The 57671-nt window shown below is 51.9% G+C and carries 44 protein-coding genes; 21 read left to right on the forward strand and 23 right to left on the reverse strand.

Features of this window, described 5'->3' with window-relative positions:
• Nucleotides 1–110: 110 nt before the first annotated feature.
• Nucleotides 111–359: a hypothetical protein gene (locus tag HMPREF9441_RS18685; RefSeq protein ID WP_172634987.1), complete on the reverse strand. Its 249-nt coding sequence runs from the start codon at nucleotides 357–359 to the stop codon at nucleotides 111–113.
• Between the two features lie 698 nt (nucleotides 360–1057).
• Here HMPREF9441_RS18685 and HMPREF9441_RS16210 point away from each other — a divergent pair.
• The gene (locus HMPREF9441_RS16210) at nucleotides 1058–1945 is read left to right on the forward strand and encodes a carbohydrate kinase family protein (protein WP_008623003.1); all 888 of its coding nucleotides are present in this window, start codon (nucleotides 1058–1060) and stop codon (nucleotides 1943–1945) included.
• Nucleotides 1946–2004: 59 nt separating this feature from the next.
• Nucleotides 2005–2997 carry a virulence RhuM family protein gene (locus tag HMPREF9441_RS16215; protein WP_008623006.1) on the forward strand — a complete coding sequence of 331 codons (993 nt, stop codon included), beginning with the start codon at nucleotides 2005–2007 and terminating at the stop codon, nucleotides 2995–2997.
• Nucleotides 2998–3118: 121 nt separating this feature from the next.
• Here the strand turns inward: HMPREF9441_RS16215 and HMPREF9441_RS16220 are convergent, their stop codons facing one another.
• Entirely contained in the window at nucleotides 3119–5521 is a 2403-nt protein-coding gene (locus HMPREF9441_RS16220) for a glycoside hydrolase family 127 protein (protein WP_008623007.1), read from the reverse strand.
• Between the two features lie 88 nt (nucleotides 5522–5609).
• Here HMPREF9441_RS16220 and HMPREF9441_RS16225 point away from each other — a divergent pair, with 88 nt between their 5' ends.
• The 3 genes from HMPREF9441_RS16225 to HMPREF9441_RS16235 all read left to right on the forward strand — a co-directional run bounded on the left by HMPREF9441_RS16225 (nucleotide 5610) and on the right by HMPREF9441_RS16235 (nucleotide 9615).
• The gene (locus HMPREF9441_RS16225) at nucleotides 5610–8066 is read left to right on the forward strand and encodes a glycoside hydrolase family 127 protein (RefSeq protein WP_008623008.1); all 2457 of its coding nucleotides are present in this window, start codon (nucleotides 5610–5612) and stop codon (nucleotides 8064–8066) included.
• A gap of 6 nt (nucleotides 8067–8072) precedes the next feature.
• Nucleotides 8073–8789, forward strand: a complete 717-nt coding sequence (locus tag HMPREF9441_RS16230) for an MBL fold metallo-hydrolase (RefSeq protein WP_008623009.1) — start codon at nucleotides 8073–8075, stop codon at nucleotides 8787–8789.
• A gap of 73 nt (nucleotides 8790–8862) precedes the next feature.
• Nucleotides 8863–9615, forward strand: coding sequence for an exodeoxyribonuclease III (locus HMPREF9441_RS16235; RefSeq protein WP_008623010.1), 753 nt, complete (start codon nucleotides 8863–8865; stop codon nucleotides 9613–9615).
• A gap of 86 nt (nucleotides 9616–9701) precedes the next feature.
• Here the strand turns inward: HMPREF9441_RS16235 and HMPREF9441_RS16240 are convergent, their stop codons facing one another.
• Both HMPREF9441_RS16240 and HMPREF9441_RS16245 read right to left on the reverse strand, forming a co-directional pair.
• Nucleotides 9702–10199, reverse strand: coding sequence for a C40 family peptidase (locus tag HMPREF9441_RS16240; RefSeq protein ID WP_008623011.1), 498 nt, complete (start codon nucleotides 10197–10199; stop codon nucleotides 9702–9704).
• A gap of 114 nt (nucleotides 10200–10313) precedes the next feature.
• Entirely contained in the window at nucleotides 10314–11402 is a 1089-nt protein-coding gene (locus HMPREF9441_RS16245) for a DUF2027 domain-containing protein (protein ID WP_039865617.1), read from the reverse strand.
• A 234-nt stretch (nucleotides 11403–11636) separates the two neighbouring features.
• On the opposite strand from HMPREF9441_RS16245, the gene HMPREF9441_RS16250 reads away from it, so the two are divergent.
• The 5 genes from HMPREF9441_RS16250 (at nucleotide 11637) to HMPREF9441_RS16270 (ending at nucleotide 16035) form a co-directional block, all read left to right on the forward strand.
• A complete protein-coding gene (locus HMPREF9441_RS16250; protein WP_008623015.1) occupies nucleotides 11637–12896 on the forward strand; it encodes an S-adenosylmethionine:tRNA ribosyltransferase-isomerase in 1260 nt (419 codons plus the stop codon).
• A gap of 15 nt (nucleotides 12897–12911) precedes the next feature.
• Entirely contained in the window at nucleotides 12912–13442 is a 531-nt protein-coding gene (locus HMPREF9441_RS16255; protein WP_008623016.1) for an NUDIX hydrolase, read from the forward strand.
• Between the two features lie 403 nt (nucleotides 13443–13845).
• Nucleotides 13846–14346 (forward strand): RNA polymerase sigma factor, encoded by a 501-nt coding sequence (locus HMPREF9441_RS16260; protein ID WP_008623017.1) that lies wholly within the window; start codon nucleotides 13846–13848, stop codon nucleotides 14344–14346.
• Nucleotides 14347–14348: 2 nt separating this feature from the next.
• Nucleotides 14349–15107: a hypothetical protein gene (locus HMPREF9441_RS16265; protein WP_008623018.1), complete on the forward strand. Its 759-nt coding sequence runs from the start codon at nucleotides 14349–14351 to the stop codon at nucleotides 15105–15107.
• Complete coding sequence (locus HMPREF9441_RS16270) at nucleotides 15091–16035, forward strand: hypothetical protein (RefSeq protein WP_008623019.1); 945 nt, start codon at nucleotides 15091–15093, stop codon at nucleotides 16033–16035. The genes HMPREF9441_RS16265 and HMPREF9441_RS16270 overlap by 17 nt, the downstream gene beginning before the upstream one ends.
• 68 nt (nucleotides 16036–16103) lie before the next feature.
• On the opposite strand, the gene HMPREF9441_RS16275 is transcribed toward HMPREF9441_RS16270, so the two are convergent.
• Nucleotides 16104–17003, reverse strand: a complete 900-nt coding sequence (locus HMPREF9441_RS16275) for a PD-(D/E)XK nuclease family transposase (protein WP_172634988.1) — start codon at nucleotides 17001–17003, stop codon at nucleotides 16104–16106.
• A 170-nt stretch (nucleotides 17004–17173) separates the two neighbouring features.
• Here HMPREF9441_RS16275 and HMPREF9441_RS16280 point away from each other — a divergent pair, with 170 nt between their 5' ends.
• Nucleotides 17174–20143 carry an outer membrane beta-barrel protein gene (locus HMPREF9441_RS16280; RefSeq protein ID WP_008623023.1) on the forward strand — a complete coding sequence of 990 codons (2970 nt, stop codon included), beginning with the start codon at nucleotides 17174–17176 and terminating at the stop codon, nucleotides 20141–20143.
• Between the two features lie 236 nt (nucleotides 20144–20379).
• On the opposite strand, the gene HMPREF9441_RS16285 is transcribed toward HMPREF9441_RS16280, so the two are convergent.
• The gene (locus tag HMPREF9441_RS16285; RefSeq protein ID WP_008623025.1) at nucleotides 20380–23289 is read right to left on the reverse strand and encodes a glycoside hydrolase family 38 N-terminal domain-containing protein; all 2910 of its coding nucleotides are present in this window, start codon (nucleotides 23287–23289) and stop codon (nucleotides 20380–20382) included.
• Between the two features lie 192 nt (nucleotides 23290–23481).
• On the opposite strand from HMPREF9441_RS16285, the gene HMPREF9441_RS16290 reads away from it, so the two are divergent.
• Entirely contained in the window at nucleotides 23482–24708 is a 1227-nt protein-coding gene (locus tag HMPREF9441_RS16290; protein ID WP_008623026.1) for a glycoside hydrolase family 43 protein, read from the forward strand.
• Between the two features lie 155 nt (nucleotides 24709–24863).
• Here HMPREF9441_RS16290 and HMPREF9441_RS16295 read toward each other — a convergent pair whose 3' ends face one another.
• The 6 genes from HMPREF9441_RS16295 to HMPREF9441_RS16320 all read right to left on the reverse strand — a co-directional run bounded on the left by HMPREF9441_RS16295 (nucleotide 24864) and on the right by HMPREF9441_RS16320 (nucleotide 30745).
• Nucleotides 24864–25610, reverse strand: a complete 747-nt coding sequence (locus HMPREF9441_RS16295; protein ID WP_244949817.1) for a hypothetical protein — start codon at nucleotides 25608–25610, stop codon at nucleotides 24864–24866.
• Between the two features lie 95 nt (nucleotides 25611–25705).
• Complete coding sequence (locus tag HMPREF9441_RS16300) at nucleotides 25706–26845, reverse strand: glycoside hydrolase family 43 protein (protein WP_008623029.1); 1140 nt, start codon at nucleotides 26843–26845, stop codon at nucleotides 25706–25708.
• A gap of 22 nt (nucleotides 26846–26867) precedes the next feature.
• Nucleotides 26868–27650: a DnaJ domain-containing protein gene (locus HMPREF9441_RS16305; RefSeq protein WP_008623030.1), complete on the reverse strand. Its 783-nt coding sequence runs from the start codon at nucleotides 27648–27650 to the stop codon at nucleotides 26868–26870.
• Nucleotides 27651–27935: 285 nt separating this feature from the next.
• Nucleotides 27936–29573 (reverse strand): chaperonin GroEL, encoded by a 1638-nt coding sequence (gene groL, locus HMPREF9441_RS16310; protein WP_008623033.1) that lies wholly within the window; start codon nucleotides 29571–29573, stop codon nucleotides 27936–27938.
• A 51-nt stretch (nucleotides 29574–29624) separates the two neighbouring features.
• Nucleotides 29625–29897 (reverse strand): co-chaperone GroES, encoded by a 273-nt coding sequence (locus HMPREF9441_RS16315; RefSeq protein ID WP_008623034.1) that lies wholly within the window; start codon nucleotides 29895–29897, stop codon nucleotides 29625–29627.
• Nucleotides 29898–30118: 221 nt separating this feature from the next.
• Complete coding sequence (locus tag HMPREF9441_RS16320; protein WP_008623035.1) at nucleotides 30119–30745, reverse strand: nitroreductase family protein; 627 nt, start codon at nucleotides 30743–30745, stop codon at nucleotides 30119–30121.
• A 129-nt stretch (nucleotides 30746–30874) separates the two neighbouring features.
• On the opposite strand from HMPREF9441_RS16320, the gene HMPREF9441_RS16325 reads away from it, so the two are divergent.
• Both HMPREF9441_RS16325 and HMPREF9441_RS16330 read left to right on the forward strand, forming a co-directional pair.
• Nucleotides 30875–31726, forward strand: coding sequence for an AraC family transcriptional regulator (locus HMPREF9441_RS16325; protein WP_008623036.1), 852 nt, complete (start codon nucleotides 30875–30877; stop codon nucleotides 31724–31726).
• Nucleotides 31727–31895: 169 nt separating this feature from the next.
• Entirely contained in the window at nucleotides 31896–32663 is a 768-nt protein-coding gene (locus HMPREF9441_RS16330) for a hypothetical protein (protein ID WP_009392330.1), read from the forward strand.
• 4 nt (nucleotides 32664–32667) lie between these two features.
• Here HMPREF9441_RS16330 and HMPREF9441_RS16335 read toward each other — a convergent pair whose 3' ends face one another.
• From HMPREF9441_RS16335 to hisS, 10 genes are all read right to left on the reverse strand, one after another.
• The gene (locus HMPREF9441_RS16335) at nucleotides 32668–33522 is read right to left on the reverse strand and encodes a DNA/RNA non-specific endonuclease (RefSeq protein WP_008623039.1); all 855 of its coding nucleotides are present in this window, start codon (nucleotides 33520–33522) and stop codon (nucleotides 32668–32670) included.
• Nucleotides 33523–33552: 30 nt separating this feature from the next.
• Nucleotides 33553–34254, reverse strand: coding sequence for a DNA alkylation repair protein (locus HMPREF9441_RS16340; RefSeq protein WP_008623040.1), 702 nt, complete (start codon nucleotides 34252–34254; stop codon nucleotides 33553–33555).
• 147 nt (nucleotides 34255–34401) lie between these two features.
• Nucleotides 34402–34569 carry a hypothetical protein gene (locus HMPREF9441_RS18690; RefSeq protein WP_008623041.1) on the reverse strand — a complete coding sequence of 56 codons (168 nt, stop codon included), beginning with the start codon at nucleotides 34567–34569 and terminating at the stop codon, nucleotides 34402–34404.
• Between the two features lies 1 nt (nucleotide 34570).
• Nucleotides 34571–36064, reverse strand: coding sequence for a hypothetical protein (locus HMPREF9441_RS16345; RefSeq protein ID WP_008623042.1), 1494 nt, complete (start codon nucleotides 36062–36064; stop codon nucleotides 34571–34573).
• Nucleotides 36061–37539 (reverse strand): InlB B-repeat-containing protein, encoded by a 1479-nt coding sequence (locus HMPREF9441_RS16350; protein WP_244949818.1) that lies wholly within the window; start codon nucleotides 37537–37539, stop codon nucleotides 36061–36063. The genes HMPREF9441_RS16345 and HMPREF9441_RS16350 overlap by 4 nt, the downstream gene beginning before the upstream one ends.
• A 13-nt stretch (nucleotides 37540–37552) precedes the next feature.
• Nucleotides 37553–41017, reverse strand: coding sequence for a leucine-rich repeat domain-containing protein (locus HMPREF9441_RS16355; protein ID WP_008623044.1), 3465 nt, complete (start codon nucleotides 41015–41017; stop codon nucleotides 37553–37555).
• A gap of 538 nt (nucleotides 41018–41555) precedes the next feature.
• The gene (locus HMPREF9441_RS16360) at nucleotides 41556–42134 is read right to left on the reverse strand and encodes a sugar O-acetyltransferase (RefSeq protein ID WP_039865618.1); all 579 of its coding nucleotides are present in this window, start codon (nucleotides 42132–42134) and stop codon (nucleotides 41556–41558) included.
• A gap of 297 nt (nucleotides 42135–42431) precedes the next feature.
• Complete coding sequence (locus HMPREF9441_RS16365; RefSeq protein WP_008623050.1) at nucleotides 42432–42881, reverse strand: DUF4251 domain-containing protein; 450 nt, start codon at nucleotides 42879–42881, stop codon at nucleotides 42432–42434.
• Nucleotides 42882–42906: 25 nt separating this feature from the next.
• Nucleotides 42907–44412 carry a hypothetical protein gene (locus HMPREF9441_RS16370; protein ID WP_244949819.1) on the reverse strand — a complete coding sequence of 502 codons (1506 nt, stop codon included), beginning with the start codon at nucleotides 44410–44412 and terminating at the stop codon, nucleotides 42907–42909.
• 92 nt (nucleotides 44413–44504) lie between these two features.
• Complete coding sequence (gene hisS / locus HMPREF9441_RS16375) at nucleotides 44505–45869, reverse strand: histidine--tRNA ligase (protein ID WP_008623052.1); 1365 nt, start codon at nucleotides 45867–45869, stop codon at nucleotides 44505–44507.
• 145 nt (nucleotides 45870–46014) lie between these two features.
• On the opposite strand from hisS, the gene HMPREF9441_RS16380 reads away from it, so the two are divergent.
• The 3 genes from HMPREF9441_RS16380 to araJ are packed head-to-tail and all read left to right on the forward strand — an operon-like array spanning nucleotide 46015 to nucleotide 50659.
• Complete coding sequence (locus HMPREF9441_RS16380; RefSeq protein ID WP_008623058.1) at nucleotides 46015–48798, forward strand: coiled-coil domain-containing protein; 2784 nt, start codon at nucleotides 46015–46017, stop codon at nucleotides 48796–48798.
• Between the two features lie 5 nt (nucleotides 48799–48803).
• On the forward strand, nucleotides 48804–49445 hold the full coding sequence (locus HMPREF9441_RS16385) for an N-acetylmuramoyl-L-alanine amidase family protein (RefSeq protein ID WP_008623059.1): 642 nt from the start codon (nucleotides 48804–48806) through the stop codon (nucleotides 49443–49445).
• A 53-nt stretch (nucleotides 49446–49498) separates the two neighbouring features.
• Nucleotides 49499–50659 carry an MFS transporter AraJ gene (gene araJ, locus HMPREF9441_RS16390; protein ID WP_008623060.1) on the forward strand — a complete coding sequence of 387 codons (1161 nt, stop codon included), beginning with the start codon at nucleotides 49499–49501 and terminating at the stop codon, nucleotides 50657–50659.
• A 29-nt stretch (nucleotides 50660–50688) separates the two neighbouring features.
• On the opposite strand, the gene recQ is transcribed toward araJ, so the two are convergent.
• Complete coding sequence (gene recQ / locus HMPREF9441_RS16395) at nucleotides 50689–52515, reverse strand: DNA helicase RecQ (RefSeq protein ID WP_008623061.1); 1827 nt, start codon at nucleotides 52513–52515, stop codon at nucleotides 50689–50691.
• A gap of 192 nt (nucleotides 52516–52707) precedes the next feature.
• Here recQ and HMPREF9441_RS16400 point away from each other — a divergent pair, with 192 nt between their 5' ends.
• The 4 genes from HMPREF9441_RS16400 to HMPREF9441_RS16415 all read left to right on the forward strand — a co-directional run bounded on the left by HMPREF9441_RS16400 (nucleotide 52708) and on the right by HMPREF9441_RS16415 (nucleotide 57162).
• Complete coding sequence (locus tag HMPREF9441_RS16400) at nucleotides 52708–53145, forward strand: helix-turn-helix domain-containing protein (protein ID WP_008623063.1); 438 nt, start codon at nucleotides 52708–52710, stop codon at nucleotides 53143–53145.
• A 69-nt stretch (nucleotides 53146–53214) separates the two neighbouring features.
• Nucleotides 53215–55191, forward strand: a complete 1977-nt coding sequence (locus HMPREF9441_RS16405) for a dipeptidyl-peptidase 3 family protein (RefSeq protein WP_008623064.1) — start codon at nucleotides 53215–53217, stop codon at nucleotides 55189–55191.
• Nucleotides 55191–55793: a DNA alkylation repair protein gene (locus HMPREF9441_RS16410; RefSeq protein ID WP_008623065.1), complete on the forward strand. Its 603-nt coding sequence runs from the start codon at nucleotides 55191–55193 to the stop codon at nucleotides 55791–55793. Before HMPREF9441_RS16405 ends, HMPREF9441_RS16410 begins: the two co-directional genes overlap by 1 nt.
• 94 nt (nucleotides 55794–55887) lie before the next feature.
• Nucleotides 55888–57162 carry an adenylosuccinate synthase gene (locus HMPREF9441_RS16415; RefSeq protein ID WP_008623066.1) on the forward strand — a complete coding sequence of 425 codons (1275 nt, stop codon included), beginning with the start codon at nucleotides 55888–55890 and terminating at the stop codon, nucleotides 57160–57162.
• The last annotated feature ends 509 nt before the right edge of the window (nucleotides 57163–57671 follow it).

Raw genomic sequence — 57671 nt, forward strand, 5'->3', positions numbered from 1 at the left:
CAAGAGAAACAACTATCCGGAAGGGAAGACCGGGAAAGGAAGGCCGAAAACGGAAGGGAAACGACGGACGACGGACAAAAAGACCGCCCGGAACTGAAAACGGAAAACGATCAGGCATCCCCCGAAACAAAGCGGTACTTAACCGCCACCGTGCACATAAGCCCGGCCACAGCCACCCCCGCAAGACACCCCCACCCTGCAACATCACGGCTGCCCGGCAGACAAAGGAGGATTTTCATGGGCTGCTTATGGGAACGACGATACGGGACGGACCGGACAAGCCCGCCACGGCAAAAGCGAATACCCATACCTACCGGACAAAGAACCGTAAGACGGAACAGGAAGGACCGTCGTCCCATCCGGTTACAGTCACCTTGGAAACCGTCCCCAAGCCCGACAGAAAGACAGGAAAAGAAAGAAAAAAACAATCAGAAAGACAACAAAAACACCCAAAAACGGGGCACAGAAAACCTCATCCGAGGCAAATCCGTAGCCCCAAACCTGAATATTTATGCAAAAAATACATCCGAAACCTGCATATATACCGTATATCATATACTCAGTCTCAGCCAAACGGTAAATCAATCGGAAGCGAACGATTTTACGACTGGCGCACAATGAAAGCAAGTCCTACGCCAACCATACCATAAGTCGTTGGAAAAGGAAATAAAAATAAGCCGTAAACCGTCTTTTTACCTCTAATTGAAACGAAAACACCTCCAAAAACAGAAAACAGAATGACAACGAAACAGGCTTGCCGCTTTCCCGACCGTAAAACCGTACGCACAAACCTCCGGCACGACCGACAAAAGAACGGTACAAGACCTTCTTTCGTTACAAAACGACAAAAAACCTCCGCACGAGAATCCGTTATTTTCACCCCCTCCCTCTCCCAGACGGAAATAACGGATTCTCGGACAACCGGATTTAACATTTTGACACTTTGCCCATGCCGTGCCACTGCATAAAAAGTGGTATATTTGTACCGTCATGCCACCGGACTGTACTGGAGCCGCCGTCGGCATATACAAGAAACAAACCATCAAACCGCATCATCATGAAACAATCCATCGTAACAGGCATGGGAGAAGCCTTGTGGGACATGCTGCCCGAAGGCAAGAAGATAGGAGGCGCACCGGCCAATTTCGCCTACCACATCTCGCAATTCGGAATAGACAGCCGGGTCGTGAGTGCCGTGGGAAAGGACACGGCGGGGAGCGAGCTATTGGAGAACTTACGGGACAAATCGCTGAAAGGACTTATCGAGAAAACGGACTTCCCCACAGGAAGCGTAGAGGTGGAAGTGGACGAAAAGGGCATCCCCTGCTACAACATCCGGGAAGACGTGGCTTGGGACCATATTCCCTTCACGCCGCAAACGGCAGAACTGGCCCGCCAGACGCAAGCCATATGTTTCGGTTCGCTGGCCCAACGGCATCCCGCCTCACGCTCCACCATCCACCGGTTTCTCGACACCATGCCGGACGGGGACGGACAATACAAGATATTCGACATCAACCTCCGGCAAGGTTTCTACACACAGGAGATTATCTCCACCAGTCTGCAAAAGTGCAACATCCTTAAAATCAACGATGAAGAACTCGACATCGTGACACGGCTGTTCGCCTTGCCCGGCACAGGCCAGGAAGAAAGCTGCAGGACGCTGCTGAAGCGATACGCGCTGAAGGCTTTGATTCTCACCTGCGGCGCACGAGGCAGTTTCGTATTCACTCCGGAAGAAACATCCTACCGAGACACCCCGAAAGTGGAAGTGGCCGACACCGTAGGCGCAGGCGACTCCTTCACAGCCGCCTTCACGGCCGCCATCCTTTCCGGAGGAACCGTCCGCGAAGCACACCACCTCGCAGTGGACGTTTCGGCTTACATATGTACGCAAAAAGGAGCCATGCCCCTGCTCCCCGGGACATTCACGAAACGGATATAAAAATATCGTCTTCACGCATTACACATACATTGCCATGTATGCCAACAAAAGGACATTCTATGAAAGAAGCAAACAAAATAATACTTTACCAAGACGATGACGAAATAACCCGTGTGTCGGTTCGTTTTGCCGATGAGGATTTGTGGCTGACACAAAATCAGTTGGCAGACATATATTGCACCACACAGGAGAATATTTCCATGCATATAAGAAATATATATGCTGACCGAGAGCTTGATGAAAATCGAACTTATAAGAAATTCTTATTAGTTCGCCAAGAGGGTAACCGTCAGGTAAAACGCAATATAGACCACTATAACCTTGACATGGTAATCGCTTTAGGTTATCGCGTACAATCCCAAATAGCCACACGCTTCCGCCGTTGGGCAACCTTACGTTTGCATGAATACATTCAAAAAGGATTTGCCATGGATGACGAAAGATTGAAACAAGGCGGAAACCGTTATTTCCGCGAATTGTTGCAACGCATCAGAGACATCCGTAGCAGCGAACGCAACTTTTATCAGCAGGTTACGGATATTTACGCCACTGCTACGGATTATGATCCCCGTTGCGAAATGACCAAAACTTTCTTCGCCACCGTGCAGAACAAATTGCATCATGCCGTTCACGAATACACGGCAGCCGAAGTTATCTACAACCGTGTGGACAATAAAAAACCTTTTGTAGGAATGACCAACTTCAATGGGAACTATGTAACCCGGGATGATGTAAAGATTGCCAAAAATTACTTGTCGGAAATAGAACTGCAACGCTTGAACCTGCTTGTTTCCGGCTTCTTGGACTTCGCTGAATTTCAAGCATTAGAAATGAATCCTATGACAATGAAAGATTGGATAGAGGCACTCGACAATCAGATTATCGCCCATAAACGTAAAGTTCTGATAGGCAAAGGCAATGTCTCACATAAACAAGCCATAGAAAAAGCTGAAAAAGAATTTGAAATTTACCGCAAACGAGAAATGGACATGTTGGAGAGCGACTTTGACAAAGAGGTGAAAAGACTAAAAGACAAGGAACAAACACAATAGAAAAAGTCAAAAATCAGCACGCATCCCCAAAAAGACATCCACAAAAATCCATAAATACCGACACAAGCCCGATGAAGAAGACTGCTTTGTGACAAGCAGTCTTCTTCATTGGGTTATTTTCTCACTCGACTTCCCACTCGAAAACACCGGCCGAATTGTCCTTTGGTAACACGACTTCCAGCTTCATGGCCGTAGTCTGCACCGGCGTGAATTCCACCGTGTTGGGCATACCTTTTTTCGTCCCGTACGTGCCGGCTGCCGACACCGGTGTCCAACCGCCCTGTTCGTCCTTGTAATACAGTTTCCAACTTTGAGGCACGCGGCAACCTCCCCACGGCTCATCGTCGAACCAATACACGGTGGAGGAAGACACTTTGGACGGTTTCGGGAACTCGTAAGTAATCCACTCCGTCGAGTTCTTTTTCGGCCACCAATGATAGTAGGCCATGGAACGGTCGTTCTCGTCCACCGGCACCAAGCGGTCGTTAATGGCAGACAAGGCCGTAGTCTTGTGCGAAGCATCCACACGGCTCTCCGAGGCCAACGTGGCCGGCATGGACGGGCTTGTCGCGCTCACCTCCTGCGGCAACCATACCATCATGTTACCGGCTCCCCGGTGCGCCCAAGCATAATAAGGAATAAGCGTCAGTTCGACATCCGAAGCCGTCAGACGGCCTTCGGCATCATAGCCCAACACCTGCGCACCCGTCTTGATTTCCGTCAGGCCGCAAAGCATGTCCGGTTTCTCTACCGTCTCGAACTGCGGACGGTGGTTCACCAATACACTCATTATGTCGAAATCATTGTCGGGCCACTCGGCGCAGTATACCAACGGGCCGCGCTCCACAGCCACACGCCCGCGGTCGGCCTCCACTTTGGCATGTGCTTTCACCACGCGAGGTTCCATATCGAAATGCACTTCCACCTTGTCGCCCTTCTTCCATCGGCGTTCTATCGTGAAATAACCGTCCTGCAATTCGCTTTCCACCGGTTGGCCGTTCACTTTCACACTGTATCCCAGACGCTTGCCGTCGCTGTAACGGTACAAATCGCTCGGTACGACTTGTCCGCGCACCCAACCGGGGATGCGGATTTTCATGGCAAACGCACCGACCTTGTTCTTCTTCACGCTCACGGCCACGTCGCCATCCCAAGGATAACGGGTCTGTTGCTCCAAGACGACACTCTTCTTGCCCACCTCAAGGTTGGCTTCGTTGGACATGAACAGGTTGACATATACGTCCTTATCCTTCACGGCATATACATAACCGGGCAAGGAAGGGATGAAACGGCAAATATTGGACGGACAACAGGCACAACCGAACCAAGGCTGACGCTGATGCTGCCCCCGGCTCTCCAAGGGATTGGGATAGAAGAAACCGCCGCCGTCTAGCGAAACGCCCGAAATCAGCCCATTATATAAGGTACGTTCCAATACATCATAATATTTGGATTCCCCGTGCAGGAGGAACAAACGGTAGTTGACATAGACGTTGCCGATGGCCGCGCACGTCTCGCAATAAGCCGACATGTTGGGCAGTTCATAATTTGCACCGAAAGCCTCGCCGTTGGCCGTAGCCCCGATACCGCCGGTGATGTAATACTTCTTGCCCACGATATTGTCCCAAATCCGGTCGATGGCATGAATGTAAGCCGTATCGCCCGTGAGGGCTGCCACATCGGCCATTCCGGCATACATGTAAGTGGCCCGCACGGCATGCCCCACGGCTTCGTCCTGCTCCACCACGGGCTTGTGCGCCTGGCTGTAAGCATCGCGCCGAGAAGTGTGGCCGCGTTGGTCGAGGAAGAACTTCGCCTCGTCCAGATACTTCTGGTCGCCCGTCACGATATAGAGTTTGGCCAAGGCCATTTCGGCTATCTGATGGCCGGGCACACGTACCAGTTGCCCTTCCCCCGAACCAATTTCACGACACACGCAGTCGGCATAACGGATGGCAATATCCAGAAAGTTCCGTTTTCCCGTGGCTTGGTAATGCGCGATGGCACCCTCCACCATGTGACCGAGGTTATAAAACTCGTGGCTCAAGTCCTCCACTTTTTCCCAACGTCGGCTTCCCGACCAGTCATGCGGACGCTTGGGATTCATCGTGCGGCTCGTGTACAGATAGCCGTCCGGCTCCTGTGCTGCCGCCACAATGGCCAGCACGCTGTCGATATACGATTTCAGCTTCTTGTCCGGATAGGTCTGCAGCAAGTAGCTTGCGCCTTCTATCGTCTTGTACACGTCCGTATCGTCGAACGGAAGACCTTCTACCTTGTAATTTTCGCTTGGATGAGCCGCTTTGACAAAGTTCTCATATCGGCCGCTCTCTTCGCATTTACTGAAGGCCAAAGGAATCGTAACCTCACGACTCGCCTTCAAGCGTTGACCCCAAAAGGAATCCGTCACCTTGACGGACGTGAAAGGTACGGGAGAATAAGGATAACCGTGGGGCGCATCTTGCGCCTGCATGCTTCCACACAAGGAAGACACGAAAATAGCAGTCAGCAATTTTTTCTTCATGGTAGGTAAAAAATAAAAATATTGATTTCACGGCAAAGTTAGCAAAACTAATTATCTTTGTAGCATGAAACCATAGAATTATTAACCCATGAGAAACAAAATCTTATTCTTGAAACGAACCGCATGGACTTTCTGCACCGCTGCTTTTTCCATTGCCACCCACGGGCAAAACACGGCACAAATCATGGAAGTGCCGTTTACCCAAGTACGAATTCAGGACGCGTTCTGGTCACCGCGTATCGAGACGAACCGCACGGTGTCCATTCCCTCGGCTTTCCGGGAGTGTGAGAAGAACGGCCGTTTCGACAACTTCGCCATCGCAGGCGGACTGAAAGAGGGCGAGCACCGGGGCGACTTTTCGTTCGACGACACCGACCCTTATAAAATCATCGAAGGAGCGTCTTACTCTCTGGCAGTAAAATACGATGCACGGCAGGATGCCTATCTGGACAGTGTCATCGCACTGATAGCCGCCGCACAGGAATCCGACGGTTACCTGACCACTTGTGTGACCAACCGCTGTACCCGTCTTTCGGGTTGGTGGGGGACACACCGTTGGGAGAAAATCAACAGCCACGAACTTTATAATTCAGGACATCTTTATGAAGCTGCCGTAGCCCACTATCGTGCCACGGGCAAACGTTCCCTATTGGACGTGGCTATCAAAAACGCCGATTTGGTATGCCGGGTATTCGGTCCCGACGAAGGGCAGAAACATGTGCCTTCGGGGCATCCCATCGTGGAAATGGCTCTGGCCAAGCTGTACAAAGTCACCGGAAAAGAAGAATACCTCCGCACAGCCCGGTATTTCGTGGAAGAAACGGGACGATGCACCGACGGACATGCACCCAGTGCATACAGCCAGGACTACAAACCCATTCTCGAACAAGATGAAATAGTGGGGCATGCCGTGCGGGCCGGTTACCTGTATTCCGGTGTGGCCGACGTGGCCGCACTGACCGGCGACACGGCTTATTTCCATGCCCTTACGCGCATTTGGGAAAACATGGCCGGACGCAAACTGTACCTCACCGGCGGTATCGGCTCCCGTGCCCAAGGCGAAGGCTTCGGCCCGGATTATGAATTGAACAACCATACGGCCTATTGCGAAACTTGCGCCTCCATCGCCAACGTGTACTGGAACCACCGCATGTTCCTTGCCACGGGCGACTCCCGGTACGAGGATGTATTGGAACGTGCTCTCTACAATGGGGTCATTTCGGGCGTGTCACTTAGCGGCGACCGCTTCTTCTACGACAATCCTTTGGAAAGCATGGGGCAGCACGAACGGCAGGCCTGGTTCGGTTGTGCCTGCTGTCCGGGCAATGTCACCCGTTTCATGGCTTCCGTTCCTAATTACATGTATGCCACACAAGGCAAGGACGTCTTCGTCAACCTATATATACAAAGTACGGCCCATCTCTCTACTTCCCAAAACAAAATAGAAATCCGCCAGACAACGGATTATCCATGGGACGGAAAAATCCGCATGACCGTACATCCTGAAAAGAAGCAGACCTTTGCCCTGCGATGCCGCATCCCGGGATGGGCACAAGACCGTCCGGTACCGACCGACCTGTATCACTACACCGGAAAAGGAAAGGGCTACACCATACAAGTCAACGGCAAGGACGCGGAGTTCCGTGTGGAAAACGGTTACGCCGTCATCTTGCGGAAATGGAAGAAAGGCGACACGGTGCAACTGGATTTCCCGATGGACGTACGCCGGGTGGAAGCCCGTGGCGAAGTGGAAGACGACCGGGGAAAAGCCGCCATCGAACGGGGACCCATCGTCTACTGCATCGAAGACAAAGACCAGCCGGACAGTTTGATTTTCAACAAATTCATTCCTACCGGGACGACGATTTCCGCCACTTACGCCCCGGATATGCTTAACGGTATCGTCACGTTGGAAGGCACGGCCCAAGCCGTCGGACGTGGCGGAAAGACGACGGACGTGCCGTTCAAAGCCATTCCTTATTCCGTATGGAACAACCGTGGCGCGGCACAAATGGCCGTATGGATTCCCACATCGCCGGAATATGCCCGTCCCGAACCTTTGCCGACCATCGCCAGCCGGGCACGTACGCTGACGATTCAAGCCCCTCTCCAAAAAGACGCTCCCGAATCTGCCGCCACGGAAAGTTGGGCTTGGGGCGTAAACGACCAATGGGAACCGAAACGTTCGTCGGACACGTCCAAACCTTACCATTACTGGTGGCTCAAGCGCGGCACGGAAGAAACGTTGGCCTACGACTTCGATCAAGCTTACACCGTATCGGGTGTAGAAGTGTACTGGCTGGACTTCGACCATTACGACGGCAACTTCCGTGTACCCGCCTCGTGGAAACTCTATTATAAAGACGGTGACAGTTGGAAAGAAGTGGAAGCCACTACGCCGTACACCACGACCAAGGACGCCTACAACCGTCTCGACTTCAAACCGGTAAAGACCACCGGACTGAAAATCGCAGCGCAACTTCAAAAAGGTGAGTCGGGCGGCGTGTTGGAATGGAAGGTCATTCCGGCCCAAGATAAACTATAAAATCCAATGACACTCGCTTATATTTACCACAGCGGCTTCATGCTCGAAGGAGTATCGGCCATCCTGATTTTTGATTTCTGGCGGGATGCCGACAACGGTATCGTGGAACGGACACTGTCCACAACGCATAAACGCGTCTACTTTCTGGCCAGCCATTTCCATCAGGACCATTTCAATCCGGAAATCCTGAACCTGCCCGTACCCCACGGGGAAAAGAAAGTCATCCTCTCCCGCGACATCTACCGTCGGCGACGTGCCGGAACGGAAGGCGTAACGGCATACCTGAGACGGGGAGAAAGCTACCGAGACGACCTCATCACGGTACATGCTTTCGGTTCCACTGATTCCGGCGTATCTTGGGCTGTTCATGTTGAAGACAAAGACATATTCCACGCAGGCGACCTGAACAACTGGCATTGGGCAGACGAATCCACGCCACAGGAAATCAAAAAACGGGAAGGCGACTTTCTGGCTATCCTGAACGACATCCGAAAGGAATGTATGGCTTTCGACCTGGTAATGTTTCCCGTAGACCCACGTTTGGGTAGCGACTTTGCCCGTGGCGCACGACAATGGTTGCAATATATCCCCACCCGTTATTTTGCCCCGATGCACTTCCCTCCGGCTCGCGAAAGGGCCATGACTTTCGGTCCGGAAGCGGAACGAATGCAAACCCGTTTCCTCTACATTCAAGAAGAAGGAGAGGCCATCGCTCGGTTCTGACGGGGTTTGCACATCCGGAAGAAAAGGCTTACCTTTGAAAATAAAAAGCAGAAATACAGCAAACTTACAGCCTATGAAATTTATCTCATGGAACGTCAACGGCCTGAGAGCCTGTTGTGAAAAAGGATTTAAAGAGTCTTTCGCCGCCTTGGATGCGGACTTCTTTTGCCTGCAAGAAACAAAAATGCAGGAAGGTCAGCTCGATTTGGAGTTTGAAGGCTACCGCTCCTACTGGAACTATGCGGAGAAAAAAGGATATTCCGGTACGGCAATCTTCAGCCGCCATGCCCCGCTCAATGTCACATACGGCCTCGGCTTGGAGGAACATGACAAGGAAGGACGCGTCATCACGCTTGAAATGCCTGACTTTTTCTTAGTCACGGTCTACACGCCCAACTCGCAGGACGGACTGAAACGTCTGGATTACCGTATGCAATGGGAAGAAGCATTCCGCGCCTATCTCTTGCAACTGGATACCCGGAAACCGGTCATCGTCTGCGGCGACTTGAACGTGGCGCACCGCGAAATCGACCTGAAAAATCCGAAATCGAACCGTAAAAACGCAGGTTTCACGGACGAAGAACGGGAAAAATTCGGCATCTTGTTAGACAGCGGTTTTACAGACACGTTCCGTTTCTTCTATCCCGACCGCGAAGGCATCTACTCGTGGTGGTCTTACCGTTTCAAAGCCCGGGAAAAGAATGCAGGGTGGCGTATCGACTATTTCTTAGTGTCCAAACGACTGGAAGCGCAACTCAAAAGCGCAACCATACACACCGAAATATTCGGTTCCGACCACTGCCCAGTGGAGGTAGACTTGTTCTGACCCGTCAGCCACTCTATATCGAAAAAGAGCCGTTCCCGTATGCCTTTGCGCACTCCGGAAACGGCTCTCTTCGTATCTGGCAGGTATTACCCCAACACCCTGCGCGCCCCTACATATCGCCGGTCATAATAGCCGTCGGAAGAAGAATTGATACAAATACCTTTGCGCCCTGCATGGATGAATTCAAATTCACCGGTTTCTTCATCCACATCCGTCACGATACCCACATGCCCGATGGTCTTCTTGGAACGCGTACCGGTGAAAAACACCAAATCCCCTTGCTGCAAGTCGCGGCGGTCGTCTATCTTGACTCCTTCTCTAAACTGGGAACGCGAAGAACGCGTCAAACAGATATCCAAAGACTTAAAGACATAAGTAGTGAAACCGGAACAATCAAATCCGCGCTTAGGGTTCATTTGTCCGTAACGGTAAGGCACTCCGATAAACTCTTTGGCTTTCTCTACGACATCTTGGCCGGTGACTGAATCCTCCTTTATTTCTTCCGACAATAACGCCTGGGCAGAAACGGGGGACACACAAAACAAAGCACACAAAACAAGCAGAGACCAAAGACACCGCATCATTATTTTGATATTAATTTTAAGGGTTCGACATGGATTTCGATGCCAAAAATACACCTTTCCATGCAGAACCCCAATAAAATACACATCTTTTAAGAGCCTTTAAGGCTCTGGACGTCAATGAATCGTGACCATGGTAGCCCCGAATCCATACTCGCGGAACGAAGCATCCTGATAAGTGCAATTCTTATAAACCCGCTTCAATTCCTTCAAGAGTTCGCTGCGCAGCACACCTTCTCCCTTACCATGGATAAAAACGATTTTCTGTCCTTTGTTCTTTTGGTTCTCGTCCATCACGCGGCGGAACTCCTTCATCTGGCAGTCCAACATCTCCTTGTTGGAAAGCCCTGCTGTATTGTCCAACAATTCACTGATATGCAGATCTATTTCTATGATGCCGTTCTTCGGTTGTTCTGCTTTACGGGCCGGTTGGCGTACCGGACGCTCGTCGGCCGATTTTTTCAGCAAAGCCTCCTGCAACTGTTCTGCGTTGACAAAAACCGTACGGGCAGGCACGTCATCCTTCACCACGTCATACACCAAGGCATCTTCTTCAAAGAAGTCCGAGGGTTGGAACGTGTGCAACTTGTAGAACTTCACAGTGTCTATCCGCAATTCCACCTGTACGGCCGGTTTGAGCAGAAAAGTCTTCTCCTGTTTATAGGCCAGGCATTGCACACAGACGCGCTCCATGTCGTTCAACACCGAACGGTCGAATTCCTCCATGAAGAGCTTGGTGTTCGGATCCACCGTCCCTTGGAAACGTACGCGCCATCCCGTACCCTCCACACTCATGTAAAGAAAGGTGACGTAATAGTTACTGTCGTTCACCAAATAAGCCTCGAAAGACGTGGTGGTCATTTCTTTGGGATTCATCGGCACGTAAGCCAGAAAAACGTTCAGCTTGTCACCGTTCCGGCGTTCCTGCGGTTTAGGCACGAATGTCACAGGACGGTCGTCTTCCTCATCTTCATCACGAAACTGTCTGGCCGTCCGCTCCCCTACGAGTTTCTTCTTGTCGTGCGTACCGGTGTTCACCTTGGCAATATTATAATCGTCAGTCTCTACCACGACACACTCACGCACGGGCATCGGAATGTCGAAACCGTCTTCATCCCGCACCAACACCGTATCTTTGTCTTGGAAGCCGCTCACGATGCCGCCCCCCACTTCGCTCAAAAACCTTACTTTATCTCCGATTTTCATATCTTCCATGTTTTATTCCCGGCAAAGATAGCGAAAGACAGGCGCAGAGGCAAACGAAAACGGAATTTTCTGATTGGGCAATGCCGGGCCACCTCCTATCTTCGTGCAGACAAATATACAGCAAAGCGCAAGGAGTACAATATCTGTCTGCCGCCTTTATGCTTTTTTATCCCAAACACCCGTCCCACTTCGGTAAATATACCTAACTTTGCATACCAAAAGCTATCAATCCCAATGGAAGAGACCAAACACATCCAGATTAAAGACTTCAACTACGAACTGCCCGAGGAGCGTATAGCAAAATTCCCCCTAACCGAACGGGATCAATCCAAACTGTTGGTGTACCGTCACGGAACGGTGGGCGAGGACACGTTCACTTCGTTGCCGGACTATTTGCCCAAAGGTGCCCTGATGGTGTTCAACAACACGAAAGTCATACAGGCGCGGTTGCATTTCCACAAGGACACCGGCGCGCTCATCGAGGTGTTCTGCCTGGAACCGGTCCGTCCGCACGACTACGCGCTGATGTTCCAACAAACCGGTCGTTGCAGTTGGCTTTGCCTTGTGGGCAATCTGAAAAAATGGAAAAGCGGTAGCTTATCCCGCCCCGTGGAAATCAGCGGACGCAGCATCACCCTGAAGGCAACCCGGGGCGAGAATCGTGGCACCAGCCACTGGATTGACTTTGAATGGGACGACGAACAAACGACTTGGGCTGAAATTTTGGAAGCCGTGGGCGAACTGCCCATCCCGCCCTACCTGAACCGCGAGACACAGGAAAGCGACAAGACGACCTACCAGACGGTGTACTCTAAAATCAAAGGCAGCGTGGCTGCCCCCACGGCCGGGCTCCATTTCACCGAACGCGTGTTGGCCGATTTGGATGCCCACGGCATCGACCGCGAGGAAGTGACGCTCCACGTCGGGGCGGGCACGTTCAAACCGGTGAAAAGCGAAGAAATAGCCGGGCACGAGATGCACACGGAATACATCTGCGTGCATCGCAGCACGATAGAGAAACTGTTGGCGCACGGCGGCGCATGCATTGCCGTGGGCACGACTTCGGTGCGCACCCTCGAAAGCCTGTATTATATAGGTGTGGCATTGGACGGAAATCCCGACGCATCGGAGGAGGAACTCCACGTGCCGCAGTGGATGCCTTACGAGTATGCCGCCCGGACACGCCCCTCCAGAAGCCCCGACGACGGACGTCCGGAAGCACTCACCACAATGCAAGCCCTGCAAAACGTATGGGATTATCTGAACCGCCACGAGCTGACAGCCCTGCACACCAGTACGCAAATCATCATAGCTCCCGGATACGAATACCATATCGTGCGGATGATGGTCACCAACTTCCACCAGCCGCAAAGTACACTGTTGTTACTCGTCTCGGCTTTCGTGCACGGCGACTGGCGCACGATTTACGACTATGCCCTCGCCCACGATTTCCGTTTCCTCAGCTACGGTGACAGCTCATTGCTCATCCCTTAAACCTCGCAAAGCCTCATGATAGCTACACAAAAAGATAACCGGGAAGAGATGTTTCCCCTCGTGGATGAAGAGGGGAACATCATCGGAGCCGCCACACGCGGCGAATGCCACAATGGCAGCAAACGCCTTCACCCCGTGGTGCACTTGCATGTGTTCAACAGCCGGGGCGAACTTTACCTGCAAAAGCGTCCGCAATGGAAAGACATCCAACCGGGAAGATGGGACACGGCCGTAGGAGGACACGTGGACTTGGGCGAAAGCGTAGAGATGGCCCTGCGCCGCGAAGCGGAAGAAGAACTCTGCCTCACCGGCTTCACTCCCGAACGTCTCCCCCACTATGTATTTGAATCCGACCGCGAACGTGAATTAGTCTTCCCCCACCGTTGTACTTACGACGGGGAAATACGTCCCAGTGCGGAAACAGATGGCGGACGTTTCTGGAACACAACGGAAATCCATGAAGCGATGGGAAAAGGATTCTTCACGCCCAATTTTGAAAGCGAATACAAGAGACTTTTCGGGAATGAACCGGACACGCTTTTATGAATGAAAGCGAGAATGAATGACAAACATGCTTGTTTCCATACGGAATGCGATTCGGAAAGAAGAACATGTTTCTTATGAGAAGATGATTTAGACAAAAGAACATAAGGACATGTTTCCTTTGGGAAAATGATTCGGACAGAAGAACATAAGGACATAAGATTCCTTACGGAAAGCATTTTTCAGGCTTCTGTTCTTTTGTTCTTCTGTCTTCTAAATATCTACATACGGGAAACGTTCTCCTTCTGTCATTCTGTTGCTCAGCCTTCCCACTTTCTTTTTATTACATTCTTTAACATCATCCGATGAAACAAAAGAGCGGCTTCTGCGTATTCTTTATAAAAAGGGAAAGAACGGCCACGTCCTAATTGCCGGAAACGGTTCTGCCCCTTGTAACATTAACCTCATGGAAAAGACAGAATTTGAAATAGCGGCATCCATGCTACGAGGCAAACTCGTAGACATCGCACGTTTCTATCTGTCTGATGAGGACGAGGCGGAAGACATCGTACAAGAAGCCATGCTCAAACTTTGGCTTGTCCGAGACCGGATCGACCGGGAAAAGAACATTGCTCCCATGGGTATGACCGTCACCCGTAATCTTTGCATCGACCGCCTGCGGCGACTCAAAACCCATCCGCACGAAAGCCTGACGGGGCATGACGCGCCCGACGGACAGCGAAGCGCACAGGCGATGATGGAAGACCGTGAAAATGCGGAATGGATGCGCGGTGCCGTTCGGAACCTGCCGGACAAATACCGGGCCGTGCTCCGCATGCGTCAGGTGGAACATCTGGAAATGGGCGAGATAGCCCGTATCATCGGAGCAACGGAAGGCGTAGTCCGCACCATATTGTCACGGGCAAGGAAACAAATGATGGAACAACTAAAGGCAAGGAGAGATTAAACATGACGACAAACAAAGAAGAAATCAGACGATGGCTTGACCTCTACATGGAGGGAAAGACCTCGTTGGAAGAAGAAGCCCTGTTGGCGGAGTATTTCCGTTCACCGGATGCCGACAAGGATTTTGCCGACTTCAAAACCATGTTCAACCGGTTCGACGAAGGCGAACCTTCTTTCACGGAAGAAGAACAGGAGAGGTGGATGCAGTCATGCCCATTGGAAGAAATTCCCGGCTCCTCCGCCCTACAGACCGTTCCTCCGACGCAACCGAAGCGTATACGTCGCACAGGACACATCGCCGTACGTTGGATAGCGGCAGCTTCCGTCGCAGCCGCATGTTTTTTCTTAGGTACCACCGTCTCGCGAAAGGAAGCCGCACAGCCTACAAATTCCATCCCCATACCCCCTACCGTCCTCACGGAAGTAAAGTGGAAAACCGATACGGTATTCATCGAAAAGCCAGTACCCACTGCGTTGACCGCCAAAATAATCACAGTCCGGGACACGATTGTCCTCCCCGCAAGCCACCCAAAAGGACAAATGTGGGCAGCCCTCTCTACAGGGCAGGACACGTCCTCCACCGAAACGGCCTCAATCCCCCTGTCCGACACCGCCCTACAAGACGCGGACACGGCAGCCCGACAGCAGACCATGCCACACTTGGCCGACATTCAGGCCGAGTTCCAAAAGCAGAAAAGAAGAATGGACGAATTTTCCAAACAATATGAAATAAACATCCCGCCTTATGAAAACGTGTATTAAACCTTTGCTATGGATGACGATAGCCATCATAGCTTCCACGACCTCGAGCCATGCACAAATATTCTATCAGGAAAACCCTACGGTCATGAACTTGTACCACCAATTGGACAGTATGTTCCCCAAACGCTACCAAACCAACCGTTGGCTAACGGGTGCCCAATATTGGGTAAACCATTGGTATGAGAGTGAAGAAGAATACCGAAGATTCAAACCCGAAATTGATGCCATGTTCCAACAACTGGACGGCATGCGCACGTTCCACAAGTACACGGAAACGACCGACAGTCAACACGTGCAACAGAAAAAATATATCATGACCTTGCCCTCTGACATCAACGGACAAATGGAATACTTGTCGTTCGAAGCCGACACAAAGGGAGTGTATTTTTATTATCAAACCATGAACCAACTGATAGATGAGAAAAGCGACCCTGTCCCCGACCAAAGCATCGTGACCGAATTCGATTCTCTTTTCAACGCCTATGCAAGACGTAAAGGCACAAAAGAAGAAGATGTACACTATCAGGGCAACCTCGTACGCATCATCTGCCTTATACAAGGACCCAATAGAGGAGGACGGAGAACCGACGGGGTCAAGTACGTCGTCCCCCGTTGTAATGAGCGCGATTATTCCCGCTTCTATGATTTATTCCATAAATACCTGAAAAAGGTGCCTTTGCTCGTATCCACCAACGATGTATATTGGCAATACCATGAAGTGGCCGTCCGTGTCCGCCTAAGCAACGGTCGCCCCATGTACATGGGAGCCGCACTAAAAGGCAATAATCTTTACCTCGTCAGGGTGGAAGGTTCAACCAACGGTACGGGCGTGCTCCCACGTGCTTGGGCGGAAGAAGACCCTGTATGGAAATTCGACTACATGAAAAAAATAAATACGTGTACGTGTGCACAAGCAAACCAGAAATAAGTTAATCCGTCCCGGCCGCCTTGTGAAAGGCGACCGGGACTTTCTATTGATTAGGAAACAAGGGGTTATCAGGCTTTCTCTATTTCTTCCGCCGACAACCCCGTGGCACCGATAATGGCATCCACGGACAATCCCATGGCCTTTAACCTGTGGGCTATCTCCAAAGCCTTGGCATGCTCTCCTTCGGCACGCCCTTCCATGCGGCCCTCCGCACGCCCTTCCATGCGACCTTCCGCGCGCCCCTCGGCACGTTCCGTATAAATATTGTTGCGCAAAATGACGATGTTATCCAGATGACGGTAATAAGCCTCGCGCTCGCCTTTTGTCATCCCGTCCACCTTCAGGCGTTCGCGCACCTCCGCCAAACCGGGGGCGTGGGCTGTTTCGGGAATCTCACCCGTATTCAAATAGTAGATCCATTCCTCCAACGGGGTCTTGGCCACTTTGTTGAAGTCGTTCACCTTCAGGATATAATACTCCGGATAAAGTTGGCTCACGGCATCCACCTTAAAGGTCTGCCGCTGGAAAGGAGTCAGCTCCAGTATGTCGTTCTCATGGATGCCGCGAAATTCCGTCTTGCCATGGTACACGATATCCTTCCCATGCCCCAAGGAGAAATAAACAATGTTCACGCTGTATACCTTGCGCACGTTCTCATACCCCTCGCCACGGTTGATGTATTCCGTCACCAACTTCGACACGCCAAACAACATGCGCTGAAAATAAGCGTACTCATTGTTGTTCTGCACCTCGATGAGTATCAGTTCCCCCTTGGAATCCAAGGCCAACAAATCCACACGGTTGTACTTGTCGAACTCGTCTTCCTGATTGCTTTCGCTCTCCAACAACTGGCTGATGGTGATTTTCTCATCCAGAAGCGTGGTCAACAAGCCTTCCAACACCCCGAAGTTAGCCTTGTTGCGCAACAGGCGTTTCATCGCCCAATCAAAACGGATATAGTTTGCCATAAGCGTAGACTTTATTGCCATATATTTTTGCAAATGTAACGTTTTTCCCTTTCCTGCCCTTCAAAGCTGACATAAAGAGTGTTAACGGCAAAGCCATAAGACATTATCAAAAAAAAATGGTTTTGGAGTATCACAAAACAAGCACTTCTGCGTAATATAAACAGAAGAACATGACGAAAACCATGATTGACAAACCTAAAATCATCCATAACAATGAGAAAATTTTTCTTCAACCTCCTTCCGCCCTTGCAGCCCTCCTCTCGTCCCTTGCCAGCTTCGATGCCATGGGGCAGGTCATCTATGGCGGCGTGTTCAATTCCGTCACGCGCCAACGCCTCCACGACGTGAAAGTGGAACTTATGGACAAGCAATACGTCACCCTCGACTCCATGCGCAATCCCAAAAACAACCGGATTGCCGACCGCCAAGGAGCATGGTTCTTCGATATGGAGAAACGTCCGGCACAGCCTTACATCCTGCGCTTCAAGGCCGAAGGGTATGAGACGCAGGACGTGCCCGTGGACTCTTTCACGTTCCGCCGCAGGGAAGTGGCACGCTTCATCGCGGATGTCTACTTGGAGAAAGCCATAAAGCATAAGGCGTTAGGGGAAGTGACCGTGAAGGCCACGAAGGTAAAGATATACACGCGCGGCGACACGGTGGTCTACAATGCCGACGCTTTCCAACTGGCCGAAGGCTCCATGCTCGACGCGCTTATCCGCCAGTTGCCGGGCGTGGAACTGAAAGACGACGGGCGCATCCTCGTCAACGGGCGTTACGTGGAAAACCTGCTGCTCAACGGCGAGGATTTCTTCAAGGGCGAACCTTCCGTCATGCTCGAGAACCTGCCTGCCTACGCGGTCAAGGATGTGAAAGTGTACGACAAAGACGGAAAGCTCAGCGAATTTCTCGGACGGAAAACCGGTGACGAGGAACTGGTCATGGACGTACGCCTGAAACGGGAATACTCCGTGGGATGGCTAGCCAACGCCGAAGGGGCATACGGCACGGAGGAACGCTACCGCGCCCGACTTTTCGGCCTGCGGTTCACGCCCCACACGCGTTTCTCGGCTTTTGCCAACTTCAACAACATGAACGAGAACCGCCAACCGGGCTACAACGGCGAATGGTCTCCCGCGCAACTGACCGGAGGACTGCGCTCGAACAAGAACTTCGGAGTGAACTACATGGTGAACGAGAAGGACGGGAAGTACAAACTCAACGGAAGCGCATCTTACATGCACTACGACACGGACGTGCGCTCGCAGACCACCGGCGTGAACTTCCTGCCCGACGGCGACACTTACTCCAAGGAGGCACACGAACAGTTCTACTGCCAAACATGGTTCAACACTTCGCACACGTTCCAGTTCACTTGGGACAAGGTGTTCCTGAACTTGCAACCGTCGTTCAACTGGGGCAAATGGGACGACCGCAACACTTACCTTTCCGGTACGTTCAACACCGACCCCGAACCGTACGCCTCCGGCAACCTGCTGGACAGCCTGGCCTCGCCCGAAGCCGGCGACCTCATGCGCCGCATCGCCATCAACCGCTCCAAGACCGACCAGAGCAACAAGGGCAACAAGACGAACGCCGCCTTCAGCGCATACTCCGCCATCAAGACCGGACTCGGCAATGACAACCTGAACCTTTACACCAATGTGCGGTACAACGATTACGAACAAAGGTGGTACGAACACTACCGGCTGGACTATCCGGCAGGCGGCGGACAGACGGACTACCGCAACAAATATACCAACGACGATGGCCCCATACGCGACCTGAACCTCAACGCCGGAGGAGAATACTGGCTATGGTTCCCGCACAACTTGGCCGTAGCACCGGGCTACAACTACCATTGGCATGACAATACCAAACGTTACGAACTCTACCGGCTCGACGAACTGGCCGGTTGGGGAGAAGACGGCGACCATCCCTTAGGCATGCTGCCCTCCGAGGCGGAACTCCTGCAACAGACGTTGGATGCCCCCAACAGCTACTGGTCTTACCTGACCGATTACTCCCACCGGGGAAGCCTCTATGCCAAATGGGAAGGCAAGCCCCGGACATCGGGCGAAGGCACCTGGTGGTACGTGGAAGCCCGTCTGCCGCTCATGTACGTATGGCAGACGCTGGACTACCAACGCGAACGGTTGGATACCACCGTCAGCTGCCGCCATGTCATGTTCGAGCCGAGTTTCAGGGTCTACGGCCGGTGGCACAACTTCCAACGGGGCATCGACATCCGCTACAACAAAAGCGTCTCCTTCCCGTCCATGACCTCGTTCATCGACATCCGTTCCACGGATGACCCGCTGAACATCCGCCTGAGCAACACGGGACTGAAAAACTCGCACCAACACAACGTCTCCGTGTACTACTACCTGAACAGCAACCGCAAGCAACGCTACTTCAACACCTACTGGAGCTACTCCATCACGCAGGATGCCGTGGCACAGGGATACGTGTACGACAAGGCGACGGGCGTGCGCACCTACCGCCCCGAGAACGTGAACGGAAATTACAACATCGGCGGCAACGTGAACTACTCCATGCCGCTCGACAAAGCCCGCCGCCTCACGCTGAACAGCGGACTTTGGTCGCGGCTCTACAACTCGGTGGACCTCGTCGGCGTGACGGACGGCATGGCACCGCGCCGCAGCACCGTGCAGACTTACAACTCGGGCGGAAGCCTCAACATGGAATATGCCTTCCCCAAGGACGTGAAAGTGGGCGTGAAAGCCCGCTGCACGTGGAACTACCTGACCGGCAGCCGGGAAGACTTCACGCCCCTCAACACTTACGACTACAATTACGGCCTGATAGCACAGGCCGAACTGCCATGGGACCTGCAATTCAACACCGACCTGACCCTGTACAGCCGCAGGGGCTACGGCGAAAGCAGCATGAACACGGACGACATCGTATGGAACGCCACCCTGTCGAAGAAACTTTTCAAAAACCGCGTGACGCTCTCCCTCGACGGTTTCGACATCCTCGGGCAGCTTTCCAACGTCACCCAGACACTGAACGGACAGGGACGCTACGAGACGTGGCGCAACGTCATCCCCAGTTATGCCATGCTGCGCCTTGCCTACAATCTGGACATCAAACCGGCCAAACGGAGAGGAGAATAAACAGAAACTTATATACAAAAATCATTCGGCGCAGAAACGTTTTCCGTTCTGCTGCGAATGATTTTCCAATCTGCGGCAAACGATTTTCCGTTTGCCGCAGATTTTTTTCAAAGGCTTAAACAACTGAAATTCAGCTCCGTGATAAACCTGCATTTTCTTTACAAGCATCCATCCACGGACGGAAGCCCGTACCGCACGCTGTCGGAAGAGTCCGGAAGCCTCCCATGCTCCCGTCGTCAGAAGGCGAGTTTCAACGTGGCCATGCCGTAGGGTCTCATCGTCAGCGTCCCCTCCACGGCTTGCCCGGGCTGCTCCTCGAGCGGGCAGAGCGACACGGACGACGGACGGCGGGCCGGGAAGTCCAAAGCCACAGTCTCTTCCTTGTCCGACACGGAACGCAAACGGACAATCATCTCGTCGTCTTTCCCCGTGGATTTCAGCACGGTGACGTACACGGCACGGTTGTCTACCGCCACAACGGGCTTCACGTCCGGGTTCTTGTCCGCAGTGACATGCACCAACGGTTGCGCCTGCTCCAAACCGAAACGGTTGGCGGCTACGGCATCATATCCGCCATGCGGATGGATACGGTAGCGGAAAGCCACCGGCCCGTCCTGCGTCAGGGGGAAATTCGTGTGCCAATGGTTGTTCATCGCCCAGGAATACACCGTGGAAGACGATTCCAACTGGGTCAGCCAAGGCCCTTGTCCGCCCCATCCCAACGAAATGTTGGCCGTGCGGTCGCCATACTCGAACAAGGGGGCATCCAAGGCACACCAAGTCACGCCATGCGTGTCGTTAGAAACGTCCAACCAACGTTGCAGGGCTATCCAGTTGCGGTTGGCCTGCGCCCATTGGTCTTTCTCCATTTCCATCACGCCCCAAGGGATGTCCACCTTCGTCACGCCCTGCGGCACGTTGAAACCGAAACCGAAATGTATGCCGTCTTTGTCCAACAACGGCAGCTTGTCTACCACGTTGGTGGTCTCCACCCACGGTTGTCCGGCCACCAGACGGACGGTACGCGTCACCGAACGGCAGCCTTTCATCGTGGATTCCACTTTCAATTCCACCACCAAGCCGCCTTGCTCGGTCACCGTGACGGCCTGCACCTTGTCGGCCTCGGGCTTGTTTTCGTTGGCCGGCAGCCAACTGCACGAATTGGCACCCCCGTCCACCGACACGTCGATATAATTGTAATCTTCTCCGGCACGGGTCAAGGCCGAGATATTTCCCGTCTTGCCGTCTATCGTGACACGTACGCAACCGTTGTCCAACGTGTAGCCTTCCACCTTGCAGGCATCGCTCGGCATGGCATCGCCTTCCACCACACGATAATGGCGCGAGCCCAGAGCGGGCACGTCCGAAGCCCAGAACACCAGTTCGCCGGTAGACAAACGTTGCGAAGGCACGGCGTTCCCCTCATCGTCCACCACCTTGTTGCCTTTCTGGCTCTCGGAGGCCGTCAGCGTCACCAACCCGCCGTGCGGCCACGACTGCGTGTTGAGCACGGCGATACCGCCGTTCGACGGCCCTTCGCGCGGCCCCAACGCTCCGTTGGACTTGTCCGTGGCCAATCCCAACGCCTCGTCCAACAAGGCCATCGAACGGGCTTCCGCTTCCTGGAAATAAGATTGTTTCACCTTTCCGATGGCTTCATGGAAATAAGGTTCCCACGGATTCTCGAAATCCCAAGTATGTTCCGAACCCATCATGATATAACGCCAACCTTCATCGAAATCGTCACGCGGGGCACAAGCTCCCCCTGCCAACATCGACCACACGGTCTCCGCCTGCGTGATTCTCTCCTTGTTACGGCGGTTAATGGCCGTCAGCCTGGCAGCCGTACCCAACCCGTCGGTCCAGTATTCCGTATAGTCTCCCGTCACGGTCGGCAGGCGGTCGCCATAATCTTTTTCCAACCGCGCCATGATTTCATGCCCGCCGCTGATGACAATCTTCGGATAAGCATATTTCTTGTTCCATTCGTTCACGGCGTAGGGGACATCGGCATCCACCGGACTGTTGTCCCACAATGTCCAAGAGAGTACGATGAAATCGAGGGGGTAATGGTCACGTTCCAACTCCACGAGCTTGCCCGTAAAGTCTACATTGGCACTCCCCATCCGGATGCGTGCCGGAACCTTACGCGGGTCTCGTTGGCCGAACCAAGGCCGCCCGGTCGTGTTCCCCTTGTCCATGCTGCCGCTGTTGGAATACTTGCCCGGTTGCAGGAACAACACCTTGGAATGGCCGTCGGGGCCTACCCACCAGAAAGGCATGCCGTCTATATTCCGAGAGTGTGCGTTGCCGCCCCGGTCGGTGTTCGGCCACGAGATGACGTACTTGATGCCCTCCTGTGCCATGACCGGAACCAGTCCCCAGGAAATGCCGGGGATGTCGAACTGCTGGAACACATCAGCAGGCACGCCGGACAGCCGTTGCAACTCGCGCGAGAACTTGAATACATGAAACAACTCCTCATCCGAACAAATGCTCGTATTCAGGTTCACATAACTGGCGTCCACACAAAGGTCGCCTCGCCTGATAGCCGCAATGACCTCATCCCGTTTCTCCGGTTCTGAAATCCACAAGCGTTCAATCGGCCAAGTCACCTCGGGATTCCACACGAAGCGTGCACCGTCCACATGTCCGGCTGTTTCCCGGGCCAGTTTCATGCCTTCCCACACGTTCGTCTTGTGCAACATCTCCACGTTTTTGTGCGTGTTCGTGTAACCGATGTCCACGTGCGAATGGTTGTAAAGGTACACCGTCCAATGCCGCATCGGTTCCACGGTGACTTTCGTCTTCACTTTCTTTTCCGTCCCGCACACCGTCAGCGAAACGCTCGCGGCCTTGTCCATAGGCAAGGCGGAAGGCAACATGATTTCCACTTCCGCCGAGTCCTTCGCATCGACACGGAAGGTAGAAGTCTCCTTCAGTTTCTTGTACGCCACATCCACACGGACTTCGCCTTTCAATTCGGGGCCTTTCAACCGCACGGCAACGATACGTCCCGGCGAACGGTCTTGTCTATACCCATACAAAGGCTTCACCACACAACTGACTTGTTCCGGCACGACATCGGCACTTGCCTGTCCGGCCGCCAGAACCGCCAGCATCCCACAAAAAAAAATTCTTTTCATCACATTGATTAGTTTTCATTGTATCGGTCACAAAGTGACAAAAAAAAGACGAGACGGGCAATCAGGCATAACGCAAAAAATGCCACATTCTCGCCACACCGTGCGAAAAGCCCCTGTAAAAACTTCCTTTATCGGCCGATTCTGCCTATCTTTGCCCGCACATATACAACATAACTCAAACATTACCTAATCATGAAACTCAAAAAACGAATGATGACCGGCATGTTGGCCGCCACCCTCGGGGCCATGACACCAGTGTTGGCACAAACGGCCAAGCCTTCTCCTTACAGCAGTTACCTCTTCGCCTTCTTCTCCAACAATTCCCCATACGGCGAACAAGTACGTTATGCCTTGAGCGACGACGGATATAACTACACGTCCCTCAACCAAGGGCGTCCGGTCGTGGCCTCGAACACCATCGCCCTGAAGAAAAGCATACGGGACCCGTACATCACAAGAGGACGGGACGGGAAAACATTTTATATGGTCATGACGGACATGCGCTCGGACGAGGGTTGGCAAAGCAACGACGGACTCATCCTGATGAAGAGCACCGACCTCATCCATTGGCAACACACGGCCATCGACTTCCCCACCCGTTTCCCCGACCTGACGGGATTCGACCGCGAGAACCTGCATGCCGTTTGGGCACCTCAAATCATCTGGGACGACGAGGCCGGGAAATATATGATTTATTACTCCATCGGGCGGCACGACTGGGAGTATCCTACGGAAGACCCGAACTTCAAGCAGCCTTACTTCAAGCTGTTCTACTCTTACGTGAACGAAGACTTCACGGACATCACGGAGCCGAAACTGCTGTTCGACTTCGGTACGGCCGCCATAGACGGGGACATCGTATATAACCCGAAAGCGAAAGAATACGTGCTGTTCTTCAAAGACGAGGGCCGCTCGGTCATGAACAAAGGATTCCGCACGCGGCAGGGCGTGATGCGTGCCACTGCACCCCGACCCACCGGCCCCTACACCATCGAATGGCGGCACCTGCAAAAAGAGGGGCAATATCCGGTGGAAGGTTCCAGCGTGTTCCCCCTCATCGGTTCGGACGAGTATGTCCTGATGTACGATTGCTACGCACAGGGTTTCTACCAATTCTGCAAGAGCACGAACCTGAAAGACTTCACATTCGTGCAAAACACGAAGACCCACGGCGACTTCACCCCGCGCCACGGCTCTGTCATGCACATCACGCAGGCCGAACGGGAACGGTTGGAAGCATGGTCCGAGTTGAGCATTGCGGTGAATGACATTCGCCAGATTCCGGTTCCGGCACTCACTTTAAAGCAGTTGGAGCAACGCCGTAAACTGCTACAAAAAGCACAAACGACATTGGACACGACCTGCGACCCCCAAATACTGAAAAAAGCCACCAAGGAATTGATGAAGTTAAAAAAATAGTCGGAATACCTTTGGTTAAGACAACAGGTTGGAAGAATACGACCAGCCGTTTTTCAACCATTATAATGAAAAAATCCATATCATTACTCCCTAAAAGTATGATATGGATTTTTATATTCCGTTGATAACGTATCAGGTATATCAATCCTCCACTCCTATTTCACATGTTGTTTTTCATTGGGATTGTACACCGTAGCCGGTTCAAACCCGATAAACATTCCATCGTATGCTTTCTTGGTTTCTTCGATTGAAGCCAATGAATCCATTTCAAGCTCTTCTCCCAACTGGTAAATATAGCACGGTTGATAAGTCATGGAATCAGCCCAATACTCCGTCCAGTGTTTCCCGCCGACTTCCATCCAACCGTCATTGTCTATGTCACCGTAAATCACCGAATCGTGGAAATAACTTCCTCCTTCTATGTAATCGTTGCCTGCCAACACTGAATCCACCAAATGTATGTGCTCTCCGTTCATGTACAAGATGTACCAGATATTGGGTGAAGGACGGTCATTAATCATCAACAACACATACGTGACTTCCGACTTCGGGACGGAATACACATGGCATGTCTGCCAATCGTTATCAATCTCCAAGTCCGTGGCATAAATCAAAGAGTCACCCCAATAAACTTTAGCCCCGCCGTATGTGTTCTCGTCATAAAACTCACCTAACTCCAGATACAATGTCCGTCCGCAGTGCCTGCCAATCCTTACTTTTTTCCCCGTGGGATAATGATACACCGTATCGGTGCCCTGCCCGTCGTTGCAAGGCAATTTTAACAGTCCGGCATGCAACTCGTCAAACTCATCTTCAACTTCCGTTCCGTCCACAGAATCCATTTCGACATCGGTCTTATTCGATTCCGGTTTCAACGGCTTCTCCTCATGACTGGTTTGCATAGTCCTCCGGTTTTCTTTCGACTGCCCGGCACGTTGAAAACAGGAAACACAGCAGCACATAAGAAAGAACCAAGCCAAAGTCCTCATCATATTCATCATTTTAAATCTTTCAGCGACCAACTGTCCACCCAACGGATGACCGGCGTACCGTCGGCTTCAAAGTCTATCGGCAACCATATATGACGGGAATTTTTCAGGCTCTGCGGATTCCAACGGTCGGCCATGAACACGAAACCGTCCTCCGTGCCTTCTACCTTAAAAATATACGTACCTTGTGTATGGAAAGACTTCTTGGCATCTTTCCCTACAAAAGGAGAAGGAAGCTGCTCCCATGGCCCCCACAAAGAAGCGGCCTTGAACATGCGGGCTTCATTCGGTGCCCAACCCGTACAGCCACTCGTAATCATCCAATACACGCCGTCATGCTTAAAAATGGTCGGAGCCTCGTTCTGCCCGCCCGGCGCGATACGTACATACCGTCCGGTGTAGTCTAAATAATCGTCCGTCAGTTCAGCCAAGTTCAACGTCAGGTTCTCCTCTGCCGAATAAATATGATAGGCTTTACCGTCATCGTCCACGTACACGGTCATGTCCCGACTCATCTGTCCGCCCGGTACGTCGCGCGCCAAAAGCAACCCCTCACGAATCGCTTCACGCCACTCCGGCGTCCACCATTCCTTATAGTCCGCTTCCTTCAGTTTCTTGGCTTTTCGGATGTCACGGCGCGAAAAGTCCGTCGGCCATTTGCCTGCATTCGGGCGCAAAGAACGGATAAACCGGAACGGCCCCACCGGAGAATCGCTCTCGGCAAAGCCCACACGGGCGGCCGCATAGCCCTTCCCTTTCAGTTCCAGATGGAACAACATCACAAACTTCCCTGTTTTAGGATTGCGTATCACCTTGGGACGCTCCATGATACAGCCCCGTTCTATGTCGTGCCCGGCCTCCTCGGAAACAGCCAAAGCCACTCCTTCGTCTTCCCAATTCATCAGGTCGGAAGAAGAATAGACCTCTACGCCCACTTCGGTGGTAAACCCGCGTGCAGGCCGGTTCTCGCCATACCAATAATACTTACCTTCATGGAACAACAGGCCGCCCCCGTGGGCATTGATGTGTTCCCCCTTCCGGTCCGGCCATTCCTGACCCGGAGTAATACGTTCCAAAGACTGGGCACCTACCGATGCCACCATCACAAGTCCCCATACACAAAAAATCAAAATTCGCTTTAGTTTCATCCTATATTGCTTATCAGGTTAATCATTTCATACCTCTCGCTTTGTAAATACGTTCTTTCGCATTGTTGATTTGCTGGAATTTCTCTTCCGCAGCCCGCCGCACATCTTCTCCTAACGTCGCCACGCGGTCGGGATGATGTTTCAGAGCCAATTTGCGGAAAGCCTTGCGCACCTCTTCGTCCGTGGCCGACGGCTCTATTTCCAGTACTTTATAGGCATCTGCCAAAGATTCGCCTTTCAAATTGAGCATGGAATCCACCTCTCCGGCTGACAACTCCATGGCCAAAGCCACTTCACGCAACGCCGTTATCTCTTCCGCACATACGTTCCCGTCGCTTTGCGCAATCCTTACCAAGAAATTCAGCAACTGCAATCGCTCGCCGTAGTTCAGATGTGCAGCAATCTGTCTGCCGCAATCGAAAATCATATCCCGAAACGCCACTGGAGACACACCGTCCAACCGTTTGGCCTCATCGAAGAGTTTCAGCAAAATTTGTTCCCCCTCCTCTACCGCGCTCTCCCCGAAATTCGCACGGAGAAAACGACGGACGAATTCCATTTCGCTGTGCATGATTTTCCGGTCTGCCCGTATCACGTAAGAGGCCATCACCAACATCGAAAACAAAAAGCTGTTTCGCTGCCCCTGTTCATAGCGGGCTCGCCCCGCCTCATCCGCTTGCAAATCCTCTTGCATGCCTACAGCTTGCTTGTCAAACCACGAACCGATAAAATAACCGGCCAGTGCACCCAACGGGCCCATCGTCATGAATCCCATCGCACTGCCTATCCATTTTCCCAATCCCATATTATATTCATTTTTATTTGGAAAACCCTAACCATGGAAGACGAGTACAAAGACGCATGAAAATATCGTTTCCCGATTGGCCATGCCTACCCGTCCCCTGCCTTCGTACGGGCAAAGATATAAAGTTTTTTGCAGAAGACCGGAAAAACGGGTCCTTTTTCTTTCCACGCCCTCGGCGACACACCGTTCCTACCGTTGCTATAGATGAAATATAAAAAAGGGAGAATACCCCATCGTGAGCATTCTCCCTTTCACATTATAATAGGTTTCCGTAAACTGTCCGGCTTACATCATGCCGCCCATGCCACCCATTCCGGGAGCACCCATCGGCATATCGGCTTTTTCTTCCTTCTTGTCGCAGATGACACATTCGGTAGTCAAGAACATACCGGCAATAGAAGCGGCATTCTCCAAAGCCACACGAGTCACCTTGGCCGGGTCGATGATACCGCTGGCTTTCATGTTCTCGTATTTGTCCTCACGGGCATTGTAACCGAAGTCGCCTTCAGCCTGGCGTACTTTCTCTACAACCACCGAACCTTCCAAACCTGCATTCTCCACAATCTGACGAAGAGGCTCTTCGATGGCACGTTTTACGATATTGATACCTGTGGTTTCGTCTGCATTGGCACCCTCCAAGCCTTCCAAAGCCTTGATGGCGCGGATGTATGCCACACCGCCACCCGGGATGATACCTTCCTCGATAGCTGCACGCGTTGCGCACAAAGCGTCGTCCACACGGTCTTTCTTCTCTTTCATTTCCACCTCACTCGGCGCACCGACATAGAGCACAGCCACACCACCGCTCAACTTAGCCAGACGCTCCTGCAACTTCTCTTTGTCGTAGTCGCTGGTAGAGTTGGCAATCTCATTCTTAATCTGATTGACACGATCCTTGATGAGTTCGCTCTGCCCGTGACCGTTGACGATGGTCGTGTTATCCTTAGAGATAGTCACCTTGTCGCAAGTACCCAACATTTCGATGGTAGCCTGCTCCAACTTCAAGCCCTTCTCTTCGCTGATGACCACACCGCCCGTCAGCACGGCAATATCTTCCAACATAGCTTTGCGACGGTCGCCGAAGCCCGGAGCTTTCACGGCACAAATCTTCAACTGGCTACGCAGACGGTTCACCACCAAAGTAGTCAACGCCTCGCTGTCTACGTCTTCGGCAATCACCAACAACGGGCGACCGCTCTGCACTGCCGGTTCGAGGATAGGCAGGAAATCCTTCAAGTTGGAAATCTTCTTGTCGTAAATCAAGATGTAAGGATTCTCCATCACGCACTCCATCTTCTCCGTATCGGTCACGAAATAAGCCGACAAGTAGCCACGGTCGAACTGCATGCCTTCCACCACACCGATAGTAGTGTCGCGTCCCTTGGCTTCTTCGATGGTAATCACACCGTCCTTGCTGACTTTCTTCATGGCTTCGGCCAAAAGTTTCCCGATTTCCGGGTCATTATTGGCACTGACGGTAGCCACTTGTTCTATCTTGTTGTAATCATCGCCCACCTGTTCAGCCTGGCCTTTGATGTGCTCTACGACTTTGGCCACGGCCTTGTCGATACCGCGTTTCAAGTCCATCGGGTTCGCACCGGCAGCCACGTTCTTCAAGCCCACGCTCACAATACTTTGCGCCAATACGGTAGCCGTGGTCGTTCCGTCACCGGCATCGTCACCCGTTTTGCTGGCCACGCTCTTGACCAACTGCGCACCTGCGTTTTCAAACGCATCGGCCAACTCTATCTCCTTGGCTACGGTCACACCGTCTTTCGTAATATGCGGCGCACCGAATTTCTTTTCGATAATGACGTTACGTCCTTTCGGGCCGAGAGTAACCTTTACCGCATTGGCCAACTGGTCCACGCCGTTCTTCATCAGTTCACGGGCTTCTATGTTGAATTTAATATCTTTTGCCATGATTCTATTCCTTTCTTTTGTCTATTATATATTAATGTATAAAACGAAAAATTATGCCAACACAGCCACCACGTCGCTCTGTCGCATAATCAAATATTTCTTGCCTTCGAATTCCAGTTCCGTACCGGCATACTTACCGTACAGTACGGTATCGCCTTCCTTCAAGACCATCTCTTCGTCTTTCGTACCTTTACCCACTGCAACGATAGTACCTTGCAACGGTTTTTCCTTGGCGGTGTCGGGAATGATAATACCACCTACTGTCTTCGTCTCTGCCGGAGCCGGTTCAATCAGCACACGGTCTGCTAATGGTTTAATGCTCATAATGGATAAATTTTATAGTTGTACATTTTAAAAATTCTACTCCAATCCATACGAAAAACATGCCAAAGCTTCAGGACTGACACTTTGGCACACTTTCACTGCGCGCACCCCCGAAAAACGGCAGACTTTCTGCCAACCTTACTTCTGTGGCTTTATGTCACACAAGTGTGTTCAATAACCAAATACTTAACAGTTGAAAGTCCCGTCTCGTTCAACGATTATCACCAGGCATTAGCATGTATCCTGTCTTCGATACGGATTTCCTTTTGTTTAGGAAGGAAAGCACCCTTTGCAGGATATCCGATAGCCAGCAAACAAATGAACTCGTAACCTTCCGGAGCTTTCACTATTTCCTTTATCTTGTCTGCCTCGTCGCCCACGGGAATATGGAATACAGCCCCAAGCCCTTCGCTGGTAGCAGCAAGCAACATGTTCTCCAACGCGCACCAAGCCGAGGCAAAGTAATTAAGCGAACTCTGTTCCACGGGCTTCAACAGTGGATGTGTCTGCTGACGGAAGAAAGGGATAATAAGCAGCCCGCTCTCCATCAACATTTTCTGTTGTTTGGGCAGTGCGTCGGCAAACATCGCCATCTTATCCTTGTCGCCCGACTCATCCACCTCGAACACAAGCTCCTTAAACGCGGCCATATTCTTGGCAAGCGGGGCAATCACCTTGGCAATGTTCTCACGGCCGCGCACAACGACAAACTCAAGCTGGCGCAAATGATCGTTGGTTGGAGCTTTGAATGCCGAACCGATAACTCTTTTGAGAACCTCGTCGCTCACTTCCCGGTCAGAGAAATCGCGATACGTGCGACGTCTTTCCAATACTTCGTAAAAATCCATAGTGTCATTCGTTTATAGGTTGAACTTATTTGTCATTAACAATGGCAAAGATAGCGTTCTTTATTGTGGAGATTTTGCCTTATCGTATCAAATAATTGTCGTACATTTGCATATACAAAAATCTCAGATATGGAAGATGTGGTAATCCCGTATGAATTACCGGAAACGGAAAATCATTCTTTCTTTTTCATAGACCAATATATAGATACGAGACTCGAGGCAAAGTTGCACCGGCATGACGCTTGGGAATTGTACTATGTGGTGCAAGGGCGCGGAGCAAGAATGGCCGGCGACACTTTACTGCCTTTTACTGAAGGAAATGTAACTTTAATACCTCCTTCCATGCACCACCATTGGAACTATTCCCCGTCGTCCGCCGACGAGAAAGGGCACGTCCACTACCGGATGGTGGCCTTCAAACATTCCTTTGTATTGAATTGTATGGAAACTTTCCCGGAATTACGGAACCGGCTTACCGGAATGACCTTCCCGACCGAAGCATTGACATTCGGAACGGCAAGCTCACGTCTTATCCGACACTCACTGACCAAAATGGATGGATTGGACGAATTAGGAAGGTTATGCGAAATGTTCCGGTTGCTTCCCATCCTCTTCACGGCATCAGACTACACATTCGTCGGCAAACCCATGCGGATAGAACGTGACGTGCGGCGCATGCAGCAAATCTGCGCCTACGTCATGGCTCACTATATCCATCCGATTTCATTAGACGACATCGCAACCGAAATAGGAATGAACCGCTCCGCGTTCTGTTCCTACTTCAAACGTCACAAAGGCATGACCTTTTCACAGTTCGTCACACGATACCGGTTGGACACCGCATGCAACCTGCTGACGCATTCACAAAACTCCGTATCCGAGATTTGCTATTTGGTGGGATTTCAGGATGTCCCCCATTTCGTGAGAGTATTTACAAAAGAGAAAGGAATGTCTCCGGGAAGATACAGGAAAAAGCATTAATCCGCCCGTTTTATTCGCTAAATCCGACAATATTCCGTAATTTTGCAGAAAGCAACAAACGATGAAGCTACGACTGACCTATCTTGCCGTATTCCTCATAATCCTTTCCGTACTGGCTTTCCTCCCCTAAACGGGAGGCTATATCTGGCAGCCGGAAATTATCAATCCGTTGTCTGCGTTGCTGTTTACGCTATTGGTCTATCTGACCGGTCACATCGCCCGCTCCGCCCAAAGTGCCACCGGAATCCTTTGCACGGCCATGTTTGTCCTGCTGTTCTGTCCGGATTCGCACGAATTTTTCAACCGAGACGAAACAGCCGTCATGACTCTCTCGTCCACTTGCATCGTCCCGTTCTTCATTTCGCAATATACCCGTATTTCCAATAAAAATTTCAAATACGGCTACTTCCTGATGTTGTTGATGGGTATCTTTTGCAGCTATACGCACGACAGCATCACGATTCCGCTCTGCGCCAGTTTCCTCACACTGTCCTATTTGCAGCGCGACCGGCTGTTTCGCCTGGCCTGCTGGCCAATGGTCATAGGGTTTGCCATCGGCACCACACTCTGCCTTTTACAGTCCACCTTCTGGAAACAGTCATCATGGAGCGACCTGACCGCCTTGTCTTCCCAAACGGCAGACGGTTTCACCCAACTGTGGGAGACCAAAGTGTTCATGTTCGCCACCCTGCTCACCATTTATTTCTTGTCTTCACGGAAAAAACGGAAACGGCTATGGCGCATCTCCCGCGAGCACAAACTTCTGACTTATTGCTTGTTGTATTCTTTCTGCGCCATTCCTTTTGCTCCGTTGGGAATAGACAGTGCCATCTCCGGCGTATGTTTCTTTTGCATGTTCTGGGCGTTGTTCCTGTTCCAACAGCTTTTAGTCCTGTTTCGCGAACACCGCCGCAAGAAACTCAAACCACGAACCTGAACGGTCAACGTTCCGGCATCTGCCACTCTTCGAGGTCGTAAACAGCTTCCACGGCCTCTTCCACACTGTCCGGCAAAGACGGGAAAAAATCTATCCCCGTGATGCGCTCCACTTCGTCCACCGAATTGACATATGCATCAAGCGGACGGTTACCCGACTTATTCTTATAGATAAAGCCGATGGCCTTCAGCGGCTCCGGACAAAACACAACCTTATAGAAAGCCTCGGGCACCGTAACCCGGCTTTGGCCGATATGCCGATGCTGTCCACGGTAGAGAACAGGCCCAGCCACCACATACAGTCTCCCGTTTTCCATCGTCCAGTCGCGGCAAGCTTCTTCCAATTCTTTCCAGTCGCCCCGGTTCAGGTTATGGTCTTGCGGACAAACGTTCGTCATGTAAAAGCTTTCGCGCATGGCTTGTTCATCCCATTTATTGTCTGCTGCCGGACAAAGATGTCCGCGGTCATAGCCCGAGCGTTTGTAGTCTTCCGTCGTCACGGGATGAGCCACTTCGGGGTCGGGCAGGAACTTGTCGTAACGGCTCACCGTCTCCTCGAAACGTTCGGGTGTCAATGTCCAGGCCACCCAGTTCGGTATTTTAGTTTCCGCATTATAAGAAACCGTATAACCCGTATGGCGAATCACTTGGCTGTTTCGTTCCCGGACCAATTCCGGCAATCCCGGTTCCATATCCTCCGTGCCGGACGAAGGACTGCTACCGAAAACCTGTCCGTTCGTTGCCTCCGGTAAGAAGCGGTCTCCCGTCCACTGTTCCACATAATCACGCAGACGGTCGTAACCACCCGTCAAGACCACTACGGCAGCCGCCAAGCCGCCGATTATCATTTTCAGTTTCATTTTTTCGATTTCAGTTTGCTTATTTTCCGTTTAAGATTTCCGTTCTTTGGGACGACGGAGCGTACGCACCCAAGATTTATCCCACTCCGCCACGCGGAAGGAATCCACGATTTTCTGTATGGCCTTGTTTTGCGTCTCGTCGTCCAACCGCCCTCCAGCCAACAACGGACGCGTCTTCTCCGGATATTTGGCAAAGCAAACAGACACGGCCCATGCTACAGCCATGGACGCGTAATATCCGCTTGGACGCACTGCCGCGCAGGCCTCCAGCACGCGGTCGATAAAATCGTCCGTGACAAAATGTGCCAAAAGCATCACTACGGCAAAACGTTGGGAAAAAACTTCTCCGCTATATAAATAAGGCTGCAAGAATGCCCACACCTCCTCACGGTGTTTTCGTACGAATTTGAATCCCGAACAAGGGGAATCGCACAAAGCCCAATCGTTGATTTTACGCACATAGGCTGTCATGCGGTCTATCTGCTCCTCAAACGGCATCCGAGCTGCCCCCGTCACGTAACCCTGCAACATGACTTCTTCGAACGTGTCGTCCACAGCCTCCTCCAAATAAGTACGCCAATCTCCCTTGGCAATCTCTTTGGCCAACGCCCGCAGCACGGGCAGACGCACACCTACCACGGGGCGGGCACCAGGCATCAACGAAGTCACAAAAGCAGCATACCGGGCATCGGCATGCGCCGCCAAAAAGTCCTTGATTTCTTGACAAACCATATTATTGCATCAAAAAGTTCCTTTATGGGCAAAAGTACGGAATTATCATGAGACAGCCAACAAAACATTTTCTTATATCCATAGTTTAAACCAAAAAGAGGGGTGCAGCGAGACTCTCCCTGCACCCCTTACATTCAGACCGTACGCTTACCAGATCTTCCAATCGTCATCCAGACTCATAAATTCCCCTTCATAGGGATTATCATCCGGATCTACGCTTCCACCTTCTCCGGACACCAATCCGGAAGTACACAACATGGCATTCCCACCTATCCACACTTCTTGCATGCGTGGTGACATATACTTTTTCTTCATATCAATACACAATTATTTTTTCATTATCAATAATATAAATCCCTTTCGCAAGCCCGTCAAGTGCGGTTTCACGTTCTACACAGGAACGCACGCAAGTTCCGGATAACGTGTACACGTCGACACGTCCTGAAACCCGTACCGCCTCCGGATGATCCACCGTCGTCGTAACGCCGTTAATCCACAAACGCGACGCGACAGTTGCCACAGAGCCTGCCAAATCGAAATAAGCCCGGAATCCCGGAAGTACGGCCTGTCCGCCTCCCAAGGCAATACGGGCATCAGGAGTCACTCCATAAAAACCGGAGGCCGACATACGTCCCGAATAATTCCCCACAAAGCGCACCCCGCCATCTGACGTTTCCGGTTGTGCGGAAACGGGCAGCAGCGAAACGTCCGAAAACAAGACTTCGCCGGAAGCCTCCCTTTGCGTTGTATATAATAAATAAGGTGTATGAGCCTCCCCACCTTCCACCGGAGAGAAACAGAGTTTCCCGTCCTGCAAGCCATCGAAGCCGTATAATCCGGCCTCATCGCCGAGAACTTCCCGCACGGCTTGGCAGGACAGGGCGAACGGCAAGCAAACGGTGTTCCAATCGGCTGCAAACGGGGCACGGCGCAAGGTAACGCTCCCCGCATCGACCGGACAAGAGAGCGCGAAAGGATATTCCTCATCCAATATGACCTCCGCACAAGTCCCCGACTCACCATCCATCCGGACGATATTTGTCCCGACCGTACCGGAAGTTAGTTCCAGCAGTTTGCACTCCTTTTTCACGTAACAGAATGCATTGGGATTGGCACACGACGGGGCCAGTCCCAAGCTATCCGCACCGGTAAGGCTGATACCCGTCAGCCGGTTGTTTCCGGCCATCTGGGCGTTCATCTCTTCCACCACCCACGAAGGCAAATAGCCAGTCAACGATGAAAGGTCGGGATTCTCGTCCGTCTTCAACGGAGAATCGCCCACCGTCACGTAGGAGGACGAAGGCCCCGGCTGCACGTCCGAAGTCCCGGTAATGGTCAGTACCGTGCCTTTCACATATATCGGGTACAGCCCCGGTTTCATATCTGAATCGGTCAGATAGTACACCTTCATGATTTCCCCTTCATAACCGTTGATGCGTGTGGCATCATTGGGGCTGACCACAACCCTGTACCATCCGTTGGACAAATGGTTCCAAGCCACTCCATGCTTGAACGTCACTATGCCACCGCGTGAAGAATGCGGGAAACGGTCAAGGTTCAGCTCAAAAGGGTTCAGCCCGTCGGTATTGTCCAACGCCATGCCTTCCGGCAATAAAATATCTAACTGGAAGGCCCAATAAATGTGGCTGTTGTTCATTTTCACACTGAAACAGGCCATATCGTCCGTTGTCATCCCTGGCTTTGCCTCGAAGGGCACCACCTGAATCACGTCCTCCGCACGTCCTGCCACCACGGAAAAAGCCAGCAGCCACAACATTACAATCTTTTTCATTTCTGTCATCTTGCTCATTTGTTTATGTTTTCATCTTCCAATACGACTTCTATCACGCCCATGGCATCGGACACGTCATACGCCCCGTCGCCGTTCATGTCCGCCACTTCCGGTATGAACGTTTCCGTTTCCTCCTCTATCACATGGGTAATCAGGTTCATCTTGTCCGACACGTTCACCACTCCGTCGCCATTGGTGTCCCCTTGGTCGAACACATATATCCGGCCGTTGCGGGTTGAAGCCGTCAAATGGTTGCCGTCGGGTTCCGTCACCGACACTTGGTTGATTTTCACTTGCCGCGACTGTCCGGCAGGGAAGGTCTCCGGCACGCGTACTTTAAACTGGAACATCCTCGCGTTGCCCGGAGAAAGCCTGCCTCCCGTCAGCGTGAACACATAAGACGTGTCCGAGGTCGCCACAGCCGAGACGGTATATCCTTCCGCTTTCGGTGACATCTCCACCGACTCCATGTCCGGCACCAAATCCACCGGGAAAGTCAGTTGGAATGTCATGTCACGCAATTCGTCCAACGTACTCATGTAAACCGGATAATCCACGGTCGTACCGGGCATGCCCACCACCGACATCAGGTAAAACGCATATTTCAGGTCTTCCGGCGTGGAAGGCTCGGACGGGCTGTCCGGACAGTAGACGAATTCCGCCCGGAAATGCACGTCGGCCTTTCCCATGGTGTAGGAAAAAGACGGTAACTCCGTATAAGGCTCGCCATCTTTCCACCAACGCACGAACTTGTAACCCGTATTCGGGTATGCACTGATATACGTACTTTCCCCTTCACGGCAACGGCTTGCCCCCGACACCGTGCCTCCTTCCGTGGCTTCATAATACAAATTATGAGACAGCACCGGATCGGACGGTTCCGACGGAGCCGACGGGTTGAAACGGAATTGTGCCGTCAGTGTCTCGGATTCCGCCTTGGTCGTATAAGTGAAATCCTTTTGGGTGGACACGACCGTCCCCTTGGCATCTGTCCACTGCACAAACTCGAAATTCGTTTGGCAGTTGGCCGAAAGGCGTACGGACTGACCGGCTTGGTAGCGTCCGCCGCCGCTTACAGTCCCTCCCGTACCGGCCACGACGCTCAATGTGAAATATTGCACAATGGAAGGGTCGGACGGTTCCGAGGGCGAACCGGGAGAGTAGGTGAAACGAGCCACCAACGTATCGGGCTTCGTCCCCTTCACGAAATTAAAGGAAGAAGAGGAAGACAAAAGCTTGCCTTCCGTGTCCGTCCAACACTCGAATACGAAACCGCTGTTCGCGGAGGCACTGACCCGAACGGACTCGCCGGGCACATGGCGGCCTCCTCCCGAAAGCCGCCCACCGTCCGACGGCACGGCCTGCAACACCAACGGCACGGGAGGCACGCCGGGTTCCGACGGGCTGTCGGGATTAAAACCGCTTTGCCCGTAGGCCGCCAGGCCACACAACAGCCCGGCTAAGCCCAAAGACATACATTTAAAACTACACATAAGCCTACATTTTTCAGTCTACGACTATTTTCACCACTTGTCCTGCCGCATGCACGAGGTAAATGCCACGGGACAGGCTCACCCTGTAGCTTCCACCGTCGGCCGTTCCTTCATGTGCCAAACGCCCGTCCGGCGTATAAACCTTCACGCTGCCGGTTGCGTTCTCAAGGCACAGTCCCCCGTCCACGGCCTTCACCGACATTTTCGCGCTGGCAGCAGTACCGATGCCGGTCTCGCCGCCAACCTCAACCTTCAGTTCAAACCGTGCGTCATCCTGTCCTGCTTCTGCCGTAAAGTGGTATTCCCCGGTGGAGAGGTCGGTCTCAGAACCCGTCTGATGGTCTATCAGCCAAACCTTATCCCCGTCTCCACGGGAAAGAGCGAAAGTGTAAGCCCCGTCCTGAGGCGCATAGAAGCCCAACATCACCCGTCCGTCCGACACGGGACGCTCATTGATGGCATACGTTGTCCCGTCCGCATCCAATGAATACACTTGCGGCACAGACTGGTCCATGCTCATGAACTTGGAAGCGTCGCAAGCCATGTCATACCCCTCCGTACGTTCCGCGTTGAACACCACACGGGTATGGTCGGACTTGTCTCCGGCCTGCAATTCCAGATCTATCAGTCGACGTGGGAGCGGCATGCCGCGCAAAGCCGGACGAACATTGACTTGTTGTGTACCGATTTCCGATGTCACCTGCCGCCCTTCGAGCGGGAAAGAAAGTGAAGACACTTCCTCAGGACACTGCACGAAAAACGCCTGGTTGGGCATCAAGGCATATTCGTCGTCGATGATGGAATAAGCGTCATAACGCTGTGCGCTGACGTTCCACACCGTGATGGGGGCGGTGAAGTTGATATGGTTGATGTTATAGAACGTCTGGTAGGGATTGCCTACGAGGTTCCAACCTTGGTCGGAAGCCGTTTCTGAAGGATGGGCTTCAAGAGCCTTGGCAAATTCCTTGTAGGCCACGACGTACTGTTTGGTTTCGTTGTCCAAGGCATGGAAGTTCAACCAAGCGTCCTTGTTAGCTTGCAGGATAAAGCCCGTGCCGGCCGTAATCACGGTATCTGCGTCATAGTCCTTCCAACTGTTTCCGGCACCGTCGGCTGCACGCAAGCTTCCATCGTAGTAACGCACTGCCATTTGCACGTCCGAAGCATGCTCTATCTCAGACACTTTGAAATCGAAAGGCAGACTGATGAAGTACCACTTGTTACCGGAAACATAATATCCGTGCACATAGTCCCCTTGTATCTCCATGTCGCCGCAGTTACTCAATAAGGTTGCAGTATTGTTATTGTCATTCCCGTTGGTTTCAGTGTAAAGGTCGTGGAATGCCATCGGAGTGTCGCCATTCACTTTCAGGCTACCGCTTCCCCGGACAGACATGTCGGGGCATCCTTCGAAACGGTCACGCGCATTCAAGACCAAAGGTTGGTAGATTTCCCAAGCCTTCACTTCGGCCGTGCCGAACCCTTCTATGTTCCCGTAAGTGTACCAATATTCATCCAGTTTGTAGGAGTTGACCAAATAGGAAGGCACTTTCAGGGTGACTTGCTTTTTCAACGATTCCGCCACCAGATTAGAACAATCCACCATGGTGGGCGAACGCAGGACGACCGTCTCCAACTTATTGCAATTATCGAACATCCCTTGGTCTACGTGGTACCAAGATACCGGCAACTCCGCATACACCAGATTGGGACAGTTGGAGAACGGGGATCTGCTGAGGAAAACCAACTCCTTTGAATGCAAAATCACCGTATCGTTCTTTATCCCGGAGAAAGCCCAAGGCCCGATGCTTTTCAAACTTTCAGGAAAATAAGTTATCGTCAAATTAGGAGAACTGAAAGCACCTTCTCCCACGGTTTCCAACTTTTCCGGCAGGCGCAGGCTGTCATCCAACACCGCACAGTCGCTAAATACCCTACTTGGTATTTCCTTAATATCTTCAGGCAGGGATATGGATTCCAAGAACGGACAATGCCAAAAAGCACCTTGTCCTATCTTCGTAACCGTAGAAGGCAAAAAGGCCTCCTTTACAACAGAATATTGAAATGCATATCTTCCTATCTCTTGTAATCCTTCCGGAAAAACGATATCTGTTACATTGGTAAATCTAAAGGCTCCTTCCTCAATCACTTCCAACGTCGGAGGAAGCTTGATTTCATGGAAAAACGGCCAGTCTCCGTTACCATCTCCATAAGTGTCTGTACAACGGAATTGTTCAAACGGGATCTTCGAAGTCTCCGCTTCGCTTAAGTCTAACGAATAAAGATTGCCCATCATGGAAATCTTGGCCCAGTCGTCATCGTTCATCTTTCCGCTTACCTTCAAGCGGCGCACATCATTCAGGTGATTGACATGGTAAAGTACCTCCGTACCCAAACTTCCGGGTTCCAACAGGCTTACGGCAATGGACGGGGTACGTTCCACACCGATATACTCAAGTCTTACAGAATGCCCACGTCCCTCAGCTATCCACTGCCATTCTATGGTATGTTTACCCGGAGAAAGCTTTTCAAAATAACGATGCCCATCATGACCTGAAGATATTTGCTCATCATTCCAAAATTCACGTACAGGAACGCCATCCACCAAAACAACCAAACGTTCATTTGCATTCAATATTTGTCCACCCACCACATAAGAAAAAGTAGACTCTTCATCCACTGTGACTTTCGCCGTTAGTTTTCCACCTTCTCCTGATATATATCCATTGGACTCCTCCCACGGATTCTCCAAGTCATTCTCAAAGAAGATAGGATAGTCCGACCATTCGGGAACTTCCACCTCCTGTGTCAGCTCAAAGGAAGATGTTAAGACATTCGTGGCCTCAACCAATTCCTCCACCGTACTTTCCGCATCCGCATAAACGGCTTCAAACTTCTCCACGTCGTAGCCGTAACCATCTGTGGCCTGCAAGGCGCTATACAGATTCAGTTTGGCGCAATAATAATCCCCCGCATCGCCGTCTACCAGTTTCCAAGACACGTGCGCAGTGGAAGGCAAGTTGGGATACACCATGGTGTTCTCGCCTCCGTCCCATCCTAAGAACTGGTCGGCATTATAATACGAAGAGGATTCATCCGTCTGGATGGTATAGGTATCCCCGGAAAGCGTGATGTCCCAGTTACACGCGCTGTAAGACGCAGAAGAATAATTTCCTCTTACGTCCGTCTGCGAACTACGGTACAAATAGTCTTGCGTGGAAACAAACTGCACATTGTAACCGTTCTCCCCGGCCTGCGTCACGATGACTTTTGCACCGGTGTCGCCAAAGGCCACATTATAATTGTCCGCCGACAAAGTAAGGAATTTCCCCGCCCCCGTATTATAGAAGTAATATTCTTGGCCGGGTGTCAGGGTTGTAAAATCCGGAAAGACGGGAGCTTCCCGGTCGGCGGCTTCAGCGTACACCGCCCCCACGCTTGCCACGACGGCAAGCACTACATGTTTGATTGTTCTCATTTGTTTCTTTTTTAGATGTGATTAAATTTTACTTGGCTTTTTGAATGGATAAAAAGAAAGGCGAGAACTGTCTTTCCGCTTACTAACCACTCTGGGAACCGCCAAGTCACCCTCACATCCTAATAAGCACAGACAGTCCACGCCTTGCGGCGTGAACTCCGTTTTACTTATCCCCGGATATTGAAATTGGCGGTTTCAGAGTGATGAGAATAAGAAACTACGTTCTATTTATGGTTCTTGTTCCGTTTCAGACAGCCTCCCTTCTTCACGGCATGCTACGGCTTGGCCGCAAACATCCCCAAAGGAAATACGTCTTTTTCTGGTTCTTGTTATTTCTATTTTTAAGTTAGACATCGGAAGCCCCTCATCCGGCCTGCTTCCCTTTCCACTCACCCGCAGAAGTTTCCCCCTGCTTCACGCCCGGGCATCTGGCACCCGGACGAAATACATTGCAAAGAAATGTATTTTTCGTGAGAACTCATAATTTTTCGCACTCTTTCTCACTGAAAGGCCTAAAAAACCACACTTTAAAATGCCCCTATTCTTTTTCAGCACCAGCTTTCCCGTTCAGCCTTTTCTTCACTATGGCCGGACAGCCTGCCGCAAGGGAATCGTCGGGAATATCTTTCACCACCACGCTACCGGCAGCAATGACGCAGCGATTCCCGATGGTCACTCCCGGACAAACCACCACGCCACCGCCCAACCAACAGTCTTCACCGATGGTAATGGGATAGGCAGTTTCTTTCGGTTCGCGACGTTCCATGTAATCAATAGGATGTTGGGGCGTGTAAAACTGGCAACAAGGCCCCACCTTCGTATTCCTCCCGATGCGGACGTAACCGGCATCGAGCATCACGCAATTATAATTCACAAACACATTTTCGCCCAACACGATGCCCGTGCCATGGTCGCATTGAAAAGGAGGGTTAACCACAGAAGTGGACGGTATGCCGGGTATCAGGTCTTCTATCGTCTTCCGGTAATTCCCGTCGTACACGGTCATCGTCCGCATTCGGGCACACAGCGTGGCAGCACGCTCGAAACTCTCTTGCAACTCCGGCGCGGCGAAGCAATAAAGTTCCCCGCTGCGCATCTTTTCCATTTCCGTCTTCATATTTTTCCCTTTTGTCTTGTTCTTCAAACGCAAAGTTAAGAAGAATCCGGTTGAGATAGTAGAAAACAATACAATAACTTTCAAGCAGGACCTAAAACAACAGACTGACCGTCTCCCACCTGCCACCAACCTGAATCACGCAATTCAACCTCATCCCGAAAACAGCCGCAAAAAACCGTCCAACACCCCGGCAGACACCTTGTTTTCAATCTGCGCCAAACGATTTTTCAATCTCAGCCGAACGAAAAATCGTTTGGCTGAGATTGAAAATCGCTCTTGCCGAGCCCGAATTCAAGGTCAAATGTCCTCGTTCCAATAGCCACTATACGAAATACTCTGCGCATTACTCGGAATTAAGATAATATCCGCCCTTCCGCTCTCGTATCCCGTCACGGTAAACTTATACACTACCGGCACCTTGCGCACGCTGAACTCCACACGCTTCCCCTTGTCGCCCACATCACGGGTCTTGACGTCCTTCGCCGGAAGGGCGAAACGCAGGCCGTCGTCGTTCATTGCCGGTTGGTACACCCTTCCCATATAAGGCAAATACACAAAAGCGGAATCATTACGCAATGCCACTCCGTAACCGTATGAAAGCGTACGTGCCGGATAAGATACCGGCATCATATACGTCACAGCCACATTAAAGCTGTCGGCATCGAAAACTTTGGCGTCCTGTGAGAAAACCGACATCAGACTCCCCCATAAACAAACCGCCGACAATACCAATCGCTTGCCCATCATTTTATTCTGTCTTTAAGTTGCACTTCTATCTAACCAATAATTTGCCGGCTACAGCCTCTTCCGTATCTTCCAATTCCAAACGGTAATAATATATTCCGGGTTTCAGTCCACGTATTTCGACTGTCCCTCCATCCATGCGGATATCTGCCACCTTACCGCCGTCAGCCGCATACACGTAAAGCCTGTCTGCCCGTCTGCTGCCCGTCCAATAGAAGGCAGCCGTACCATCCGACACACGGACATCCAACAGGCCACTCTTGGCTGAGCGCACGCTTTCTCCTTTCAGAGTGGTACAGTCCAAATAATCGGGATGGAGATATAGGCCGTCCCCGTCCTCATAACAACAGATAAGCCTATGACGGGCATATAAAGTCCAAGTCCTGACATCATAAATCGGCGACTCACATGCCATGAATCCCCGAAGAGAACCAATTCCTTCCACCCATACCTCATTTGAATCCTTTCCTAAGTACAAACGCCTACGAGCTATACCATTATAGTCAGCCGTGTCCACGCCTGTTACATAAGTCGTATCATATTCTATTATTTTAGGTTCATAATTCGTCACCCGGTCGTTCACTGTACTCACACGCACCACTACGTCCCCTTTTTCCAACGAAAAGTCATAACAACAGGCCAAGACACGCGGATAAGCGTCCTCTCCCCACGTTTCCTCACCCAACGTTTCCATCCAATAAATTTTCCGGTTCGCCTCTTGAAGGAAACCTACAAACTCACCATTCCTATACAACGAGAAACGCCCAGAAGAACCCTGAGCTGCCAAAGTGTACTGTACATGCTTTTTCCCCTCATAATCCTCATAATCCTCCTGATGCCATGACATCCTTTCGGAAAGCATCGGCGGCAGCTCATTCTTCACAAGTTCACCATTGAAATACAACGTTTTTCCATCGGCAACCACAGACAGCAATCGAGTGTTAATGATAGAACCGTCTGTTGCGAACTCACGCCACCTTTCAAAGAAACCACATTCGCTTCCGATTCCCTCGATCCATCGTTCTTCATTTACCAAACAATTGGTCTGCGCCACGTAAAGCACCCGGCGTCCTTCCACCGTATCTGCCCGCGTCACCGTCATCTCCTGCAAGACAGACAAATCCAGCCCCAACTCCTCTGCCTCCTCTTCATTACGGAAGATTCCAGGAACGCCATATTCCGCATAATAGAATTTGTCACCTACCTGCATAGAGAAGTCATAAAGCACACGGGGCACGGCTCTCCCCGTACCATCAGGCAACGGCTTATACCACACTTCCTTCCCAACTTCGCGAAAAACACCCTGAAGCCTCTCATTATAATACAACTTCTTCCAACTTTCACCCGCCAACAAAGTGTCCTCCCCTAAACGATAAAGGTCCATTCTTGTATGGTATCCTTTATGGGCAAAAATATTATCATGTTCATACGGCATATACCAACATGTCCCCGTCTTGGAAAACTCTGTCTGAGCCGTCAGCGAAGCGCACCAAACCATGGCCAGACAACACAAAAAAGTAAACTTTGTTTTCATAGGCATCTCCTTTCTTTAAAGGTTATAAAAAACGGCCTTTGCTGTTTGACTATAAAGTAACAACAAAGGCCGTTAAGTTGTACCCCGAAGGATTATTTTTTAATGATATTTATCATCTCGTCCGGTGTCAGGAGCGACTGTTCTCCCGTCGCCATATTTTTCAGTGTGACCTTCCCCTCGTTCATTTCATTCTCACCGACTATCGCCACGAAAGGCACCGCCTTGGCATTGGCATAGCTCATCTGTTTTTTCATCTTGGCACTGTCGGGATAAATCTCGCAACGCACTCCGGCCTGACGCGCCTGCGCCATGACGGGCAAACAATAAGCCGCCTCGGCCGCGCCGAAATTCACAAAAAGCAACTCCGTGCCCGTGACAGTCTCCTTCGGATAAAGGTCGAGTTGGTTCAGCACGTCGAAGATGCGGTCTGCCCCGAACGAGATGCCCACGCCGCTCACTCCCGGCATACCGAATATACCTGTCAGGTTATCATAACGGCCTCCTCCGGTGATGCTGCCGATTTCCACATCCAAAGCTTTCACCTCGAAAATGCAACCGGTGTAATAGTTCAGCCCTCGGGCCAAAGTCAAATCCAGTTCCATCGCGTTCCGCAGTCCTAAAGCCGATAACGTGTCGAGCACGAACTCACATTCCGCAATGCCCTTCAAACCGGTCTCACTCTCGGCCAGGACGTCTTTCATCACGGCCAGCTTCTCCTTGTTCGTTCCGCTCAGACTGATGATGGGCTGCAAACGGGCCACGGCCTCGTCACTGAGACCGCCGGCCTTCAGTTCGGCATTCACATTGTCAAGTCCTATCTTATCCAATTTGTCGATGGCCACGGTGATGTCCACAATCTTGTCCGCCGCTCCGATCATCTCGGCAATACCCGTCAGAATCTTGCGGTTGTTCAATTTGATGCACACCCGTATACCAAATTGGGTGAATACCGTATCCACAATCTGCATCAGTTCCACTTCGTTCAGCAAAGAATCGCTGCCCACCACGTCGGCATCGCATTGGTAAAACTCCCGGTAACGCCCCTTTTGCGGCCGGTCGGCACGCCACACAGGCTGTATCTGGTAACGCTTGAAAGGCATGGTCAGTTCGTCACGGTGCTGTACCACATAACGGGCAAAAGGTACGGTCAGGTCGTAACGCAGTCCTTTCTCACACAGACGGGCCGCCAGTTTGTTCGTGTTCGCCTCGCCCAGTTCTTCCGGCGCTATTCCGGAAAGAAAATTGCCGGAGTTCAGTATTTTGAAAAGCAGTTTATCTCCCTCCTCGCCGTATTTGCCCATCAACGTGGAGAGGTTCTCCATGGCAGGCGTCTCGATTTGCTGGAAACCATACAAAGCGTAAACGCCTCGGATGGTGTCGAATATATAATTGCGTTTCGCCATCTCCACGGGCGAAAAATCACGTGTACCTTTAGGTATTCCGGGTTTCGTAGCCATATTCTATATCCTTTTTATGATTCCTGCGCAAAATTACACTTTTTTTTCATACAACTTGTCATACGACTCGGAGATAATATGCCGGAATATAGTTTGCATCCGTTTTTATTTCTAACTTTGCACGAGATTAAAAGCATTCAAGCGTATGAAGTTTTTTCGAAAATCCGCCCCGGAAAAAATAGAGCAACCTGACTCGCCCGTACCGACTGTCTCCACGGACATTACGTCCACTATAACCCCGAACCTCACCCCTGAAGAAACCGCCCGACAGTGGTTTGCCGAAAAGTTCGGTACAGACATGCCCGAAGAGGTGACGCGGATGTTCCGCCAAATCGCACAGGCTGAAGCCAAACGGCAAAAGGCCGGCGAACAGGTGCTCGATCCCAACGAACTGAAACGCATACAAGACAGCATAAGGCTCTACAAGACCAAGCTGACCAACATTACGCAAACACTGAACGGCTTGCAAGCACAGAAAGAATGGCTGCACAAGTTCAAGGAACTGAACGCCACGTTGGAAAAGTACAGGCAAGCCTTTTTCGAAAGCAATAAGAACTACAGCGCTCATCTGAAGGAAATCAAGGAACTGGAACGCTTTGAAACCTTTGAAGCGGTACAAGGCAACTACCAGCATATCAAGGCGAAAGAAAACGTTCTCCAGTTCATACGCAAAGGCAGTGCATGGCATGCCGAGAAACTGACGGAAGCCCTATCGGCAGACAAGGAAAACCAAAAAATGGCGGAAATCGAAAACAAGAAATACCAGGAAGCATGGCACAACCTGCAACAGATACAGAAAACGCTGGCCGAAGGCTACCGTCTGCAAGCCGCCTTACGGTTCCACGAAGCTGACCTGAAAGAACTATCCGACTACAAAGAACGAATCGAACAAGCACTCTCCACTGTACAAAAACAAGGCAAGGAAACAGTGGAAGAACTTAAAAAGAACAAAGAACAAGCGGCACAGCAACAACAGCAGTTGCAGAACTTGGAATCGCAACAATACATGTTGGAAAGGGGGGAGGCCATACAGACGCGCCTAAATTTCCTGCAATCCCGTAAAAAACGCAAAGAACAGTTGCAAGCGGTGCTCGAAAGGACACTCAGGAAACAGCACGAACAAGACGAAAAGCTGAACAAGCTGTTTCTCTCCTCACAAGGCATCGACGCACAAATCAACACGTTGCAAAGCGAACTGCAAGTACACCAGAAAAGTATCGTGGGCATGAACAGCTATAACCTACAGCAACGGGCCATGGACCTGAAAAGCAAAAAGGAAATGCTGACGAACGCCACGCGGCTGTGGAAACAGATTGCGGAAGGATACAACCGCGTAGACGAGAAAAGCCAGGAAATCATGCGCATGCGCCATCATAATGATGCCCTGAAAGCGCAAATAGCCAAACTGGAACCGGAAACGGCCGGACTTCAAAGGCAATGCGAGGAACTGAAATACGCCTATACCCTCAGCAAAAGCCAAGATGTCATGCAACTGCGGAAGGATTTGCAGGAGGGGGTCAGTTGCAGTGTATGCGGCGCGACTCACCATCCCTACCATTCCGACACGCTCCTGGAACAAAGCAAACTCATCGGAGAAATCAAAATCGAATTCGAACAAGCTGCCACGGAACTGAAACACAAACAATCCCTCTTGGACGAGCTGAGAAGAGAGCAAGCCGTAGAGGAAGGGCGCATCGAAATGTGCCATCAGGCTTTGGAGACTTACAAACAGATATTACAGGATCACGTGGCGCACTGGGAAGACTTCGTTGCCCTGGACCGTTCCTTCAAAGACTGTTCCGCCAGTACGAACTTCGAGGGGCGACGCATCATGTTGCAACAGCTCATGGAAAAGACGGGAGTGGATGCCGAGGACGCCCAGAAAGAACTGGACACGTTCAATTACCACCAGTCCAACATCAACGCCCTCAACGAAAAAATCGCCCTGAAAGAACAGGAAAAGGACGAAATCGCCGTACGGCTGAATGAAGTGAACACGGGCTGCCAAGTCGTGGCCTACCGGGTGGAACAACTGCAACAATCCCTGTCGCGCACCAACGGCCAGTACAGCGAGCTGTTCGAGGAAATCGACAAGATGATGGCCATCTCCAACTGGTATAAAGTATGGACGGAAAACCCCGAGAACCTGAGAATTTATATCCAACAGCAGATGGAACGCTGGTTCAGCCTGAAAAAAGACATGGCCGAAACCAAAAACGAGACCATCCGCCTGCAAACCTTGCAGGAAACGACGGACCGGTACATACAGGCTTTGTGCAAACAACGGGACTTCATCAACGGAAAAATAGAACGGATGTCGGAATACCGGAACCAAATACACGAACAATTATACAAGATGTTCCGGGAAGGCGACGTAGAAGACTACAACAAAACGGTATTCGACACTTTATGTTCCTTGGAAGAACAAAAGGAAGAGGCCCGGCACAAAGCGGACGAAACACATGCCCAGGCAGCCCGACACCAAGGTTACAACCAACGTATGAACGACACAGCTCAGGAACTCGAAACGCAAATCGCCCAAGAGCGTTCGGAACTGGATATTTGGATCAGGAAATACAATGCCCTGCATTCTCCCGTGCAGTTCTCCGAACTGGAACAGACATTCAACTGCACGACCGACTGGAATGCCCTGAGGCAGGAAATCAGAACCCTCACGCTGCAAAACATGCTGGCCGAAGCACGGGCCGACGAAGCCCGTCTGGCTCTGGCCGCCCATCAAGTGAACGCCCTTTCGCAAGGACAGGACAAGGAAGACCGCACAGCGGCGCTGAACACTGAAATAGCACGGTTGGAAAGCGAACAAGACAATATTCTGGTACAAATAGCCGGATGCCAGGCCAAACTGGAAGCCCATGAAACCGGATTGCGGAAGCTGGCGGCCGGACAGGATTCCTCTATCATCTCATAAAGCGCATGTCACACTTATCCTTTCTTAAATTATGGCCGCTCCTGCTCATCGTCCTGCTCGTCGCGACAGGGTGCCGCTCCTCTCGTTCGCTGCGTGGGGAACGCTTCGTTTTGGTCGTCGATGCCGGACATGGCGGAAACGACCAAGGGGCCTCCGGGCGACGCTCGCTCGAAAAGGAAGTCAATTTAAAAGTAGCCCGACGCGTCTGCAAACTGATTCGCAAACAATGTCGCGACGTGGAAGTCATACAAACCCGCCCCGACGACGAGTTCATCAGTCTCAACGACCGGGCAGGCATGGCCAACTTCTACCGGGCGGATTTGTTTATCTCCATTCATTCCAATTCGGCCCGGGGATGGGCAGAAGGGACGGAAACGTTCATTCATCCTTCGGCACGCGGAAGTCGTAGCGAACGGATGGCTCGCCTTATCGAACAAGAGTATGTGAAAGCAGGACGGGAGAGCCGAGGCGTGAAAACGGCCAACTTCGCCGTATTGCGCAATACGCGCATGCCGGCCGTATTGACAGAAATAGGATTCATATCCAACCGCAGCGAAGAACGGTTCATGAACTCCCGTAAAGGCCAGAAACGTCTGGCACGCAGCATCAGCAACGCTTTCATCCGTTATCGGCGAAGCGTTCCATAATCTTCCGGCTACAAGCTATACATTATATAATAAGGTAAAAAGATTCTATTAAGATGAAGAAAAGTTTAATCGCCCTGGCGTTCGGTACGTTCGCCCTGGGCATGGCAGAATTCGTCATGATGAGCATTCTGCCCTACGTGGCCCAGTCCATGCAATGCAGCATCCCCGAAGCCGGACATCTCATCTCGGCCTACGCCATCGGTGTTTGCGTGGGTGCCCCCTCTGTGGTATTAGTAGCCCGTAAACGCCCGCTCCATCAAATCCTGCTGGGCCTCATCGTGATTTATCTGACGGGCAACCTTCTGATGGCTTCTTGCTCAGACCTCCATCTTGGCGTGCTCTTCCGGTTCATCTCCGGTTTGCCGCATGGGGCATATTTCGGTGTAGGCTCCATCGTAGCCGACCGGCTGGCTCCTCGCGGCAAGAGTACTTCGGCCATCGCCATCATGTGCTCGGGCATGACCGTAGCCAACCTCATCGGCATCCCGGCAGGAACGTGGTTGAGCGACATGGTTTCCTGGCGCGTGATTTTCCTGTTCAACGGAGCATGGGGCATCCTCACCTTCATCCTGCTCTACCGTCTGGTTCCGCGAATGGAACCTCTTCCGAACACAGGACTGAAAGGGCAGTTCCGCTTCCTGAAAAGTGCGGCACCCTGGCTCATCATGGCTACGACCACTTTCGGGAATGGAGGTATCTTCTGCTGGTACAGCTATATCAGCCCGCTCATGAACCGGATTGCGGGATTCGCCCCTTCCGAGATCACCATGCTTATGGTATTGGCCGGAGGCAGCATGTGCGTGGGAAACCTGTTGGGCGGCAAGCTGGCCGACCGCTATACGCCGGGCAAAACCATATTGGGCGTACAGGCAGTCATGATTTTCGGACTGCTCACCACTTTTTTCCTCGCGTCCTATCCGGGCATTGCCGTACTGATGCTGTGCGTCTGCACGGCTTGCCTGTTCGGAGTGTCTGCACCGCAGCAACTGCTGCTGTTGCGTTTTTCCAAAGGCGGGGAAATGATGGGGGCGGCCTTGGTACAGGTAGCCTTCAATTTAGGTAACGCCGTAGGGGCGTACTGTGGCGGACTTCCCATCACATACGGCCTGCCTTACAATTACCCAGCCCTGGTCGGCGCCGGTTTTGTAGTTATCGGCGTGGTTTCCACCGCCACGTTCTGCAAGAAATATCAAACGGCAAACGCTGGTATCTAATTATACCAGCCTATCGAACAGTACGGGAATCACTTGAAACGGCGAATCACTTCCACAAAGTCTTTCCCGTACTTTTCTTTTTTAAACTCACCGATGCCGCTGACCGTACCGAATGCCTCCACCGTTTGCGGACGAGCCTCACAAAGATTCTGCAACACCTTGTCGGACATGACGATATAGGGCGGAAAACCTTGTGCATCGGCCAAACGTTTGCGTAAAGCCCGCAAAGCCTCGAACAGTTCTTGGCTGTCTGCCGCCAACGGAGCCGCTGCCGGACGACCGCCCGTAAACAAAACGGGAGCCGCAACCGGACGAAGGGATTTGCGTCCGCGCTTCTGTGGCTTCTCCTCCCTGCGGATAACGGCCAATTCCACTTTCCTACCTTTATATAAGACCTGCCTGCCGCTTTCGGTCAACTTCAGGTGGTTACCTTCTTCGTAAGCTATCTCGAACAGACCGTTCTGCAACATCTGCATCAGGTAGTCCTGCCAATCGCGCGGCGGCACATCGCGCCCCACCCCGAAAGTCTTCAGCGTTTCAAAATGGCCCTTCGTCACCTCCGGACTGAAATTGCCGCGCAGGATGTCCGTAAGCGTCCGGGCACTGACCTGCTCATCCGCCCGCACGATGGCACTCAAGGCTTTCTGGGCCAATATCGTACCGTCGAACCGTTGCGGAGGGTTCTTACACACATCGCAATTTCCGCAATCCCCGTCGGTATGTTCCCCGAAATAATTCAGCAAGATGCGACGACGGCACACGTCGGATTCCGCATATTCCTGCATCCGGCGCAGCTTCTCCATGTTGATTTCCCGCTGTCCGCTCTCTTGGGCAAACTTGGACAACTGCACCAAATCGCCCAATGAATAAAACAATACCGTTTCCGCCGGAAGACCGTCGCGACCGGCACGTCCGATTTCCTGGTAAAATCCTTCGATGCTTTTCGGCAAATTATAATGAATCACAAAACGGACATTGGATTTGTCTATGCCCATACCGAACGCCACCGTAGCACACACCACCTGCACACGGTCGTGGATAAAATCATCCTGTGCCCTCTCGCGCTCCTCAGTCGGAAGCCCGGCATGGTAGGCCACGGCTGCTATATCATGCCCACGAAGCATCTCCGCCACGCTTTCGGTGGTCTTCTTGCTCAGGCAATATATGATTCCGCAATCGTCGGGATGCCGGGCGATAAGTTCCAATATGGCACGGTCCTTGTCTTTCTTTTGATACCCGCGTTTCACGTCAAGACTGAGGTTCGGACGGTCGAAAGAAGAAATGAACACGACCGGATCGGACAAAGCCAACTGCTTCTGTATATCCTCCCGAGTCAAACGGTCGGCCGTAGCGGTCAATGCCACGATCGGCACATCGGGAAACGTCTGCCTCAACAATCCCAGTTGGGCATACTCCGGCCGGAAATCATGCCCCCATTGCGAGATACAGTGCGCTTCGTCCACTGCAAACAAGGATACTTTCATGTCCCTTATCAGATAAGGAAGCTCCAACATCAGGCGTTCGGGCGAAATATACAACAGTTTCAACTCCCCTCTCAGACAGGCCGCACGCACCCTGGCACTCTCTGCCTCGTCATTCATGCTGTTCAGTGCCGCCGCCGGCACTCCATTGGCCCGCAGTCCCTCCACTTGGTCTTTCATCAAGGATATCAAAGGAGATATCACGACTGTCGTCCCTTCCCTCATCAACGCAGGAACCTGATAACACAAGCTCTTCCCGCCACCGGTAGGCATGAGCACCACGACATCATGTCCGGCCAGAATATTCCCGATGATGTCCTCCTGTAAAGGACGGAAGGAGTCAAAGCCAAAATACCGTTTTAATATATTCTGCATAATTATTCACTACCTATTTTGTGAAAAACACCACAAAGATACGTCTTTTTTGCATCTTTTAATTGAATAGGCTTGTACAAGAAATAAAAAAACGCGATTTTTGCATACAAATGTACAATCAATAAAGAATAATCATATCCGACGAAGGGGCAAAAGAAGGGCTGATTATTTTTAATAAAAACAATCCGAAGTATGGGAAAGTATAATTTAACAGAAAAGAAAGAGAAGAATGCTGCCTATCGTTCGCTGGTAAGAGCCGAACTGGTAGACGAGTTGTATGAGAAAATCCTGAAAGTGTTCGTGGTGGACAAGAAGTATCGCGACCCAAGTTATTCTGCCAAGAAACTGGCCGAAGAGTTGAATACCAACACACGTTACATCAGTGCCGTGGTCAATATCCGCTTCCATCAGAATTACTCCAGCCTGGTCAATGAGTACCGCATCAAAGATGCCCAGTATCTCCTGACGGACAAAAGATACATGGACAAGACGATGGAGGAAATTTCAGCTATGGTGGGATTTGCCAACCGTCAGTCTTTCTACGCAGCATTTTATAAAATCTTAGGTGTCACTCCGCGCGGTTACCGCATGGAACATCTCGCCAAAGAAAAGGAAACGGCCAAGGCTTGACCAAACATGAACCAAATATGAAGGGATACATCTATCGGATATATCCCTTTTTTTCATTCATATACTCACATGCAAACAGAAACTTTTTCCTATAATGACGAGCAATTTGCAGATTTGCAGATGCTCCGTTACCGGGTGGACGGGTTCGACCGGCTGTCCATCACCCGGAAAAAACTGATATATTATCTGTCCGAAGCGGCACTGACTGGCCGTGACATCCTTTGGGACCAGAACGGGAAATACAACCTGCGGATACGGAAAACGTTGGAGACCCTCTACACCGACTATCCCGGCGACCGGGACAGCAAGGACTTCCGGGCACTCGCCGTCTACCTGAAACGCGTATGGTTCGCCAACGGCATACACCACCATTACGGCTGCGAGAAGTTCAAACCGGAATTCAGCGAGGCCTTCTTCCGGGAAGCCGTGCGGAACGTCCCTGCGGACAAGCTTCCGCTCGAAGAAGGACAGACGGCCGAGGAACTTTGCGAACTGCTCGCGCCCGTCATCTTCGACCCGGAAGTCATGCCCAAGCGTGTCAACCAGGCAAACGGGGACGACTTGGTCCGGACTTCCGCCTGTAACTATTACGGCGACGGGGTGACCCAGACGGAAGCGGAAACCTTCTACAACGCGATGAAGCAGGAGGGCGACCCGCACCCTGTCATGTACGGCATGAACAGCCGGCTGGTAAAGGCCGACGGGAATTTGCAGGAAAAAGTGTGGAAGTCGGGAGGCTTATACGGTGCGGCCATCGACCGCATCATCTATTGGCTGGAAAAAGCCACCGGCGTGGCAGAAAACGGGAAACAGGCCGAGGTGCTCCGCAAACTCATCGAATTTTACCGCACCGGCGACCTGAAAACATTCGACGAATACACCATCCTGTGGGTACAGGAGACCGAGGCGATGGTGGACTTCACCAACGGTTTCACGGAAACCTACGGCGACCCGTTGGGACTGAAAGCCAGTTGGGAAGGATACGCCAACTTCAAGGACTTGGAAGCCACGGCGCGTACGGAAAAGCTGAGCGCCAACGCCCAATGGTTTGAAGACCACTCTCCCGTGGACGACCGTTTCAAGAAAGCGGAATGCCGGGGGGTGTCGGCCAAGGTCATCAAGGCGGCCATCCTCGGAGGCGACCTCTATCCGGCCTCGGCCATCGGCATCAACCTGCCCAACTCCAACTGGGTGCGGGCGGAATACGGCAGCAAAAGCGTGACCATCGGTAACCTGACAGACGCTTACAACAAGGCGGCGCACGGTAACGGTTTCTTGCAGGAGTTCGTCATCGACGACGAAACGCTCCGGCTGCTCGACCGTTACCAGGATACCTGCGACGACCTGCATACCGACCTGCACGAATGTCTCGGACATGGAAGCGGCAAACTCCTGCCGGGCGTGGATCCGGATGCCCTGAAAGCCTACGGGGCGACCATCGAAGAAGCACGGGCCGACTTGTTCGGACTATATTACCTGGCCGACGCCAAACTGGTCGAATTAGGACTGACACCCGATGCCGAAGCCTACAAGGCACAATATTACGGCTACATGATGAACGGGCTGCTGACCCAAATGGTACGCATCGAACCGGGACGGGACATCGAAGAAGCCCACATGCGCAACCGCGCCCTCATCGCCCGGTGGGCCTACGGGCATGGCCGGGAAGAAGGGGTGACCGAACTTGTAAAACGTGACGGGAAAACATACGTCCGCATCCGCGACTATGAGAGGCTTCGCGAGTTGTTCGGCCTTTTGCTCCGCGAGATACAGCGCATCAAAAGCGAAGGCGACTACGAAGCGGCACGCGACTTGGTGGAACGGTACGGCGTGAAAACCGACCCGGCCCTGCACGCGGAAATCCTGCAACGCTACCGGGCATTGCACCTCTCGCCCTACAAAGGCTTTATCAATCCGGTCTACACGCCGGTCTACGACGAACAAAAGGAAATCACCGACATCAGGGTGGAATACGGCGAAGCCTACGACGCACAAATGTTGCGCTACAGCCGGGACTATGCCACCCTGCCTTACTGTAACGAATAATGGACATACCCGCAACCATCCGAAAGATAAAAACAGAGCTGCGCCTCGCCATGAACGGCGTGGCTTCTGCCTACATGCGTGAAAACGGCATGAACTACAAACTGAACTTCGGGGTGGAACTTCCCCGGCTCCGCGCCATCGCCGCCGAGTTCCCCGCAGACCACGACCTGGCCCAGGCCTTGTGGAAAGAAGACATCCGGGAATGCAAGCTGCTGGCCGCCATGCTCCAGCCCACCGGCACGTTCTATCCCGAAATCGCCGACATCTGGGTGGAATCTATGCCCAATGCGGAAATCGCACAACATACCGTGCAGAACCTCTTCTGCCGCCTGCCCTACGCCTCGCAGAAAGCGTACGAATGGATAGCCTCGGAAGACGAGATGTTCCAGCAATGCGGCTACCTGATTCTGGCACGCCTGTTCATGCAGGGACTCCGTCCCAACGAACGCTCGGCCGACGAGTTTCTCGACCAAGCCCGCACGGCCCTGCACGCTTCCCTCCCCGTGCGCCGCGCCGCCGTCTCGGCCTTACAGAAATACCAGACACTGGACGAAACGGCACGAGAGGCCGGGGAAAAGATTCTCCGGGAAACCGGAATCTGAACTTTCCACAAAAATAGAAGGCGCATCGTTCTGATTTTAAAGAAAAAAAGATTAACTTTGCGCGGTTTGGTAAAACAAAAGCTTTTATAGGAATATGAAAAAAGGAAAAGTTGACGCCCTGTTAGGCATCGTTTTCGGAGACGAAGGCAAAGGAAAAGTGGTAGACGTGTTTACCCCGGAATATGACGTGGTGGCCCGCTTCGCAGGCGGCCCGAATGCCGGACACACCATCATTTTCGAAGGCCAGAAGTTCGTACTCCGCTCCATCCCCTCGGGCATCTTCGCAAAAGACAAAGTGAACATCATCGGTAACGGTTGCGTCATCGCTCCGGACTTGTTCATGGCCGAAGCCAAGGAACTGGAGGCCGCAGGATACGACCTGAAAGAACGTCTGCACATCAGCAAGCGCGCCCACCTGATCCTGCCTACTCACCGTGTCCTGGACCGTGCTTACGAAGCCGCCAAAGGCAAGGCCAAAGTAGGCACCACCGGCAAAGGAATCGGCCCCACTTACAGCGACAAAGCCGCACGCATCGGCTTGCGCGTGGGTGACATCCTCGACCGCTTTGAAGAAAAATATGCGGCTCTGAAAGCCCGCCACGAGCAGATACTGAAAGACTTACACTATACGGACTACGACATCACGGACGAAGAAAAACTTTGGTTGGAGGGCGTGGAATACTTGCGCGGCTTCCACCTGACAGACACGGAAATCGAAATCAACCGTTACCTGAAAGAAGGCAAGAACGTGTTGGCCGAAGGCGCTCAAGGCACCATGCTCGACATCGACCATGGCACCTATCCTTTCGTCAGCTCTTCCAATACCACCAGCGGAGGCGTATGCACGGGATTGGGCATAGGCCCGACGGACATCCGCGAAGTGTTCGGCATCTTCAAGGCATACAGCACACGCGTAGGCTCGGGACCGTTCCCCGTAGAGCTGTTCGACGAGACGGGCGACACGCTCCGCGAAGTAGGACACGAATACGGTGCCGTGACGGGACGCAACCGCCGTTGCGGTTGGGTGGATTTGGTGGCATTGAAATATGCCATCATGATCAACGGCGTGACGCAGCTCATCATGATGAAAAGCGACGTGCTCGACGGGTTCGACACCATCAAGGCGTGCGTGGCCTATAAGAAAGACGGCGTGGTGATGGAAGACATGCCTTTCGAGACGGAAGGCTGCGAAGCCGTCTACAAGGAACTTCCGGGTTGGAAGGAGGACTTGTCGCACATGACGGACGAGAGCCAGTTCCCGCAAGCTTTCAAGGACTATATCCGTTTCCTCGAAACGGAACTGGAGACTCCGATTACGATCCTGTCCGTAGGTCCCGACCGCGCACAGACCATCGTACGCAAAAAATAAAATCTGTTTCATAAGCAAATGCCTGAGCCAGCCCCTTAAGGCTCGGGCACAGCCCCGTCCTTTCGGCCTTTCCCGCCTATAGGACGGGGCTTCTTTCTGTACCCGGTGCGCTCTTTCCACCCGCACCCCGCAAAAGTTCGGACAAAAGAACAGAATGTTTTTGTTGGCACAGACATCTTTTTGTCCATACGTTCTTCTGCCTAAGAAAACCGGCTTTCAAACCCGCCCCGGCCCTTGCTCGTTCGCTTCCAACACCGTGCTCCTCCTGACAAAATGTAAGCAATGCTTCCGTTTCAAGGGTAACAAAATTAGAAATCCACGCGCACTCCATGTATTTTTCGCCTCCATTTATTTACATAAAAACACATTTGAGGCTTAGTTTTAATGGTTTTTCACGCCAAAGGCGTTCCAATCTCAAGAGAATGATTTTTCGTTCGGCTGAAAAAACATTTTTTTTCTCCGGTTGTCGTGGCAAAGTTCTCCGCACAATGGCGAAACAGCCATCTGAA

This window comes from Paraprevotella clara YIT 11840 (genome assembly GCF_000233955.1).
GTDB classification, from domain to species: domain Bacteria; phylum Bacteroidota; class Bacteroidia; order Bacteroidales; family Bacteroidaceae; genus Paraprevotella; species Paraprevotella clara.

Bases quoted from the DNA above. Each gene is read 5' to 3' on its own strand.
- HMPREF9441_RS18685 (WP_172634987.1), bottom strand. From the start codon at position 359: ATGGGACGACGGTCCTTCCTGTTCCGTCTTACGGTTCTTTGTCCGGTA.
- HMPREF9441_RS16210 (WP_008623003.1), top strand. From the start codon at position 1,058: ATGAAACAATCCATCGTAACAGGCATGGGAGAAGCCTTGTGGGACATG.
- HMPREF9441_RS16215 (WP_008623006.1), top strand. From the start codon at position 2,005: ATGAAAGAAGCAAACAAAATAATACTTTACCAAGACGATGACGAAATA.
- HMPREF9441_RS16220 (WP_008623007.1), bottom strand. From the start codon at position 5,521: ATGAAGAAAAAATTGCTGACTGCTATTTTCGTGTCTTCCTTGTGTGGA.
- HMPREF9441_RS16225 (WP_008623008.1), top strand. From the start codon at position 5,610: ATGAGAAACAAAATCTTATTCTTGAAACGAACCGCATGGACTTTCTGC.
- HMPREF9441_RS16230 (WP_008623009.1), top strand. From the start codon at position 8,073: ATGACACTCGCTTATATTTACCACAGCGGCTTCATGCTCGAAGGAGTA.
- HMPREF9441_RS16235 (WP_008623010.1), top strand. From the start codon at position 8,863: ATGAAATTTATCTCATGGAACGTCAACGGCCTGAGAGCCTGTTGTGAA.
- HMPREF9441_RS16240 (WP_008623011.1), bottom strand. From the start codon at position 10,199: ATGATGCGGTGTCTTTGGTCTCTGCTTGTTTTGTGTGCTTTGTTTTGT.
- HMPREF9441_RS16245 (WP_039865617.1), bottom strand. From the start codon at position 11,402: ATGAAAATCGGAGATAAAGTAAGGTTTTTGAGCGAAGTGGGGGGCGGC.
- HMPREF9441_RS16250 (WP_008623015.1), top strand. From the start codon at position 11,637: ATGGAAGAGACCAAACACATCCAGATTAAAGACTTCAACTACGAACTG.
- HMPREF9441_RS16255 (WP_008623016.1), top strand. From the start codon at position 12,912: ATGATAGCTACACAAAAAGATAACCGGGAAGAGATGTTTCCCCTCGTG.
- HMPREF9441_RS16260 (WP_008623017.1), top strand. From the start codon at position 13,846: ATGGAAAAGACAGAATTTGAAATAGCGGCATCCATGCTACGAGGCAAA.
- HMPREF9441_RS16265 (WP_008623018.1), top strand. From the start codon at position 14,349: ATGACGACAAACAAAGAAGAAATCAGACGATGGCTTGACCTCTACATG.
- HMPREF9441_RS16270 (WP_008623019.1), top strand. From the start codon at position 15,091: ATGAAAACGTGTATTAAACCTTTGCTATGGATGACGATAGCCATCATA.
- HMPREF9441_RS16275 (WP_172634988.1), bottom strand. From the start codon at position 17,003: ATGGCAAACTATATCCGTTTTGATTGGGCGATGAAACGCCTGTTGCGC.
- HMPREF9441_RS16280 (WP_008623023.1), top strand. From the start codon at position 17,174: ATGACGAAAACCATGATTGACAAACCTAAAATCATCCATAACAATGAG.
- HMPREF9441_RS16285 (WP_008623025.1), bottom strand. From the start codon at position 23,289: ATGAAAAGAATTTTTTTTTGTGGGATGCTGGCGGTTCTGGCGGCCGGA.
- HMPREF9441_RS16290 (WP_008623026.1), top strand. From the start codon at position 23,482: ATGAAACTCAAAAAACGAATGATGACCGGCATGTTGGCCGCCACCCTC.
- HMPREF9441_RS16295 (WP_244949817.1), bottom strand. From the start codon at position 25,610: ATGCAAACCAGTCATGAGGAGAAGCCGTTGAAACCGGAATCGAATAAG.
- HMPREF9441_RS16300 (WP_008623029.1), bottom strand. From the start codon at position 26,845: ATGAAACTAAAGCGAATTTTGATTTTTTGTGTATGGGGACTTGTGATG.
- HMPREF9441_RS16305 (WP_008623030.1), bottom strand. From the start codon at position 27,650: ATGGGATTGGGAAAATGGATAGGCAGTGCGATGGGATTCATGACGATG.
- groL (WP_008623033.1), bottom strand. From the start codon at position 29,573: ATGGCAAAAGATATTAAATTCAACATAGAAGCCCGTGAACTGATGAAG.
- HMPREF9441_RS16315 (WP_008623034.1), bottom strand. From the start codon at position 29,897: ATGAGCATTAAACCATTAGCAGACCGTGTGCTGATTGAACCGGCTCCG.
- HMPREF9441_RS16320 (WP_008623035.1), bottom strand. From the start codon at position 30,745: ATGGATTTTTACGAAGTATTGGAAAGACGTCGCACGTATCGCGATTTC.
- HMPREF9441_RS16325 (WP_008623036.1), top strand. From the start codon at position 30,875: ATGGAAGATGTGGTAATCCCGTATGAATTACCGGAAACGGAAAATCAT.
- HMPREF9441_RS16335 (WP_008623039.1), bottom strand. From the start codon at position 33,522: ATGAAACTGAAAATGATAATCGGCGGCTTGGCGGCTGCCGTAGTGGTC.
- HMPREF9441_RS16340 (WP_008623040.1), bottom strand. From the start codon at position 34,254: ATGGTTTGTCAAGAAATCAAGGACTTTTTGGCGGCGCATGCCGATGCC.
- HMPREF9441_RS18690 (WP_008623041.1), bottom strand. From the start codon at position 34,569: ATGAAGAAAAAGTATATGTCACCACGCATGCAAGAAGTGTGGATAGGT.
- HMPREF9441_RS16345 (WP_008623042.1), bottom strand. From the start codon at position 36,064: ATGAGCAAGATGACAGAAATGAAAAAGATTGTAATGTTGTGGCTGCTG.
- HMPREF9441_RS16350 (WP_244949818.1), bottom strand. From the start codon at position 37,539: ATGTGTAGTTTTAAATGTATGTCTTTGGGCTTAGCCGGGCTGTTGTGT.
- HMPREF9441_RS16355 (WP_008623044.1), bottom strand. From the start codon at position 41,017: ATGAGAACAATCAAACATGTAGTGCTTGCCGTCGTGGCAAGCGTGGGG.
- HMPREF9441_RS16360 (WP_039865618.1), bottom strand. From the start codon at position 42,134: ATGAAGACGGAAATGGAAAAGATGCGCAGCGGGGAACTTTATTGCTTC.
- HMPREF9441_RS16365 (WP_008623050.1), bottom strand. From the start codon at position 42,881: ATGATGGGCAAGCGATTGGTATTGTCGGCGGTTTGTTTATGGGGGAGT.
- HMPREF9441_RS16370 (WP_244949819.1), bottom strand. From the start codon at position 44,412: ATGAAAACAAAGTTTACTTTTTTGTGTTGTCTGGCCATGGTTTGGTGC.
- hisS (WP_008623052.1), bottom strand. From the start codon at position 45,869: ATGGCTACGAAACCCGGAATACCTAAAGGTACACGTGATTTTTCGCCC.
- HMPREF9441_RS16380 (WP_008623058.1), top strand. From the start codon at position 46,015: ATGAAGTTTTTTCGAAAATCCGCCCCGGAAAAAATAGAGCAACCTGAC.
- HMPREF9441_RS16385 (WP_008623059.1), top strand. From the start codon at position 48,804: ATGTCACACTTATCCTTTCTTAAATTATGGCCGCTCCTGCTCATCGTC.
- araJ (WP_008623060.1), top strand. From the start codon at position 49,499: ATGAAGAAAAGTTTAATCGCCCTGGCGTTCGGTACGTTCGCCCTGGGC.
- recQ (WP_008623061.1), bottom strand. From the start codon at position 52,515: ATGCAGAATATATTAAAACGGTATTTTGGCTTTGACTCCTTCCGTCCT.
- HMPREF9441_RS16400 (WP_008623063.1), top strand. From the start codon at position 52,708: ATGGGAAAGTATAATTTAACAGAAAAGAAAGAGAAGAATGCTGCCTAT.
- HMPREF9441_RS16405 (WP_008623064.1), top strand. From the start codon at position 53,215: ATGCAAACAGAAACTTTTTCCTATAATGACGAGCAATTTGCAGATTTG.
- HMPREF9441_RS16410 (WP_008623065.1), top strand. From the start codon at position 55,191: ATGGACATACCCGCAACCATCCGAAAGATAAAAACAGAGCTGCGCCTC.
- HMPREF9441_RS16415 (WP_008623066.1), top strand. From the start codon at position 55,888: ATGAAAAAAGGAAAAGTTGACGCCCTGTTAGGCATCGTTTTCGGAGAC.